This is a genomic window from Bradyrhizobium sp. AT1 (genome assembly GCF_001590795.1).
GTDB lineage: Bacteria > Pseudomonadota > Alphaproteobacteria > Rhizobiales > Xanthobacteraceae > Bradyrhizobium.
In genome coordinates this window covers 2,568,019-2,625,689 of record NZ_JXDL01000001.1, presented here as the reverse complement: position 1 = coordinate 2,625,689, position 57,671 = coordinate 2,568,019, and the positions used below count along the sequence as shown (strand labels likewise).

At 65.6% G+C, this 57,671-nt stretch carries 46 protein-coding genes (1 of these 46 running past the window's edge); 21 read left to right on the top strand and 25 right to left on the bottom strand.

Annotated elements, in window-relative coordinates; genetic code table 11:
* The 5 genes from SE92_RS12495 to SE92_RS12475 all read left to right on the top strand — a co-directional run.
* Positions 1 to 472, top strand: the 3' portion of a protein-coding gene (locus SE92_RS12495; protein ID WP_063195972.1) for a helix-turn-helix domain-containing protein. The gene continues 455 nt to the left of window position 1, outside the view; the window shows 472 of its 927 coding nt (coding positions 456-927); its start codon lies beyond the left edge, outside the window; it ends in the stop codon at positions 470 to 472.
* An 82-nt stretch (positions 473 to 554) separates the two neighbouring features.
* Positions 555 to 1,019, top strand: a complete 465-nt coding sequence (locus SE92_RS12490) for a (2Fe-2S)-binding protein (RefSeq protein ID WP_198172624.1) — start codon at positions 555 to 557, stop codon at positions 1,017 to 1,019.
* 1 nt (position 1,020) lies between these two features.
* The gene (locus SE92_RS12485; protein WP_063195971.1) at positions 1,021 to 3,276 is read left to right on the top strand and encodes a xanthine dehydrogenase family protein molybdopterin-binding subunit; all 2,256 of its coding nucleotides are present in this window, start codon (positions 1,021 to 1,023) and stop codon (positions 3,274 to 3,276) included.
* A gap of 8 nt (positions 3,277 to 3,284) precedes the next feature.
* Complete coding sequence (locus tag SE92_RS12480) at positions 3,285 to 3,926, top strand: hypothetical protein (RefSeq protein WP_063195970.1); 642 nt, start codon at positions 3,285 to 3,287, stop codon at positions 3,924 to 3,926.
* Between the two features lie 59 nt (positions 3,927 to 3,985).
* Complete coding sequence (locus SE92_RS12475; RefSeq protein WP_063195969.1) at positions 3,986 to 4,657, top strand: type 1 glutamine amidotransferase domain-containing protein; 672 nt, start codon at positions 3,986 to 3,988, stop codon at positions 4,655 to 4,657.
* A 748-nt stretch (positions 4,658 to 5,405) separates the two neighbouring features.
* On the opposite strand, the gene SE92_RS12465 is transcribed toward SE92_RS12475, so the two are convergent.
* The 7 genes from SE92_RS12465 to ku form a co-directional block, all read right to left on the bottom strand.
* Positions 5,406 to 8,159, bottom strand: a complete 2,754-nt coding sequence (locus SE92_RS12465) for a beta strand repeat-containing protein (RefSeq protein WP_063195968.1) — start codon at positions 8,157 to 8,159, stop codon at positions 5,406 to 5,408.
* A 1,095-nt stretch (positions 8,160 to 9,254) separates the two neighbouring features.
* Complete coding sequence (locus SE92_RS12460; RefSeq protein WP_063195967.1) at positions 9,255 to 10,850, bottom strand: MBL fold metallo-hydrolase; 1,596 nt, start codon at positions 10,848 to 10,850, stop codon at positions 9,255 to 9,257.
* The gene (locus SE92_RS12455) at positions 10,847 to 11,767 is read right to left on the bottom strand and encodes a ribose-phosphate pyrophosphokinase (protein ID WP_063195966.1); all 921 of its coding nucleotides are present in this window, start codon (positions 11,765 to 11,767) and stop codon (positions 10,847 to 10,849) included. The genes SE92_RS12460 and SE92_RS12455 overlap by 4 nt, the downstream gene beginning before the upstream one ends.
* Positions 11,764 to 13,305 carry a thymidine phosphorylase family protein gene (locus SE92_RS12450; protein WP_063195965.1) on the bottom strand — a complete coding sequence of 514 codons (1,542 nt, stop codon included), beginning with the start codon at positions 13,303 to 13,305 and terminating at the stop codon, positions 11,764 to 11,766. Before SE92_RS12450 ends, SE92_RS12455 begins: the two co-directional genes overlap by 4 nt.
* Before the next feature lie 149 nt (positions 13,306 to 13,454).
* A complete protein-coding gene (locus SE92_RS12445) occupies positions 13,455 to 13,619 on the bottom strand; it encodes a Flp family type IVb pilin (RefSeq protein ID WP_063195964.1) in 165 nt (54 codons plus the stop codon).
* A 286-nt stretch (positions 13,620 to 13,905) separates the two neighbouring features.
* The gene (locus SE92_RS12440) at positions 13,906 to 14,142 is read right to left on the bottom strand and encodes a hypothetical protein (protein WP_063195963.1); all 237 of its coding nucleotides are present in this window, start codon (positions 14,140 to 14,142) and stop codon (positions 13,906 to 13,908) included.
* 59 nt (positions 14,143 to 14,201) lie between these two features.
* Complete coding sequence (gene ku, locus SE92_RS12435; protein WP_063195962.1) at positions 14,202 to 15,185, bottom strand: non-homologous end joining protein Ku; 984 nt, start codon at positions 15,183 to 15,185, stop codon at positions 14,202 to 14,204.
* Between the two features lie 235 nt (positions 15,186 to 15,420).
* On the opposite strand from ku, the gene SE92_RS36635 reads away from it, so the two are divergent.
* From SE92_RS36635 to SE92_RS12370, 14 genes are all read left to right on the top strand, one after another.
* Positions 15,421 to 15,576, top strand: coding sequence for a hypothetical protein (locus SE92_RS36635; protein ID WP_198172622.1), 156 nt, complete (start codon positions 15,421 to 15,423; stop codon positions 15,574 to 15,576).
* Between the two features lie 228 nt (positions 15,577 to 15,804).
* Entirely contained in the window at positions 15,805 to 16,470 is a 666-nt protein-coding gene (locus SE92_RS12430; RefSeq protein ID WP_063195961.1) for a response regulator transcription factor, read from the top strand.
* Positions 16,471 to 16,565: 95 nt separating this feature from the next.
* The gene (locus tag SE92_RS12425) at positions 16,566 to 17,942 is read left to right on the top strand and encodes an ATP-binding protein (RefSeq protein WP_063195960.1); all 1,377 of its coding nucleotides are present in this window, start codon (positions 16,566 to 16,568) and stop codon (positions 17,940 to 17,942) included.
* Positions 17,943 to 18,104: 162 nt separating this feature from the next.
* Positions 18,105 to 19,505, top strand: coding sequence for a hypothetical protein (locus SE92_RS12420; RefSeq protein WP_063195959.1), 1,401 nt, complete (start codon positions 18,105 to 18,107; stop codon positions 19,503 to 19,505).
* A gap of 100 nt (positions 19,506 to 19,605) precedes the next feature.
* Entirely contained in the window at positions 19,606 to 19,875 is a 270-nt protein-coding gene (locus SE92_RS12415; RefSeq protein WP_063195958.1) for a hypothetical protein, read from the top strand.
* A 131-nt stretch (positions 19,876 to 20,006) separates the two neighbouring features.
* On the top strand, positions 20,007 to 21,110 hold the full coding sequence (gene ccmI / locus SE92_RS12410; protein ID WP_063203487.1) for a c-type cytochrome biogenesis protein CcmI: 1,104 nt from the start codon (positions 20,007 to 20,009) through the stop codon (positions 21,108 to 21,110).
* A 37-nt stretch (positions 21,111 to 21,147) separates the two neighbouring features.
* A complete protein-coding gene (gene ccmE / locus SE92_RS12405; RefSeq protein WP_063195957.1) occupies positions 21,148 to 21,672 on the top strand; it encodes a cytochrome c maturation protein CcmE in 525 nt (174 codons plus the stop codon).
* Positions 21,669 to 23,651 (top strand): heme lyase CcmF/NrfE family subunit, encoded by a 1,983-nt coding sequence (locus tag SE92_RS12400; protein ID WP_063195956.1) that lies wholly within the window; start codon positions 21,669 to 21,671, stop codon positions 23,649 to 23,651. Before ccmE ends, SE92_RS12400 begins: the two co-directional genes overlap by 4 nt.
* Positions 23,652 to 23,655: 4 nt before the next feature.
* Positions 23,656 to 24,138, top strand: a complete 483-nt coding sequence (locus tag SE92_RS12395; RefSeq protein ID WP_063195955.1) for a cytochrome c-type biogenesis protein — start codon at positions 23,656 to 23,658, stop codon at positions 24,136 to 24,138.
* A gap of 127 nt (positions 24,139 to 24,265) precedes the next feature.
* Positions 24,266 to 25,609 carry a methyl-accepting chemotaxis protein gene (locus SE92_RS12390; protein ID WP_063195954.1) on the top strand — a complete coding sequence of 448 codons (1,344 nt, stop codon included), beginning with the start codon at positions 24,266 to 24,268 and terminating at the stop codon, positions 25,607 to 25,609.
* Positions 25,610 to 25,822: 213 nt separating this feature from the next.
* The gene (locus SE92_RS12385; protein ID WP_063195953.1) at positions 25,823 to 27,403 is read left to right on the top strand and encodes a Do family serine endopeptidase; all 1,581 of its coding nucleotides are present in this window, start codon (positions 25,823 to 25,825) and stop codon (positions 27,401 to 27,403) included.
* A 273-nt stretch (positions 27,404 to 27,676) separates the two neighbouring features.
* Positions 27,677 to 28,357, top strand: coding sequence for a response regulator transcription factor (locus SE92_RS12380; RefSeq protein ID WP_063203486.1), 681 nt, complete (start codon positions 27,677 to 27,679; stop codon positions 28,355 to 28,357).
* Positions 28,341 to 29,801: a sensor histidine kinase gene (locus SE92_RS12375; RefSeq protein WP_063195952.1), complete on the top strand. Its 1,461-nt coding sequence runs from the start codon at positions 28,341 to 28,343 to the stop codon at positions 29,799 to 29,801. Before SE92_RS12380 ends, SE92_RS12375 begins: the two co-directional genes overlap by 17 nt.
* Positions 29,798 to 32,767, top strand: a complete 2,970-nt coding sequence (locus tag SE92_RS12370; RefSeq protein ID WP_063195951.1) for a bifunctional [glutamine synthetase] adenylyltransferase/[glutamine synthetase]-adenylyl-L-tyrosine phosphorylase — start codon at positions 29,798 to 29,800, stop codon at positions 32,765 to 32,767. Before SE92_RS12375 ends, SE92_RS12370 begins: the two co-directional genes overlap by 4 nt.
* Here SE92_RS12370 and SE92_RS12365 read toward each other — a convergent pair.
* From SE92_RS12365 to SE92_RS12345, 5 genes are read right to left on the bottom strand one after another with little or no spacing between them, the layout of a single operon-like run.
* Complete coding sequence (locus SE92_RS12365; RefSeq protein WP_063195950.1) at positions 32,742 to 32,972, bottom strand: formate dehydrogenase subunit delta; 231 nt, start codon at positions 32,970 to 32,972, stop codon at positions 32,742 to 32,744. The genes SE92_RS12370 and SE92_RS12365 overlap by 26 nt on opposite strands.
* The gene (gene fdhD, locus SE92_RS12360) at positions 32,962 to 33,789 is read right to left on the bottom strand and encodes a formate dehydrogenase accessory sulfurtransferase FdhD (RefSeq protein WP_063195949.1); all 828 of its coding nucleotides are present in this window, start codon (positions 33,787 to 33,789) and stop codon (positions 32,962 to 32,964) included. Before fdhD ends, SE92_RS12365 begins: the two co-directional genes overlap by 11 nt.
* 4 nt (positions 33,790 to 33,793) lie before the next feature.
* On the bottom strand, positions 33,794 to 36,667 hold the full coding sequence (gene fdhF, locus SE92_RS12355) for a formate dehydrogenase subunit alpha (RefSeq protein ID WP_063195948.1): 2,874 nt from the start codon (positions 36,665 to 36,667) through the stop codon (positions 33,794 to 33,796).
* 10 nt (positions 36,668 to 36,677) lie between these two features.
* Positions 36,678 to 38,234: a formate dehydrogenase beta subunit gene (locus SE92_RS12350; protein WP_063195947.1), complete on the bottom strand. Its 1,557-nt coding sequence runs from the start codon at positions 38,232 to 38,234 to the stop codon at positions 36,678 to 36,680.
* A complete protein-coding gene (locus SE92_RS12345; RefSeq protein ID WP_063195946.1) occupies positions 38,231 to 38,707 on the bottom strand; it encodes a formate dehydrogenase subunit gamma in 477 nt (158 codons plus the stop codon). Before SE92_RS12345 ends, SE92_RS12350 begins: the two co-directional genes overlap by 4 nt.
* Positions 38,708 to 38,931: 224 nt before the next feature.
* Between SE92_RS12345 and SE92_RS12340 the strand changes: the two genes are divergently transcribed.
* Complete coding sequence (locus SE92_RS12340; RefSeq protein ID WP_063195945.1) at positions 38,932 to 39,825, top strand: LysR family transcriptional regulator; 894 nt, start codon at positions 38,932 to 38,934, stop codon at positions 39,823 to 39,825.
* A 3-nt stretch (positions 39,826 to 39,828) separates the two neighbouring features.
* Here SE92_RS12340 and SE92_RS12335 read toward each other — a convergent pair whose 3' ends face one another.
* From SE92_RS12335 to SE92_RS36630, 13 genes are all read right to left on the bottom strand, one after another.
* Complete coding sequence (locus tag SE92_RS12335; RefSeq protein WP_063195944.1) at positions 39,829 to 42,159, bottom strand: PAS domain-containing sensor histidine kinase; 2,331 nt, start codon at positions 42,157 to 42,159, stop codon at positions 39,829 to 39,831.
* 240 nt (positions 42,160 to 42,399) lie between these two features.
* Positions 42,400 to 43,776 (bottom strand): cation-efflux pump, encoded by a 1,377-nt coding sequence (locus SE92_RS12330; protein WP_063195943.1) that lies wholly within the window; start codon positions 43,774 to 43,776, stop codon positions 42,400 to 42,402.
* Positions 43,777 to 43,896: 120 nt separating this feature from the next.
* Entirely contained in the window at positions 43,897 to 44,865 is a 969-nt protein-coding gene (locus SE92_RS12325; RefSeq protein WP_063195942.1) for a zinc-binding dehydrogenase, read from the bottom strand.
* A gap of 25 nt (positions 44,866 to 44,890) precedes the next feature.
* A complete protein-coding gene (locus SE92_RS12320; protein WP_063195941.1) occupies positions 44,891 to 45,886 on the bottom strand; it encodes an NAD(P)H-dependent flavin oxidoreductase in 996 nt (331 codons plus the stop codon).
* Positions 45,887 to 47,009: 1,123 nt separating this feature from the next.
* Positions 47,010 to 47,660: a hypothetical protein gene (locus tag SE92_RS12315; RefSeq protein WP_063195940.1), complete on the bottom strand. Its 651-nt coding sequence runs from the start codon at positions 47,658 to 47,660 to the stop codon at positions 47,010 to 47,012.
* 49 nt (positions 47,661 to 47,709) lie between these two features.
* Positions 47,710 to 47,910 (bottom strand): hypothetical protein, encoded by a 201-nt coding sequence (locus SE92_RS12310; protein ID WP_049820038.1) that lies wholly within the window; start codon positions 47,908 to 47,910, stop codon positions 47,710 to 47,712.
* 183 nt (positions 47,911 to 48,093) lie between these two features.
* The gene (locus SE92_RS12305; protein WP_063195939.1) at positions 48,094 to 49,500 is read right to left on the bottom strand and encodes a coiled-coil domain-containing protein; all 1,407 of its coding nucleotides are present in this window, start codon (positions 49,498 to 49,500) and stop codon (positions 48,094 to 48,096) included.
* 630 nt (positions 49,501 to 50,130) lie between these two features.
* Positions 50,131 to 50,916, bottom strand: a complete 786-nt coding sequence (locus tag SE92_RS12300; RefSeq protein WP_063195938.1) for a fumarylacetoacetate hydrolase family protein — start codon at positions 50,914 to 50,916, stop codon at positions 50,131 to 50,133.
* Entirely contained in the window at positions 50,916 to 51,935 is a 1,020-nt protein-coding gene (locus tag SE92_RS12295) for a 2-dehydropantoate 2-reductase (protein WP_063195937.1), read from the bottom strand. Before SE92_RS12295 ends, SE92_RS12300 begins: the two co-directional genes overlap by 1 nt.
* Before the next feature lie 106 nt (positions 51,936 to 52,041).
* Positions 52,042 to 52,470 carry a CBS domain-containing protein gene (locus tag SE92_RS12290; RefSeq protein WP_063195936.1) on the bottom strand — a complete coding sequence of 143 codons (429 nt, stop codon included), beginning with the start codon at positions 52,468 to 52,470 and terminating at the stop codon, positions 52,042 to 52,044.
* A gap of 177 nt (positions 52,471 to 52,647) precedes the next feature.
* Complete coding sequence (oxlT, locus tag SE92_RS12285) at positions 52,648 to 53,970, bottom strand: oxalate/formate MFS antiporter (RefSeq protein ID WP_063195935.1); 1,323 nt, start codon at positions 53,968 to 53,970, stop codon at positions 52,648 to 52,650.
* A 260-nt stretch (positions 53,971 to 54,230) separates the two neighbouring features.
* On the bottom strand, positions 54,231 to 55,520 hold the full coding sequence (gene oxlT / locus SE92_RS12280; protein ID WP_063195934.1) for an oxalate/formate MFS antiporter: 1,290 nt from the start codon (positions 55,518 to 55,520) through the stop codon (positions 54,231 to 54,233).
* A 244-nt stretch (positions 55,521 to 55,764) separates the two neighbouring features.
* Entirely contained in the window at positions 55,765 to 55,902 is a 138-nt protein-coding gene (locus tag SE92_RS36630; RefSeq protein WP_194388353.1) for a hypothetical protein, read from the bottom strand.
* A gap of 322 nt (positions 55,903 to 56,224) precedes the next feature.
* Between SE92_RS36630 and SE92_RS12275 the strand changes: the two genes are divergently transcribed.
* Complete coding sequence (locus SE92_RS12275; protein ID WP_063195933.1) at positions 56,225 to 57,556, top strand: Hsp70 family protein; 1,332 nt, start codon at positions 56,225 to 56,227, stop codon at positions 57,554 to 57,556.
* Positions 57,557 to 57,671 lie beyond the last annotated feature (115 nt).

Below are 57,671 nucleotides of genomic sequence, written 5' to 3'. Positions count from 1 at the left end.
CGACGCGCTGTTCGTGGAGGGAATCCAGGTTGCGCTCGCGGCGCATCTGCTCGGGAATTACACGATCGACCGCTGGCGGCCGCCTGACAAGTCGCCGTCGCTCGATCCCAGGCGCCTGCAGCGCGTGCTGGACTATATCGAGGCTTCTCTTGGCAGCGATATCAGGCTGGAGGATCTCGCGGCCCAGGCTTGCCTCAGCCCCTATCATTTCTCCCGGTTGTTTCGCGAGGCGACTGGATTGTCGCCGCACCGTTACGTGACCGATCGCCGCGTCCAGGCTGCGCGGCACGAACTCGCACGCAACCATCTCTCCCTGGTCGAAATCGCCCTGGAGTTCGGTTTCGGCTCGCAAGCCAATTTCACGCGCGTGTTCCGCAAGTCCGCAAGTCTCACACCGGGGCAGTATCGCGAATTGTGCTGCGGCCAGGCCGAGGTGAAAGCCGATCCGGCATTCCGCAGGGATTGCGCATGATTCCGCAGGAATCGGGAATACGGCTCAGCGTCCATCAGGCAGTGCTGTTGTGCCGACGAAGTCCGCTAGGGGATATACCGACATGATCGAGCTCACCGTCAACGGCACCAAGCACCGTGTCGACGTCGTTCCCGAGATGCCCTTGTTGTGGGTGCTGCGCGACGAGCTCGGCATCACCAGTGCCAAATACGGCTGCGGGGTCGCGCAATGCGGCGCCTGCACCGTTCACATCGACGGCAAGGCGGTACGGTCCTGTCAGGCGCATATCGGCGAGGTCGCCGGCAAATCGGTCGTCACGCTCGAAGGCCTTGGCAACAAGGATCACCATCCGGTCTTGCAGGCCTGGATCGAGCACCAGGTTCCGCAATGCGGCTACTGCCAGACCGGCCAGATCATGCAGGCGATTTCCCTGCTCACGAAGATCCCCAAACCGACGGACGAGCAGATCAATCAGGTGATGTCGGGAAACCTCTGCCGCTGCGGCACCTATCCGCGCATCCGCGCGGCGATCCATGCGGCCGCGGCCAAGAAAATGGCGGAGAAGTGATATGGGCCATATGCAGGACCTCTCGCGGCGCGCGTTTGTCTTCGGCTCCGCCGCGATGGCCGGCGGCATCGCCTTCGGCTGCTATGGCGGTGCCGAAGCGGCCGCACCGGCCGCCGGCGACAATCCCTTGACCGCCGGCCTCGGGCCGAATTCCGTGACGTTCAATCCCTGGGTCGAGATCAGCCCGGACAAGATCACGCTGATCGCACAGCATGCCGACATCGGGCAGGGCGTCGGCTCGGTGCAGCCGATCATGATCGCCGAGGAGATGGACCTCGATCCCGGCCAGTTCGAAGTTCGCTTCGCTGGTCCCAGTCCCGCCTATTTCAACACCGGGTTCAAGGAGGAGCTGGCGCCGTTCCTCGCCTCGGATCAGAGCCCCGCGGCCGAAGCGGGTCGCGCCGCGGCGCTCGAAGGTCTTCGAAAGTCCGGCATGCAGATGACGGGCGGCTCGAGCACGATCCCCGATACCTATGAGAAGCTGCGCAAGGCCGGCGCCATAGCGCGTGAAACGTTGAAGGCCGCCGCTGCCAAGCGTTCGGGCGTCGCGGTGGCCGACATCCGTACCCGATCCGGGCACGTGATCCTCCCCGACGGCAAGAAGATTCCCTATGTCGAGCTCGCGGCGGACGCCGCCGGCATTCCTCCGGTGCTCGATGCGCAGACGCGCGATCCCTCCACCTGGCGATTGATCGGTAAGCCGATGATGCGCCTTGACGTTCGCGCCAAGGTTCTGGGCGAGTTGAAGTTCGGCATCGACATGAAGATGGAAGGCATGCTGTACGCTTCCGTCAAGCTGAACCCCAACAAGGGGCAGCCGCTGAAATCCTATGACGCGAGCAAGGCGCAATCGATGCCGGGGGTCAGGAAGATCCTCGAAATCAACAATGGCATTGCGGTGATCGCCACCAACAGCTGGTACGCGATGAGGGCCGCCGATGCCGTCAGGTGCGAGTGGGCGCCTTCAGTGTACCCCGCCGACCAGGTCGACCATTGGAAGGTGCTGCAATCCTCGTTCAAGCCGGAGTTCCTGGGCAAGGAATGGCGCAAGATCGGCGATGTCGAGGCCGGCCTGAAGACAGGCAAGCGCATCGAGGCGGAGTATCGCGCGCCCTACGTCGCCCATCAGCCGCTCGAACCGCTCAACGGGATCGGCCTCGTCACCGACAAGGGGATGGAGATCTGGGTCGGCCACCAGAGCCCTCAATTCGTGCAGCATGTCGCGGCGACCGCGATCGGCCTGAAGCCGGAACAGATCACCTTCCACAATCAGTGGACCGGCGGGAGTTTCGGCCACCGTCTCGAGTACGAGAACGTGCGTGTGCTGGCCGAGATCGCAAACCAGATGCGCGGCACGCCGATCAAGCTGGTGTTCTCGCGCGAGGAGGATTTTCTCCAGGACATTCCGCGGCAGATTGCGCTCGCCCGGCACAGAGGCAGCATCGACAAGGGCAAGATCGTCGCGGCCGATCTGCAGCTGGCCTCGACGGCCCCGCTCAAGGGGCTGCTCGAACGTTCGGGCGCCCCCTCGAAGGATCCCGACGCTCAATTGGCGGCGGGCCTCTGGAACGTCTACTACGACATCCCCAATTTCCGGGCCACGACTTACGAGGCGCAGGGGTTGTCGCCGAGCACCACGTGGCGGTCGGTCGGTGCCTCGACGGCCGGCTTCTTCACCGAAAGCTTCATCGACGAATTGATCCATGCGGCGGGGCTCGATCCGATGAAGGCGCGGATCGAGATGTGCGCCGTGCCACACTACCGCAAGCTGCTGGAGACGCTGGCGGAGATGTCGGACTGGAAGGGACCGCTCGGCAACGGCCGAGGCCGGGGCGTTGCCTTCGTCGAGTCCTTCGGCACACCGACTGCCGAAGTCGTGGAGGTCACCAAGACCGACAGGGGCATCAGGATCGACAAGGTCTGGGTCGCGGTCGACGTCGGCAAGGTGATCGACCCCGTCAACTTCGAGAACCAGGTGCAGGGCGGGGTGGTCTGGGGCCTCGGCCACGCCATCAACTGCGAGCTCACTTACGCGAAGGGCGCGGTGCAGCAGACCAACTACAACCACCACGAGGCCATGCGCCTCTACCAATGTCCGGTGATCGAAGTTCGCGGGCTCGAGAACGATCCCAAGGTGAGGGGCGTCGGCGAGCCGCCCGTTCCGCCGGCGGCGCCCGCGCTCGCCAACGCGATCTTCGCTGCGACCGGGCTGCGCATCCGCGAAATGCCCTTCAACAAGTTCATCGATTTCGTGTGAGGCAGGCCATGAAGATATCGCTGATCGCACTGCTTCTCGCGGGCGTCGCCGTGTCTGCCGTCACGGGCATCGTCGCGGCCAAAGACGAGGTCAAGCTGGCGGCCAAGGACTTGCTGCCGCGGGGCAGCGTCAGCCGCGTCGAGGGGCTCGAGGCCTGGAAGCGGATCGAAGCGGTGGTGACGCATCCACGGTGTGCCAATTGCCATGTGGATGCCAAGGCCATCCCGATCTGGACACCGGCCGGCGAAACCAAGCCCCGCGTGCACGGCATGAACATCCACGGCGGCGAGAGCCGCATCGGCACGGAGGCGGTCCCGTGCTCGACCTGTCACATGACGTCGACCCAGGCGAACGAGCCCGCGCCGTCGCCGCCGCGCGCCGGCATCGACTGGCAGCTTGCGCCGGTGGCCTTCATCTGGTTCGGCAAGAGCGGCAAGGAAATCTGCGCGCAGATGAAAGATCCCAAGCGAAATGGCGGTCGCGATGCCGCAGGCCTCGTCGAGCATTTGCGCCACGATGCCTCGCTGAACGGCTTCATTCCGCGAGGCTGGGCGCCGGGAGAGGGACGTTCGACGCCGCCGGGCACCTTCGAGGACCATGTCAAGGACATGGCGAGGTGGGGCGCGGCGGGACAGCCCTGTCCGAATTGATGCGGGTCTGCCGCGCCGCGCCGGCGCGATCCCACATAGTCTCATCGAAAGGAAAAACCGTGACCCAACATGTCCTCTTCATCGTCACCAACGCAGCAGTGATTGGTCCGCATAGTCGCAAGACAGGCTTCTTTTTCGCCGAGATCGCCCATCCTTTCGATGTGCTCGACAAGGCCGGGGTCGCGGTCGAGTTTGCGTCGCCGGCCGGGGGATGGACGCCGTACGATGCGTATGACGAGAAAGATCCCGCCCAGAAGGAGTTTCTCGCGAGCAAGGCCTTTCGTCGCCTGAATCACAGTCGCAGATTGTCCGAGGTGGACGCTGCCGACTACGACGCCATCCTGGTGCCCGGCGGTCTCGGGCCCATGGTGGACATCCAGCGCAATGCAACGGTCCAGAGTGCCGTCGTGCGCGCCTGGACCACCGGCAAGCTCGTCGCCGCTGTTTGTCACGGGCCGTGCGCGCTGCTGGGCGTCAACCTCGGTGACGGCACGCCATTCGTGCGCGGCAAGAAGCTCACGTCCTTCTCGAAGAAGGAAGAATACGACTACGCCCGCGATGACGTGCCTTACGAGCTCGAGGACGCGTTGAGGGCAGAGGGGGCCGACTATTCGTCGGCCGCCAACTGGCAACCTCACGTCGTCGTCGATGGCCGGCTCATCACGGGGCAGAACCCCGCTTCGGCCGGACCGCTGGGAAAAGAGTTGCTGTCCGCCCTTAGGGACCGTTGAGGCGAGAATCTGAGACTTGAGGAGCGGGTGCAATTGATCGGCCGGACCCGCTCCCCGGACGTCGCTGCGCGCGATCCGGGCCGCGAGCTTGCGAGCTACCAGAGCCGCAGTTGGGCTGGCCGGCCAACAAACGTCCTATTTGCAGTTCTGGCAGATCATCAACTTTCGCTTCAACGCCCCGTCTTCCCGCTCGAGGACATCTGCATCCGGATCGGACCTGGTGTCCTTTGCGGCGCGTGACCTCATTGGCGCCGCCGCCTGGTGCGGGGCGTCATTGTCATCGACGGTGCCGACGCTGAAGCCGTCATAGTCGGCGGCCGGATTCGGTATCGCTTGAGACCCGCCTATCGTGGGCACCGTGGTCTCTGTGCGGGACGTCGCTGGCGGAGCTCTGTTTGTCGTCACCCGTGCGGGCTTGGTGGCACCCGGGCGCGGCGGCGATGCATCGGGCGGAGCAAGCGAAACCGGCGGGGCGTTCGAAGTCTGGCTTCTCGCGCTGTCATGCGACCATGCGACGACGAACACGAGGCCGAGAGCCAGGAGCGTCACGCTTCTCATCCGCATTCTTTCGGCAGCTCGGGTTCAACGATCGATGGCATGGCCCCGCCGAACCACGACGCGGACAGAGTATCAGGACCAGCATGGCCGTCAAAGCGTCATGGCCCGGACAGCGCACTGCGCCGTCCGGGCTGTATTCGATTGCGCTACCCGCAGGTCAGCGGGCCGGCGCCGGGCGCGCCTCGCCGGCTCAGACCAGCGTGCCCGCGTGAAGGTTCGCGTGCGCGAGCAACGACTGGATCACGACGTTGTCGCCGGGCCCACCGTCCAGCACGTCGAGGCCGCCACCGCCGATCAGCACGTCATCGCCAAGCCCGCCGAGCAGCGTGTCGTTCCCGGCGCTGCCGATCAACACGTCGTCGCCGGCACCGCCGTCGAAGACGAGATGCGGCCCGCCCGGGCCGACGCCCGAGGCCTCGATCACGTCGTCGCCGCCGAGGCCGTTGATGGTGATGGTGTCGTTGAAGTCGAAATTCTCGATCACGACCTGGCTGGCGAGGCCGTCGATCACCAGCGCGCCGTTGCTGTTGAGCGACAGCGTGATGACGTCGTCGCCGCCGGTGCCGTTGATCACGATGTTGTCGACCGCGCCGTCGCCGCCGGGGTTGCCGGGGTTGGCACCGAGGTCGATCTTCACCTGCGTCACGTCGGTGCCGGTCATGTCGCCGACGGTGATCTTGTCGGCGCCGCCGCGGGCATCGAACGCGATCGTCTCGACGCCATGCGTGTCCATCGTGATGTTCGCGACGTCGCGCGTCAGCTCGGCGCGGGAGCCGTTGGCAAAGATGTTGATGTTTTCGGCGATGTTGGCGCCGTTGAACAGCAGCGTGTCGCTGCCGGCCTGGCCCTCGACCGTGTCGTTGTCGTCACCGGGATTCCAGACGAACGTGTCGTTGCCCGCACCCATCAGCGCGACGTCGTTGCCGTCGCCGCCGTTGATGAGGTCGTCGCCCTGGCTGCCGCGGATGGTGTCGTTGCCGATGCCGCCGTTGATCGTCAGCTGCAGCACGCCGGCAGCAAGGCCGCTGGCGTCGATGACGTCGTCGCCGGAAAGGCCGTTGAGCGTCAGCTGATCGGTGGCATCCATGGAGTTCAGGTGGGTGGCCGCATGCAGGCCGAACACCGTCACGCCGCCGGCATTGCCGCTGACGCCGAACGTGTCGGCACCCTGGGTGGCATCGACTGAGACTGTATCGACGGCGCCGTCGGGCGTTCCGGTCGAGCCGCCGAGATCGATGTTCACCCGCGTCAATTCGGTTCCGCTCAGATCGCCGACGGTGATATGGTCGGAGCCGCCCAGCGCATGGAGATCGACATGCTCGACCCCGTGCAGGTCCATCGTGATGTTGGCGACGTCGCGCGTCAGCAGGGCGCGATCGCCGTTCGCCACGACGGACATGGTTTCCGCAATGTTGGCGCCGAAGAATCGCAAGCTGTCGACGCCGGTGCCGCCCTCGACGGTGTCGCTGCCGTCGCCGGGGTTCCATTGAAAGACGTCGGTGCCGGCGCCGAGCAGCGCGACGTCGTTGCCGCGGCCGCCGACGACGACATCATTGCCGTCGCCGCCGATCAGCGTGTCGTTGCTGCCGCTGCCGGTGATCGTGTCGTTGCCGGCGCCGCCATCGATGGTCAGGTGCACGATCCCTGCGGCCAGCGTGGCCGCCGAGATCGTGTCGTTGCCGCCGAGGCCCTCGACGAGAAGCGCATCGTTCGCGCCTTCCGCATTGGTGATGGCCACGGCAGCCGGCAGTCCCGTGACCGCAACCGACGTGCCCGTGCCGGATATCTCGATCGTATTGCCGCCGTTGGTGCCGACCAGCGTCACGGTGTCGGCCGCGCCGTCGCCGGTGCCGTTCGACCCGAGATCGATGTTGACCTGCCTGACGTCGGTGCCAGCCAGGTTGTTGATGACGATGTTGTCGCTGCCGCCCTGGGCATTGATCGTGACAGTTTCGATGCCGTCGAGGTCCATCGTGATGTTGGCGACATTGCGGGTGAGCAGGGCATGGCCGCCATTGGCCGCGGACAGTGTGATGTCCTCGCTGATGTTCGAGCCGTTGAACAGCAATGTGTCGGTTCCGGCCTGTCCGTCGACCTTGTCGCTGCCGTCGCCGGGATCCCACTGAAAGGTGTCGTTGCCGGCGCCGAGCAAAGCGGTGTCGTTGCCCTGGTTGCCGTCGACGAAGTCGTTGCCGTCGCCGCCGAGCAGCAGGTCCGCGCCGTTGCCGCCGAGGATGGTGTCGTTGCCGGCGCCGCCGTCGAGTGTCAGCGTGATCAGCGCGGCGAGATTGCCTGTCGCGGTGATCATGTCGTCACCGCCACCGGCGTGGACTACGAGGTTTTCGGTGGTGCCGATGTCGAGCGAGAAGGGGGCGGGATCGACACGGTCGAAGCGCACGCGGGTGCCGTTGGCCGTGATGGCGAAGGTCTCGCCGCCGTTGCCGCCATTGACTTCCGCGGTGTCGATGCCTTCGCCGCCTTCCATCAGGTCGCTGTCGTCGCCGGGGTTCCAGATCATGCGGTCGTTGCCGGCTTCGCCGAACATCTGGTCGTTGCCGTCGCCGCCGACCAGCACGTCATTGCCGGAACCGCCGAACAGCAGGTCGTTGCCGCCCTTGCCGAACAGCGTGTCGTTGCCGGACTGGCCGAACAGCAGATCGCCGCCGGATCCGCCGCTCAGCGTATCGTTGCCGGCGCCGCCGAACAGGTTCGCGGCGGGCATCGCGCCGTTGCTCTCGTCGATCGTGATGATGTCGTTGCCGTCCTGGCCGAAGGCCTGGATCAGTTTGGTGTTGGCGACCGTGGCGGGGCCACCCTTGATCGGGACCGCGCCATGGTTGACGACGATCGTCCCCGCCGCGTTTCGGCCCAACGTGACCGCGTTGTTGTGGCCATTGCCAAAGACGGTGAGAATTCCGGCAGAAAAATTCGCTGTGACAGCCATGTTCACTTCTCACTCTACGTGATCGAAATAGGCCGTGCGGCGGTATCGTGACGCTTTTCGCGATGCCGGGCGAACGGCAGACAATCCGTCTGTAGGCCCGGGTGCCAGTTCCGGCTTGGCTGAAGTCTTCCGATGGGCTCCTGTTTTCCTTGAGAACAGCTTGATTTTCGGGAAGGGCCGGGTGGAGCGACAGTTCACGCAGCCGTGTTCGCGGCAGCCCGGCCGATGCCATCCACCATCCGTTGTGTTGCCCGGCGGGCAAAACACGCCAGCGCTGGGTCCATGGGTCTCGGCAAAAATATTCGAATTTACAGAAGTTCGGTTTTGCCGTACAAGCCTGGCCATCCCGCCCGCCACAAGGGGCGTTTCGCGATCGTCACGAGACGCGGGCCGGGATGCGGTGGCCGCGACGGCGTCGGCGCGCGATGGTGGCTAGCAGGGCGGGAAACCGTGAGCAGCGGCAGGCGCGATACGACACGGCGCTGACAGCGTCTTCGAATGGTCTTTGCGGCGAGCGCACGCCAGCCGCGGAGAACCCAGCGACGACGTGCGCGGACGGAGAAGTCGTGTGGTCCTGACGCCCGGGGTTCTGGCGTCAAGTCTTGGCGGAGATGTGGCGGCCAACCGGCACGTGCATCGATCATCCGCAAGGCGACGGGGGCAATAGTGCAACGCTCCCCGAGGAGAGCGCGAAGGACACCGTGAAAACCATCGCGCAGGGAAGGCCGGGCGACCGGCGTCACCTGTGATCCACCCCGTGCGCATTTTTTCGCACACGGGATTGCGGGTGCCAGCCGGCGCCCGGCCTTCCCTGCGCCCTTGCTTTCAAGAAGGGCGGAAGAAGCCAGCAAACCTCGGGCGAAACACGCCGCGAGAATGAGTCGCCGTGTCTATCGCCAGAAATCGGTCTCGTGCCCCGGACGCGCCGCAGCACGAAGTGATGCGGCGCAGAGCCGGGGCCCAGTCTCACAGCGCGACCGTCGGAAACATGGGTCCCGGCTCTGCGCAGCAGCGCAAGAGCGCCGCAGCGCGTCCGGGACACGAGAGCGGCGCGATATGGCCAATGACGTCGGTTGGAGAGGCGCCAACGCGTCTCTACGTCGTTTCCTCCAGCGCCCGGCGCAGCCGGCGGACGATCACGCCGCGGGCGCGGTCGTCGGCGGCGGCGCCGATCCGGTCGTTGATATCGAGCATGAGCTCGGACATCTCGTTGTGCCAGTCGAGGCGGGTCACGGCCTCCGGCGCGAGGCGCCGGCGGTGATCGACGTCGAGCACACGCGGTTCGGGCGCGGCGAGCTCGTAGATGTCGTCCAGGGTCGGCTGATAGACCTTCGCCGCCGGAACGATGCGCTCGGCGACACGTTCGGCGAGTCCCGCGATGGCGCCTTCCTCGCCGTGGACCAGGAACAGCCCGCGGGCGATCGGCCGTCGCGCCGCGATCCAGCCGGCCATGCCGGCGCCGTCGGCATGGCCGGAATATTCGTCGATCATGCGGATGCGGGCCGCGACCTTGATTTCCTCGCCCTGGATCCGCACCGCCTTGGTCCCATTCTGGAGGAAGCGGCCGAGCGTGCCGTTGGCCTGGAAGCCGGCGAGCAGCACGGTGGCGCGCTCGTTCCACAGCCAGCGCTTCAGATGATGGCGGATGCGGCCTGCATCGCACATGCCGCTCGCGGCGATGATGATATGGAATCCGGACAGGCGCATGATCGCCTTGCTCTCGTCCGCGGTCTCGGTGAATTTGAGATGAGGCGAATTGAGCAGGCGCGCGGCATCGACCGACGGGTCGAGGCTCTCGGCATGGCGGCGAAACACTTCGGTGGCGCGGATCGCGAGCGGCGAATCGAGGAAGATCGGTGCGGTCGGAATCTCGCCATGCTCCATCAAATCGACGAGATCGACGATCAGCTCCTGGGTGCGCTCGACCGCGAAGGCGGGGATCAGCAGCGCGCCGCCGGCACTTGCTGCCTCGCGCACCTCGGCGGCGAGGTGCTTGCGGCGGAGGGCAGGGGTCGTCGCCTCGCGCAGGCGGTCGCCATAGGTCGATTCCGAGATGACATAGTCGAAATCGGTCGGCGCCTCGGGATCGGGCTGCAGCAGCTTCGCCTCCGGGCCGACATCGCCGGAGAGCAGCACGCGCATCGGACGCGGCGCGCCTTGTTCGTCGATTTCGAGCTCGATCGAGGCCGAGCCGAGCAGATGGCCGGCGTTCCAGTAGCGCGCGCGGACGCCGGGGATCACATGGGTCCAGCTTTCATAGTCGACGGCGCGAAACGATTGCAGCGATGCAATCGCGTCGGCCTGCGTGTAGATCGGGTAAACTTCCTTGCGGCCCCGCGAGACGTTGCGCCGGTTGAGCTGCGTGACTTCCGATTCCTGGATGCTGCCGGCGTCGGGCAGCATGTAGGAGCAAAGGTCGATGGTGCCCCGCGTCGCCAGGATCGGTCCCTCGAATCCGCCTCGCACGAGCTTCGGCAACAGGCCGCTATGGTCGATATGGGCGTGCGTGAGCAGCACGGCGTCGATATCGGCAGGGCGGAACGGAAAGGCGCCGTAGTTGAGCTCCTTCAGCGTCTTCTGGCCCTGGAACAGGCCGCAATCGACCAGGAAGCGGCCCGTCGCGGTCTGGAACAGATAGCTGGAACCAGTCACGGTGCGGGCGGCGCCGCAGAACCGAACGGTGATGCTCATGGAATCGTCTCCGGAAGATGTGTCCTGGTCAGTTCGCGTCGCAACGCGGCTGCGAGGCTCTCGTCGAGCGCAATCGCGTTGGTCGGATGCGGAACGCTGTCGGTCGAGCGAACCGATCGGATGCCGGCTTCGGTGAAGGCGGCGAGCATCGCGGGTGGAAACAGCGCATGCGTCACGACCGCATCGACGGCGGTCGCGCCCATCGCCGTCAGGGCCTTGGTCGCTTCGATCAGCGTCGTTCCGGAGGAGACTATGTCGTCCACCAGCAGCGCCGGCCGTCCCGACAGCAGGCCGGGGTCGGCAAAACTGATCGCCACGGAACGATCGCCGTGCCGCGTCTTGCTCGCCACCGTATGCTGCAATCGCAGCCGGCTCGCGATGTCGCTGACCCAGGGCTCGGACTCCATGTCGGGTCCGATCACGACCGTGGCGGGGTCGATGCCGGCCGTCGCTATGGCCTTCGCGATAGCCGGCATCGCGGACAGGTTCTCCGCTTCAATGCCTGGAAAGACGGACCTGATGTCGGGGGTGCGATGCAAATGCGCATCCACGGTGACGATGCGGTCGACGGTCCTTGCCAGCAGCGCGCCCATCGCACGCTGGCTGATGGCTTCGCCCGCATGAAACGCAGCATCCTGCCGCATGTAGCAAAGATAGGGCGCGATCAGCACCAGCCGCTTGGCGCCGCCGCGCCGCAGGGCTTCCGCAGCGAACAGCAGCGTGATCAGCTTGTCATTGGGCTGATCGAGCGGGGCATAGAGGAGTGTGGTGTCGGTCGCCGGCGCGACGGCGACGCGCAGCTCGCCGTCGGGAAAGCGATGCACGGCGATCTCGGCGCAGGACAGGCCAAGTCGTGCCGCGAGGCGTTTCGCCGCGTCGCTGCCGCCGGACAATGTCTGAAGCGAGATCGTGCTCACGACGCCGACTTGCCTTGCGGGGTCTCGTGACCGTTGACGAGGTAACCGCTTTGCTCGGTGGCGGCATCGGTCGCCAGATCATGCTCGGGCCGGTCGAAGGTGTAGACCCGATAGAGCGGCTCGCCCTGCTCGACGCGGTCGCCGATCTTCTTGAACAGGCGGATGCCGGCGCCCTTGTCGAGCGGCGCGCCGGCGGTGCGGGCGAGGCGGTTGAGACGCAGGCAGTCGATCGCGGACACGGTGCCGTCCTGCGCCGCCTTGACGTCGAAGCTGAGCGGTCCCAGCTCGTTGCTGCATGTCGACGGGCCCTGGGCGTCGATGATCTTCTGCATCTGCTTCAGAGCCGCGCCGCTGTCGAGCAGCTCGCGCGCCCGCGCATAGCCGGCGCCGCCCCGCAGCTTCGGATCGTATTCCAAGAGATGAGCGGCGAGCCGCAGCGACTTCTCGCGCAGATCGCGCGGCGCATCCGGTTCGTTGCCGAGCACGGCCATGACGTCATTGGCCTCGAGCACCGGTCCGATGCCGTTGCCGATCGGCTGGCTGCCGTCGGTCATGATCACCTCGACCGAGCGGCCGAAGCGGTCGCCGACGAATTCGAACAGCTTGCGGAGCCGCATCGCCTCGACGCCATTGGTGACCTTCGCGGTCGGTCCGACCGGAATGTCGATGAGCAGATGGGTCGAGCCTGCCGCGATCTTCTTGGACATGATGGAGGCGACCATCTGCTCGCGCGTATCGAGGCTCAAGGGACGCTCGACCGAGATCAGGACGTCGTCGGCCGGCGACAGGTTCACGTGGCCGCCCCAGATCAGACAGCCGTTGCAGGCCGAGACGATCGCCTTCATCTCCTCGACGCCGACATTCACCCGCGCCAGCACCTCCATCGTGTCGGCGGTGCCGGCAGGCGAGGTGATGGCGCGCGAGGAGGTCTTGGGAATCGGCAGGCCGTGCGCGGCGACGATCGGCACCACCACCATCGAGGTGCGGTTGCCGGGAATGCCGCCGATGCAATGCTTGTCGACGACGACGGGCGTCGGCCACACCAATTGCGTGCCGGCCTGGGCCATCGCCCCGGTGAGGGCGAGCAGCTCGTCGCTGGTGATGAAGCTCGCCGAACCGATCAGGAAGGCAGCGATTTCCATGTCGGAGTAGCGATAATGCGCGAGGTCGTTGATGATCGCGCCGATCTCGGCCTGGCTCAGAATTCGTCCGCGGATCTTCGCGCGCACCGCTTCCAGGCTCTCCGGAGGTGCGGCAGGTCTGACCGTGACAAGTGTGCCGGCGCCTTGCGCGAAGCGGCGCAACGCCGGTTCAGAGAGGCCGATCTCGTCCGGGGCCACCAGCGTATCGTCGTCGGTGATCAGCAAGGTCGCGAGCAGGACCTTGCCGCCCTGGTTCAGCTCGACGCGGCTGAAGCCGCGGAAAATCTCGGCGCGGAGCGCCTTCGACTGCCTGGAGATAATGACGACGTTCTCGCGGCCGGTATCGAGCCGGACGCGGCGGATTTTCAGTTGGGAGTGCGGGAGGTCTGGATGCATGGACAGGCCGGCAGGGAGGAAACTCAGCCTCCATGCTTAGCCGTCGCGATGCCAGTGCTGTTGACCCAGATCATGGCCGGCACGACCGGCCGGCCTGCGCGCCATGACGATGTCGCTGATGCCGGAAGGCCTCCGGTCGGGTCGGCCGGTTACTTCGTGGCGGCGTCGATCGAGTTGAACTTGTTGTTGAGCAGTGCGCCGCCGGTGCTGTTCACGATGGTGACGATCGCGAGCGCGATTCCCGCGGCAATCAGGCCGTATTCGATCGCGGTTGCAGCATTCTCATCGGCAAGGAACGACCTAAGCAAACGCATTCCCAACTCCTGTTCATCCGATCCAACGTGTGGCCGCGTCGTCGTCGAACTCGTCAATCGATCGAATAAGTCTTCACGCGCGCCAAAAGAATTAAGCCCGGGCGCGCGCGCCTCCGCTGATACGACGGCATCCCTTAAATTTAGGTTCCATCGGCCCGTCCAAATGGATTCAAATCACCGGCCTGCCACCGACAGGGGTTGCGAAGCGCGCCGGGAGCCGCTCGCCGCACCGGAGAGCGGCGTGCCGGTTAACGGATCGTTGAGGCTGTTGGCCGGGCCATTGCGCTCATCCGCGCCGGCCGCCCGCGTTCAGCGCCCGCAACATGGCGATGCGGGCGAACATCACCCAGCCGCCGCCGGTTTCGGCCGCCTTGATCAAGGTCTCGATGGCGATCTGCCAGTGCGCCTCGTGCTGGGCGTCCTCGGGCAGGCGCATGATGTAGTCCGCCGCCTGTTGAAGCGTGCGCAACTGGCGCCTGTTGTCCACGCGAACGGGATCGTCGAACGCCGTCGACCAGGGCATGTCAGGCCGCCTGATCCGGAAGGAGTGACATCACGGCGTGATCGCAGATGCGATGCTGGTCAGCTCGCCTTCTTCGCCCGCGCCGGTGCGCGCACCGGCTTGTCGGCGGCCTTTTTCGGAGCCTCCTTCGCCGTCTTCGCCGCGGGCTCCTTGCCGCCCTTGCCTGAGATCGGCAGCAGCATCTCGCGCTGGCCCTCGACGCGCTTCTTGGGCTTCTTGGCCTTGGTGGCCTCCTTGGCGACCTTCGCCGCGGGCGCCGTGTCCTTCTCGTTCGCGATGCTCTTCTTCAGCGCGTCCATGAGGTTGATGACGTTGCCGCTGCTCTTCGGCGTGGCCTTGGCCGCGATCGGCATGCCGGAGCGCTTCTTGTTGATGAGATCGATCAGGGCGCTTTCGTAATGGTCCTCGAACAGCTCGGGCTCGAACGCACCGGACTTCTTCTCGACGATATGCTTGGCGAGATCGAGCATGTCCCTGGTGAGCTTCACGTCCTGGATGTCGTCGAAATATTCGGTCTCGCTGCGGACCTCGTAGGGGTAGCGCAGCAGCGTGCCCATCAGCCCGCTCTCGAGCGGCTCGAGCGCGATGATGTGCTCGCGATTGGTCAGCACGACGCGGCCGATCGCGACCTTGTTCATGCTGCGGATGGTCTCGCGGATCACCGCATAGGCGTCATGGCCGACCTTGCCGTCGGGCACGAGATAATAGGGGCGGATCAGATAGCGGTTGTCGATGTCCGCCTTCGGCACGAACTCGTCGATGTCGATCGTGTGGGTGGAGTCGAGCGCGATGTCGTCGAGCTCGTCCTTGGTGACCTCGATATAGGTGTTGGTGTCGACCTTGTAGCCCTTGACGATGTCCTCGGATGTCACCTCGTCACCGGTCTCGGCGTCGACCTTGAGGTACTTGATCCGGTGGCCGGTCTTGCGGTTGATCTGGTTGAAGGAGACCTTCTCGGTGTCCGAAGTGGCCGGATAGAGCGCGACCGGACAGGTCACGAGCGACAGACGCAGAAAACCCTTCCAATTGGCGCGGGGGGCCATGGGCTACTCCAAACGCAACAGGGACAGACGACTAGGATACCATCGAGGAACAACGAATCAAAGCAAGGTCGGTTGCTGAATCTTGCAACTGCGTTAACCGGCCGCGGGGCCAAGCCATCGCCGCCCGATCCGGGCGCAAGAGCCGGAACATCATATCCCATCACGCGTTGGCTGGGGACATCGGCTGCGAGGAGGTCGCGGCTATCGGGAGCGACATCCACAGATTGAGGGCATTATGGCAACCACGCGAGAGCAGCAACCGATCGTCGAAACGGCAACCGAGGCGCGGCAGGGTGAACCTGGGCCGTCCGTCGCCGCCCTGCTCGCCATCTCGACCGGGCTTGCGATCCTGATCCTCGCCGTCATCTGGTTCGTGTTCTTCCGGACCTGACGGCCGAGTTGACGGGAAGGGCGGACCTTCCGGCGCGCCGCGATACGCGGCACATTACGCCCGTCCTGCTGCCGGCTCGCCCGGTCGCAGGGCGGGCGCAGTCGCGTTGGCGGCCAGCATCGTATATGACCAAAAAGTAACGCGGCGGGTTCCCCGCGTTCATACGCGGTTCACGCCGGAATTGCTCATCTGGCGCGGTGTTGATGCAATCTATTTCTGGAGAGAAGCGTGCGCCTGCTCGTTGTTGAGGACGACCCCGATCTCAATCGCCAGCTCACCAAGGCGCTGACCGACGCCGGTTATGTCGTCGATCGTGCCTTCGATGGTGAGGAGGGGCACTATCTCGGCGACAACGAGCCGTATGATGCCGTCGTGCTCGACATCGGCCTGCCGAAGAAGGACGGCATCTCGGTGCTGGAAGCCTGGCGCCGCAACGGCCGCACCATGCCGGTGCTGATCCTCACCGCACGCGACCGCTGGAGCGACAAGGTGCAGGGCTTCGACGCCGGCGCCGACGACTACGTCCCCAAACCGTTCCACCTCGAGGAGGTGTTGGCGCGCATCCGCGCGCTGCTGCGGCGCTCGACCGGCCATGCCCAGAGCGAGCTCAGCTGCGGCCCCGTGACCCTCGATACCCGGACCGGCCGGGTCAGCGTCTCCGGCAATCCGGTCAAGATGACCTCGCACGAATATCGGCTTCTGGCCTACCTGATGCACCATTCCGGGCGGGTGGTCTCCCGCACCGAGCTGGTCGAGCACCTCTACGACCAGGATTTCGACCGCGACTCCAACACGATCGAGGTCTTCGTCGGCCGCATCCGCAAGAAGCTCGACGTCGACATCATCCAGACCGTCCGCGGCCTCGGCTATCTCCTGACCCCGCCGGCCGCCTGATGCGTTCCGGGGCTTGACGGACAGCCCCGACAGGGGCCTTGGTCCGGACATGAGCTCCGACGCCCTGCCATCCTGCGCCTGCCGGGATCATTCCGATGCGCGCTAGTTCGCTTGCGAACCGCCTGTTCCTGTCGGCGACCGCCTGGCTCGTGGTGATCCTGGCCATCACCGGCGTGGTGCTGTCGTCGGTCTACAAGAGCGCGACCGAGCGCGCCTTCGACCGCCGCCTCAACCTTTATCTGCGCACCCTCATCGCCGAGGTCGCGACCCCCGACGAGCCGCCGGACCGTCAGTTCCAGTCGTTGGGCGAGCCCCTGTTCGAACTGCCGCTGTCCGGCTGGTACTGGCAGATCACGCGGACCGACACGGAAAAGCCGGAAGTGCGCTCCTCGCGCTCGCTCTGGGACAAGAAGCTGCCGAAGCTGGAGGAGCAGGGCACCGAGCTCACCGCCGCCGGCATTCGGCTCGCTTATGTCGATGGGCCCGAGGGGCAGAATTTGCGCATGGTCGAGCGTCCCGTCGATCTCGGCGCCGACGGCAAGTTCCTGGTCAGCGTGGCCGGCGACGACACCGAGATCTTCGACGAGACGCGCAGCTTCGACTATTATCTCGGCGGCACCTTCACCGCGCTCGGCATCGTGCTGCTGCTCACGACGGTGTTCCAGGTCCGCTTCGGCCTCGCGCCGCTCAAACGCATCTCCGAATCGATCGCCGACATCCGCTCCGGGCGGGCGGAGCGGCTCGAGGGAGAATTCCCGGTCGAGATCGCGCCGCTTGCGCGCGAGACCAACGCGCTGATCGACGCCAATCGCGAGATCGTCGAGCGCGCGCGCACCCATGTCGGCAATCTCGCCCATGCGATCAAGACGCCGCTCTCGGTCATCGTCAACGAGGCCGGCGCCCACGCGGCCGACCCGTTCGCGGCCAAGGTGATGGAGCAGGCCGACGTGATGCGCGACCAGGTCGCGCACCATCTGGAGCGTGCCCGCATCGCCGCGCGAGTCTCCGTGGTCGCGACCGTGACCGAGGTCGCACCTGCCATCGAGGCGCTGCGGCGGACCATGGAGAAGATCCATCGCGATCGCGGCATCGTGGTCGAAGCCAAGGCCGATCCGTCGGCGAAATTCCGCGGCGAGCGCCAGGACCTGGAGGAGATGGTCGGCAACCTCGTCGACAATGCCTGCAAATGGGCGGCTTCGCGCGTCTCCATCGAGGTTCTGGTGGAGACGCCGACCCAGGCGGGCGCCGGCCCGCGCCTGCGGATCATCGTCGATGACGACGGCCGCGGACTGTCGGAGGCCGAGCGCGCCCAGGTATCCCGGCGCGGCCAGCGGCTCGACGAGTCCAAGCCCGGCTCGGGGCTGGGGCTGTCGATCGTGACCGACCTTGCTGCGCTCTATGGCGGCAGCCTCTCGCTCGGCGGCGCGCCGACCGGCGGCCTGCGGGCGGATCTGGTCCTGCCGGCAGTCTAATCCCTTGGTTCCACGTGGCTTTTCATCCTCGCCAAGGCCCCGGCCGAAGCCAACCGGAGGGATTCCGTACGACTTCCTAAACCGCTTCTTAAGTGGGCCCTCCTATGATCGCGCCCGGACGCATCCCATGTCCGCCATCTTACCGTGCATTTACCCGGGCGCATGAGCCAGACATCGATCGAGCGGCTGAGGGACTATCTCGCGCAGCTCCCGCCGCAGGCGCAGGCCCTGCTGATGCGGGAGTTCGAGCGTGCGCTCGAACGCGGCCAGGACACGGCGGTGGCGACCCTCGTGCTCGAGCAATTGCGCAAGATCGTCCGTAAGACCGAAGCCGAGGAGGCCGCGCCGCCGCGCACGGACGACCTGTCCCGGCTGCTGTTCCAGGCGTTGGAACCGTTCCTGGTCGAGGCGGGCGTTCCGATCCGGGTCGGGCAGATCCGCCGCGCCTCGCTGCATCCGATCTGGCAATGGCTGGGCCGTGACGGCGCCCCGGACAAGGTGAACGAATTCGAGGCGGCGCTGGCGCGCATGCCGGCGGACAGTGCGGGGCAGGTCGAGGCGCTGGCCTCGAAGCTCCAAGCGGTCGCTGCGGACGCCATTTTCGCGCTGACGGGTCCCGGCGGCGGCGACAAGTCGCGCGCGCTGGCCCGGGTCGGCCCGCCCAACGTGATCGAGGACCTCTATTCGATGGGAGCCGTGCTTCAGGTCCGCGACGCCATCGCCGCCCTGAACGAGAAGCTGCCGCGCACCTTACGCGCGTTCGGCGATCCCCAGATCGCCTCGGTGACGTCGGCGCTCAACATTCCGGTGCTGCAGACCCCGCAAATGCTGCCCTTCGCGCTGTCGATCGTGGTGCAGCGGATGACAGCGCCGTGGCAGATCATCCGCCTCGCCATCAAGATTGCCGCCTCCGACGACGAGATCCGCGTCGCCGCGACGCCCTACGGCGTGGCCGTCACGATCGCGCTGCACGATCTGTCCTGCGTTGCCGCCACCCTGCGCATGGACATCAAGCGCGGCCATTTCGACAACGTTGCCGGCAATCTCAAAGCGTTGCATGACGGCGTGCGCGGCCTGCGCACCGAGCTCGACCTGCGCAACGATTCCGCCTGGGGCAAGCAGCTGACCTCGATCCGGGCCGACATCTCCAATGCACTGCAATCCGAGATCGACAGCGTTCCCGGCCGCGTTCGCCGCATCCTGCGCCAGCGCGCCGAGAAGGACATTCCGCCGGGGGCGCGGATCGACAGTACCGAGGTAGAGGAAACCGCGGCGCTGATCGATTTCGTCGCGACCTGCCGCAACTATGCGAGCGAGCTTGCGATCAACGAAGTGACCCTGCGCACCTATTCAGACCTTCAGCAATATGTCGAGCGCTCGACCGAGCAATTGGTGCAGTCGCTGCGCGCTGCCGATCACAAGGTCCGCACCTACAGGCAACAGCAGGTGCAGGCCGCGATTCGCTTCTGCCAGGTGCTGTTCGGCGACGATTACGCCTCGCTGATGAGCCGGGCCGCGGAGAACGCTGCGACCGGCGAGCGCAAATCCTCGCGCGCAAGCTGATTCAAGCGCATCTTTTCGTGATCACAATTTGTGGTTGACGGTGCCGGTGGCGCGCCGTACGGTCCCCGTGCAAATCCGGGGAACTTCTATTTGTGGGCGCATGAAACCCGTTATCAGCTCCATCGAAATTGAGAACCGCGTCATCGTTGCCAAGTATCAAAGACTGATGGTCGGCGCGAAGGTGGTGCTGGTCGAGAAGGCAAGCGGTCGGCAACTGTCCGAGACCATCACGAGGGTCGCGTCTCCGGTTCCGGTCGGCGCGCTGCGCATCAGATTGCCGGAGGCCGTCAAGCCGGGAACATACTTCCTGAAGGCCTTCAACGGGCACGGCGAGGACGCCGCGCAAAGCGCGGAGTTCGAAATCGGCTAAGCCGTTGGATTGTCACCGTTTCGGGACTGTGTGCGGTCGCGCCGAATTGACAATTGTCAATTGCCGCATCGTCCGGCCGTGGTGTAAAGCCACCTATGGGCGCGGTTCGTGCGCTGCCGGAAGCTTGCCAGATGACGTTATGGTTCGTGTTCGCGCTGATGACGGTCGCGGCGATTTTCGCCGTGCTCTTGCCGCTTGGCCGTAACGGACGCGCGCAAGCCCAGGGCAGCGAGGTCGCGGTTTACAAGGATCAGTTGGCCGAGGTCGATCGTGATCTCGCCGCAGGCTTGATCCCCGCGCCTGACGCCGAGGCGGCGCGCGTCGAGATCAGCCGCAGGCTGCTTGCCGCGGCCGCCAGCGAGGCCGCTCTGGCGCCGACGTCGAATCTGAAATGGCGCCGTGCGGCGGCCGTGCTGGCGCTCGCCGGCCTGCCACTCGTTGCGATTGCCATCTACATGCCGCTTGGCTCGCCCAAACTTCAGGACTTTCCGCTGGCACAACGGGAGCGCGCGCCGGGCAAGGCGCAGTCGCTCGAGAACCTCGTCGAACAGGTCCAGCAGCATCTGGAGAAGAATCCGACCGACGGGCGCGGCTGGAACGTGCTCGCGCCGGTGCTGCAGCGGCTCGGCCGTTTCGACGACGCCGTGCGCGCCTATCGCAATTCGCTCACCTACAATGGCGAGAGCGCGGAGCGCCGGGCCGATCTCGGTGAAGCGCTCTCGGCCGCCGCCGGCGGCGTGGTGACCGCCGAGGCCAAGACCGAATTCGAGCGTGCCCATGCCCTGGACGCCGACGATCCCAAGGCGAACTACTTCCTCGGCCTAGCCGCCGAACAGGACGGCCGCAAGGACGATGCGGCCAATATCTGGCGCGCGCTGCTTGCGAAAGCGCCCGCTGATGCGCCGTGGCGAACCCTGGTGCAGACCTCGCTGGTGCGGGTCGCCGGCGGGACGATGCCGGCGCTGTCGGACGAGACGATCGCCGCTTCCAAGGATATGGCCGAAGGCGATCGCAACGCGATGGTGCGCGGCATGGTCGACCGCCTGGCCACTCGGTTGAAGCAGAACGGCGACGATGTCGATGGATGGCTGCGCCTGGTGCGCGCTTATCTCGTGATGGGCGACCGTGACAAGGCGGCCGGGGCATCGGCCGATGCCCGGCAGGCGGTTGCCAGCGATGCCGAGCGGCTTCGCCAGCTCAACGAGGGCCTCAAGACTCTCGGGCTCGGCGGATGACGATGTCGGGACGAGAGCAGCGGAGAACGGATACGCCATGACGCGCAAGCAGCGACGTATGACCATCATCGGCGGCTCGCTCGCCGTGCTCGCGCTCGCGGCCGCGCTGGTGCTCAACGCACTGCGCGACTCCATCGTGTTCTTCTCGACCCCGACCATGGTCGCCGAGAAGCACGTCGAGCCCGGCAAGCGGTTTCGTCTCGGTGGGCTGGTACAGCCCGGCTCGCTCCAGCGCGGCGACAATCTTGCGGTGACCTTCGAGGTCGCCGACGGCAACGCCAAGCTGCCGGTGGCCTACAAGGGCATCCTGCCCGACCTGTTCCGCGAAGGGCAGGGCGTCGTCGCCGAAGGCGCGCTCGACGCCAACGGCGTGTTCAAGGCCGATACCGTGCTTGCCAAGCACGACGAGACCTACATGCCCAAGGACGTCGCCGATGCTCTGAAGAAGCAGGGGCATTGGAAGGACGATTACGGCGGCAAGCCTGCTGGCAGCGACAAGACATCTGATGCGGGCAAGCCGGCGACGACCGCGCAAGGCAATCCGCTGGGAGCAGTGCGGTGATCGCAGAATCCGGACATTACGCGCTGGTGCTGGCGCTTGGGCTCGCACTGATCCAGTCGATCGTGCCGCTGATCGGCGCACGCCTGCGCGATGCCGCGCTCATGAACGTAGCGCGCTCCACCGCGCTGGCCCAACTCCTGTTTGTCGGCGCTTCATTCGTCGCGCTCGTGATGTTGCACGTGAACTCGGATTTCTCCGTCGCCAACGTCTACGAGAATTCCCACTCGATGAAGCCGCTGCTCTACAAGATCACCGGCGTGTGGGGAAACCATGAAGGCTCGATGCTGTTGTGGGTGTCGATCCTCGCACTGTTCGGCGGGCTGGTCGCCGCCTTCGGCAATAATCTGCCGCTGTCGCTGCGGGCGCATGTGCTGGCCGTGCAGGCCTGGGTCGCCAGCGCCTTCTACCTCTTCATCCTCGTGACCTCGAACCCGTTCCTGCGCATCGCGAACCCGCCGATCGAGGGACGCGATCTCAATCCGGTGCTCCAGGACATCGGGCTCGCTGTGCATCCGCCGATGCTCTATCTCGGCTATGTCGGCTTCTCGATCTCGTTCTCCTTCGCGATCGCGGCGCTGATGGAGGGCCGGATCGACGCGGCCTGGGCGCGCTGGGTGCGGCCATGGACGCTGGTGGCCTGGATCTTCCTGACGCTCGGCATCGCGATGGGCTCGTACTGGGCCTATTACGAGCTCGGCTGGGGCGGCTGGTGGTTCTGGGATCCGGTCGAGAACGCCTCGCTGATGCCGTGGCTCTCCGGCACCGCGCTGCTGCATTCGGCGCTGGTGATGGAGAAGCGCAACGCGCTGAAGGTCTGGACCATCCTGCTCTCGATCCTCACCTTCTCGCTGTCGCTGCTCGGCACCTTCCTGGTGCGTTCGGGCGTCATCACCTCGGTGCACGCCTTCGCCACCGATCCCACCCGCGGCGTGTTCATCCTGCTGATCCTCTGCCTGTTCATCGGCGGCAGCCTGTCGCTGTTCGCGGGCCGCGCCACCTCGTTGAAGCAGGGCGGCCTGTTCGCGCCGATCTCGCGCGAGGGCGCGTTGGTCCTGAACAATCTGCTGCTCACCGTCGCCTGCGCGGTCGTGCTGTTCGGCACGCTCTATCCGTTGGCGATGGAGATGCTCGCGGACTTCAAGATGTCGGTCGGCGCGCCCTTCTACAATCTCACCTTCGCGCCGCTGTTTGTCCTGCTCCTGCTTGCCGTGCCGTTCGGACCGATGCTGGCTTGGAAGCGCGGCGATCTGCTCGGCGTAACGCAGCGCCTGCTAGCTGCGGGCGTTACCGGGCTCGTGGCCGTTGCCATCGTCTGGGGCTGGGCGCGCGGCGGCAGTGCGCTGGCGCCGCTTGCGATCGGGCTTGGCGTCTTCGTCATCGCCGGCGCCGTCACCGATATCGTCGAACGCACCGGTCTCGTGCGGCTGCCGTTCGCGACGGTGCTGCACCGGGCACGCGGTCTGCCGCGCTCGGCCTGGGGCACCGCGTTCGCGCATGCCGGCCTCGGCGTGGCGCTGATCGGGATCGTCTGCGAGACCACCTGGAACAGCGAACATATCGCGACGATGAAGCAGAACGACGTTGCTCAGATCGCCGGCTTCGACGTCAAGCTCGATGGCTTGTTGCAGCGTCAAGGCCCGAATTTTCGCGAGATGATCGCCCAGTTCAACGTCAGCCGTGACGGCGAGACCCTCAGCGTCATGACGCCCTCCAAGCGCAGCTTCACCACCCGCGGCTCGTCGACCACCGAGGCCGCGCTGCTGACGCGCGGCGCCAGCCAGCTCTACATTTCGCTCGGCGACGCCAATGCCGAGGGCGCCATTGCCGTGCGCATCTACTACAAGCCGATGGTGCTCATGATCTGGTGGGGACCGGTGCTGATGGCGTTCGGCGGCGTGCTGTCGCTGTCAGACCGGCGCCTGCGGGTCGGTGCGCCGAAGCCGGCGCGGGCCAAGCAGCGCCTGCAGCCTGCGGAGTGATCCGATGCGCCGGATGATGGCCGCGTTCGCCCTGCTGACGCTGCTGGCTTGGCCTGCGGCGCATGCGGTGCAGCCCGACGAGATTATGTCGGACCCTGCCAAGGAAGCCCGTGCGCGCGAGCTGTCGCGCGAACTGCGCTGCATGGTCTGCCAGAACCAGTCGATCGACGATTCCGATGCGCCGCTGGCGCGCGATCTGCGGCTCCTGGTGCGTGAGCGCATCGGCGCCGGCGACAGCAACTCGCAGGTGCTCGACTTCTTGGTTGCCCGCTACGGCGAGTTCGTGCTGCTGAAGCCGCGCTTCGAGCGTCAGACTCTGGTGCTGTGGCTGCTCGGGCCGCTGCTGCTGATCGGGGGCGGACTGACGCTGTGGCTGCAAATCCGGCGTCGCGCGCAGAGCGGTGCGGACGTACCAGCGCCGCCGCTCACGCCCGATGAACAGGCGCGGCTCGCGGCCTTGATGTCGGACGAGGCCAAATCTCGTTAGTGCGGCGAAATCGTCCTGGTTACGTAGTGCTACGTAGGCCGCCGGCCCGCCGCCGCGCGGTTCATCGTATTTTGACCTTTGTCTGGAAGCTTGTCGCGAGCTTTGATTCCAGACTCCGAGTGCCCTGATGTTCGCGAACAGCAATCTGACGATCCGCTTCCTGGTCGGCGCAGTCGTCGCTGCATTATTGTTTCTGCTGGGCATCGGCGGCGGCACCGGCTTCATCGCGGTGCTCTATCTCAACAACGAGATCACCAGCCTGTCCTCGGACTTCGCCGCGCTGAGCGGCCCCGCGCGCGACCATGCGATGCAGATCTATCAGCAGGCGCAGACCGCGTTCTCCTACTTCCTGGCCGCCTGCGGCGTGATCGCCATCGTCGCCGTCGCGATCTGCCTCACCACCTGGTTCGCCGTGCGCAACGGCATCCTCAGCCCGCTGGCGGCGATCGTGCATGCCATGCGCGAGGTCGCCGACCAGAAATTCGAGACGCCGGTTCCGGGGCTCGGCCGCACCAACGAGATCGGCATGCTCGCCGGCGCGTTGGAGGTCTTCAAGACCAACGGAATCGAGCGGCGCCATCTCACCGAACGCCAGCTGCATGAAGCGCAGCACCAGGCCGAGCGATCGAAGTTCCTGGACGACCGGATCAAGCGCTTCAACGATCTCGTCGCAAGTGTCGTCGACAGCGTGGCGTCATCGGCCGTGCATCTGAAGAGCAATGCCGAGACGCTGTCGCGGACGGCCAACGACACCAGCACGAAGGCCAATGCGGTCGCGAGCGCGGCGAGCCAGGCCAGCGCCAGCGTGCAGACGGTCGCAGGCTCTGCGGGGGAGATGACGAATTCGATCGGCACGATCAGCCGCCGCGTCACGGATGCGACCCAGCGCGCCGAGGGCGCGGCGTCCCAGGCGGAGAAGAGCCGAGACACCATCCACACGCTGTCGGATGCCGCCGACAAGATCGGCGAGGTCGTGCAGCTCGTGCAGGCAATCGCATCGCAGACCAATCTGCTGGCGCTCAACGCCACCATCGAGGCGGCACGGGCTGGCGAAGCCGGCAAGGGCTTTGCCGTGGTCGCTTCCGAAGTGAAGAATCTGGCGCATCAGACCAGCAAGGCGACCGAGGAGATCACCTCCCATGTCGCCAGCATTCAAGGCATCACCGCGGAGACGCGCGGCGCGATCGACGGCATTTCCAAGACGCTATCGGAGATCTCGTCGATCATGTCCGGCATCGAGATCGACACCTCCCAGCAGCGCAACGCCACGCAGGAGATCACGCGTAGCGCCCAGGACGCAGCGCGCGGCACACTCGACGTCTCCAACCATATCGTCCAGATCACCTCGACCTCCGCAGAGACCGGCCGCATGGCCGCCGAGGCCAGGGATTCCGCGGTCGATCTGTCGCAGCAGGCCGAGACCCTGAAGCGCGAAGTCGACGAGTTCATCGTCAGCGTCAGAGCGAGCTGACAACCGCGCTTCTCCGGCGTTGCGGGAACTCGATTAAGTTCCTGTAAGACCACCATTTTTGTTCTGCGCTGAACTGCCGCATCCGCCGCGTCCCATCATTACGAAAGTTTAACCCCGCCGCCAGCGCACGGTAAGGCGGGAGCCCCCATCTTCAGGTCCGTAAGGTGCCACCGCCCGGCACCACATGGATTTCAAGGCCCTGGAGATCTCCGCATGAGCGACCGTATCGACCTCTCGAACCTTCCGTCCTATCGGCAGCCGCGCCGGTCGGTGTTCTCCGCGCGCAAATTCGCGCTGATGGCCTCGGTTGTCGCCGGTCTCGGCGCGGCCGTCTATGGCTTCAGCCCGTCGAGCTCGCCGGCCGATTTGTTCTCGAGCCCGGCACACGCGCAGGTCAACAATGAGGTCCGCAAGGTCGAGCGTCCGATCGGCTTCGCCGACATCGTCGAGCGCGTGAAGCCGTCGGTGATCTCGGTGAAGGTCAACATCAAGGAGAAGACCGCGAGCAACGACGACGGCGATGACGCCCAGTCGCCGTTCCAGCCGGGCTCGCCGATGGAGCGCTTCTTCCGCCGCTTCGGCGGTCCGGATGGCATTCCCGGCATGAGGGGCGGCGGCCGTGGCCGCGTCGTGCAGGGGCAGGGCTCCGGCTTCTTCATCTCGGCTGACGGCTATGCCGTGACCAACAACCACGTGGTCGACGGCGCCGACAAGGTCGAGGTCACCACCGACGACGGCAAGACCTACACCGCCAAAGTGATCGGCACCGACCAGCGCACCGACCTCGCCTTGATCAAGGTCGAGGGCAGCTCGAACTTCCCGTTCGCCAAACTCGCCGACGCCAAGCCGCGGATCGGCGACTGGGTGCTTGCGGTCGGCAATCCCTTCGGCCTCGGCGGCACCGTGACCGCGGGCATCGTTTCGGCGAGCGGCCGCGACATCGGCAATGGTCCGTATGACGATTTCATCCAGATCGACGCGCCCGTGAACAAGGGCAATTCCGGCGGTCCGGCCTTCGACACCAACGGCGAGGTGATGGGCGTCAACACCGCGATCTACTCGCCCTCCGGCGGCAGCGTCGGCATCGCGTTCTCGATTCCGGCGAGCACCGTCAAGAGCGTGGTCGCACAGCTCAAGGATAAGGGCTCGGTCAGCCGCGGCTGGATCGGTGTGCAGATTCAGCCCGTCACCTCCGACATCGCCGACAGCCTCGGCATGAAGAAGGCCGAAGGCGCGCTGGTGGCGGAGCCGCAGGCCAACGGCCCGGCTGCAAAGGCGGGCATCGAGTCCGGCGACGTCATCACCGCGGTCAACGGCGAAACGGTCAAGGATGCCCGCGAGCTTGCCCGCACCATCGGCGGCATGGCGCCCGGCGCGACCGTAAAGCTCAACGTGCTGCACAAGGGCCAGGACAAGGTCGTGAACATGACGCTCGGCCAGTTGCCGAACACGGTCGAGGCCAAAGCCGACAACGACAATGACAGCGGCAAGGGTGCCAGTAAGGGCACCGACGTGCCCAAGCTCGGCATGACCGTCGCGCCCGCCAATTCCGTGGCCGGTGCCGGCAAGGAAGGCGTCGTGGTCACCGAAGTCGACCCGAAGAGCGCCGCGGCCGAACGCGGCTTCAAGGAAGGCGACGTGATTCTCGAAGTCGGCGGCAAGAGCGTGGCGACCGCCGGCGACGTCCGCGAGGCCATCAATACGGCGCGGACCGACAACAAGAACAGCGTCCTGATGCGCGTGAAAAGCGGCGGCCAGTCGCGCTTCGTCGCGGTCCCCCTCGCCAAGGGCTGAGCCTTAAGGACGCTCTTGAGATGAAGGGTGTCGCCGGCATCAGTCGCCCCCGCCGCCGGCGCCCTTCGGGGAAGCAGCGTCATGTTCGCTTCCCCTGTCTACCTTCCGGTGGAATTACGCCCCCTCCGTCGGAAGGCCTAGGGCGGTGAAGTCCCCCCAGCTTCACCGCCCGCCTTTTTCTCGATGCCAGAGTCTCCCCCTCGGCTTGCATGCGATTGCCGCTCGCGCCATGTTTAGAGAAGGTTGACCTCCTTGACCGCCGCCGAACGCACGATGCGCCTCCTCATCATCGAAGACGACCGCGAATCCGCCGACTACCTCGTGAAGGCGTTTCGCGAAGTCGGACACATTGCCGACCACGCCGCCGACGGCGAGGAAGGCCTCGCCATGGCCGAGAACGGCGATTACGACGTGCTGGTGGTCGACCGCATGCTGCCCAAGCGCGACGGCCTGTCCGTGATCGGCGCGCTGCGCGACAAGGGCAACACCGCGCCGGTGCTGATTCTCTCGGCGCTCGGACAGGTCGACGACCGCATCAAGGGCCTGCGCGCCGGCGGCGACGATTATCTGCCAAAGCCCTATTCCTTCGCCGAGCTGCTGGCACGGGTCGAGGTGCTGTCGCGCCGCCGCGGCGGTCCCGCCGAGGACACGCTCTACCGCGTCGGCGATCTCGAGCTCGACCGGCTCTCCCATCGCGTGGCCCGCGGCAAGGACGAGCTGACACTGCAGCCGCGCGAATTCCGCCTGCTCGAATATCTCATGAAGCATGCCGGCCAGGTGGTGACGCGCACCATGCTGCTGGAGAACGTCTGGGACTATCATTTCGATCCGCAGACCAACGTGATCGACGTGCACATTTCGCGGCTGCGCTCCAAGATCGACAAGGGATTCGAGCGGCCGCTGCTGCACACGATCCGCGGCGCCGGGTACATGATCCGTGACGGCATTCGGTAAACTCGTCCGCACCACGGCATTCCGGCTGACGCTGGTCTATCTGCTGCTGTTCGCGATGTTCGCGGCCTCGCTGCTGGCCTATTTCGCCTGGAACACCCGGCGACTGATCACCGAGGAAATCACGCAGACGGTCAATGCCGAGACCTCGGAGATCTCCGAGATCTACGGCCGCCGCGGCCTGCGCGCCCTCGTGCTGGCGATCGAATATCGTGCGCTGCGGCCGGGCGCCAACCTCTACCTCGTGACGACGCCGACCGGGCAGGCGATCGCCGGCAATGTCGGCTCGCTGGCGCCCGGCGTGATGGCGACGCGCGGCTGGTCGGAGACCGCTTACCGTCGCATCGAGGATGCCGACGACCGCGACCATCGCGCCCTGGTGCGCGTCACTGAACTCGAGAACGGCTTCCGCCTGCTGATCGGCCGCGACCTTGCCGAGCGGCGGCGTCTGTTCGGCATCGTCGCCAAGGCGGCGCAATGGTCGGTCCTGATCGTCGTCGTGCTCGGCCTCGGTGGCGGCGTCTTCGTCGCGCGCCGCGTGCTCCGGCGCATCGACGCCATGACGGGGACGACCCAGCGCATCATGACCGGCGATCTCAGCGAGCGCCTGCCGGTCGGGCGCAGCGGCGACGAGCTCGATCGCCTCGCCGAAAATCTCAACGCCATGCTGGAGCGGATCGAGGCGCTGATGGCGGGGCTGAAGGAGGTCTCCGACAACATCGCCCATGATCTCAAGACGCCGCTGACGCGCCTGCGCAACCGTGCCGAGGAGGCGCTGGCGAAATCGGGCTGCGAGGCCGATTACCGCGCGGCGCTGGAGCGGACCATCGAGGAATCCGACGGCCTGATCCGCACCTTCAACGCACTGCTGATGATCGCGCGCGCCGAGTCCGGACAGGCGCGCGGAAACATGGACGATTTCGACGCTGCCGAGGTCGCAAACGGCATCCACGAGCTCTACGAGCCGCTCGCCGAGGACGACGGCATGACCTTGAATGTCAGGGCCGAGCCGACGCCTGTTCACGCCAACCGCGAATTGGTCAGCCAGGCGCTCGCCAATCTGGTCGAGAATGCGATCAAATATGGCAAGCCGGTCGCACAGACCGGCGGAACCGTGGTCAGCATGGACGCGCGGCCGATCACGATCGAGGCGCGGCGCGAGGGTGACCAGGTGCTGCTCAGCGTCACCGATCGCGGTCCCGGCATCCCCGAGGCCGACCGCAAGCATGCCGTCGAACGATTCGTGCGGCTGGAAGCCAGCCGCACCCTGCCGGGCTCCGGCCTCGGCCTCAGCCTCGCCTCGGCGGTCGCGACCTTGCATGGCGGTGAGTTGCGGCTCGGCGACGCCCAGCCCGGCCTCGTCGCCACGCTGGTGCTGCCGGCGCGCGTGGGCGCGGGCGACAGGGTTGCTCCACCAATACCGGATGTGCCACAGAAGGTGGCATGAACCACTCCGCGCCGGGAAACGCGGACAAGCATGGCGAGAGGCTGGCCGCGCGCTTTGCGGAAGCTCCCCATATTGCCGCTTCCACAACCGACGAACGACGTTTCGAGAGCTGGCTGAGCGAGCTCGAGCCGGCGCAATCGGCTCGTCTCGAAGCGCTGCTGGCTCATCCCTTCGCGCGGGACATCCTGTCCGGTATCGCGGAATTCTCGCCCTATCTGTTCGATCTGGTGCGCGCCGACGCCTTGCGCCTGCTCAGGCTGCTCGAATGCGATCCGGATGCGCATCTGACGGCGCTGATCGCGGACGCCAGGGTCGCGGTGCTCGCGGCCGTGGACGAGGCCGAGGTGATGCGGCTGCTTCGCCGCATGAAGGCTGAAGCTGCGCTCCTAACCGCCCTGTGCGACATCGGCGGAGTCTGGCCGGTGATGCGAGTGACGGCGGCGCTGACCGATGTCGCGGTGTCCTCGGTGCAGGCAGCGCTCCAATTCCTGCTGCGGCAGGAAGCCGCACGTGGCAAGATCCTGCCGCCCAATCCCGAGGCGCCCGAAGAGGGCTGCGGGTTGATCGTGCTCGCCATGGGCAAGATGGGCGCGGGCGAGCTGAACTATTCCAGCGACATCGATCTCATCGTGTTTTTCGATCCCGATGCGACGACGCTGGCGCCGGACATCGAGCCGCAGCCGTTCTTCGTCCGCGTGACGCAGGGCATGGCGCGCATCCTGCAGCAGCGCACCTATGACGGCTACGTGTTCCGCGTCGACCTGCGTCTGCGCCCCGATCCATCCTCGACCCAGGTGGCGATCTCGCGCGATGCCGCGCTGAACTATTACGAGCGGGAAGGGCGCACCTGGGAGCGCGCCGCGATGATCAAGGCGCGTGCCTGCGCCGGCGATGCCAAAGCAGGCGAGGCGCTGCTGGCCGAGATCGCGCCCTTCGTCTGGCGCAAGCATCTCGATTTCGCCGCGCTCGCCGACGTGCACGACATGAAGCGGCAGATGCAGACCTATCGCGGCCAGAGCGAGGTCGCGGTGGAGGGCCACAACGTCAAGGTCGGCCGCGGCGGTATCCGCGAGATCGAGTTTTTTGCCCAGACCCAGCAATTGATCGCCGGCGGCCGCCATCCGGAATTGCGGGTGCGGCCGACGCTCAGCGCGCTCGACATTCTCGCCTCGAGCAACTGGATCACCTCAGTTGCGCGCGACGAGCTGACCACGGCCTACGAATTCCTGCGCCGGGTCGAGCATCGCATTCAGATGATCGCCGACGAGCAGACCCATACGCTGCCCGAAGACAAGGACGCCGTCGAGCGCTTTGCGCGCTTCTTCGGCTATCCGGATCGCGAGGCCTTTGCCGGCGACCTTCTGCGGCAGCTCGAGATCGTGCAGGGGCATTACGAAAAGCTGTTCGAGGGCGACGATCCGACCGGGACGGCCAAGTTGCCGGCGCTCGACTACAGCGCAGGTCCGGACGATCCGCGCCTGCTCCAGCACCTCGCATCGCTCGGCTTCAAGAAGCCGGCCGCCGTGGCGCAGACCCTGCGTGACTGGGTCACCGGCGACTATCGCGTGTTCCGCAATGAGGCGACGCGGAATGCCTTCGTCGAATTCGTGCCGACCCTGATCGACGGACTTGCCCATGCCGAGGAGCCGGACCGCGCCGTCGTGGCGTTCGATCATTTCCTCGGTGCGCTCCAGCGCGGCGGCCGGCTGATCACGCTGCTCGGCCAGAACCGCGAGCTCGTCGCGCTGGTGGCGCTGGTGCTGGGCGCGGCGCCCCGGTTGGGGGAGATGCTGGCGCGGCAGCCGCAGCTGATGGACGGCCTGATCGATCCGCGCTTTTTCGGCGCCATGCCGGATCGGCAGGAACTGTCGGGACGGCTGGCTGCGACCGTGCAGGACGCCGGCTCCTACGAGGAGTTTCTCGATCGCCTGCGCCTGTTCGGGCAGGAGAGCCTGTTCCTGATCGGCACGCGGATCCTCTCCGGCACCGTCTCGGCGCAGCAGGCGAGCACGGCTTTCGCCGACGTTGCCGAAGGCATCGTCCACACCGTGCACGGCCTCGTCGCCGATCGCTTCGCTGCCCAGCACGGCCGCATCAAGGGCCAGGAAACCGCGATCATCGCGATGGGCCGGCTCGGCAGCCGCGAGATGACGGCCTCCTCCGATCTCGACCTGATCCTGCTCTACGATTTCGACAGCGACCATCCGGACTCCGATGGGCCGAAATCGCTGCAGGGCGCGCATTATTTTGCCCGCCTGACCCAGCGCCTGATCAGCGCGTTCACGACGCGCACCAATTACGGCGTGCTCTACGAGATCGACATGCGACTGCGGCCCTCGGGTCGCGCCGGTCCCGTGGCCTCGAGCCTGGTCTCGTTCGCGGACTACCAGGCCAACGAGGCATGGACCTGGGAGCACATGGCGCTGACACGTGCGCGCGTGGTGTCGGCTTCACCCGAATTCGGCCAGCGGATCGAACGCGTCATCCGCGACGTCCTGATCCGCCGCCGTGACCTCGCCATCACCGCCAACGACGTCGCCGACATGCGGCGCGCCATCGCCCAGGAGAAGGGCGAGGCCGATTGCTGGGATCTCAAATACGCCGCGGGCGGCATGGTCGACATCGACTTCATCGCGCAATATCTCCAGCTCGTGCACGCGCACGACAAGCCTGAGATCCTCGACGTCAGCACCCTGCAGGTGCTGGAGAACGCCTGCAGGCTCGGCGTGCTCCCGCAGTCGGAGACCGAGATCCTGCGTGCCGCCGCGCGGCTCTATCACGACCTGACGCAGATCCTGCGGCTGTGCGTCAGCGACGGCTTCAAGCCGGAAACCGCCGGCACCGATCTTCAGCGCGTGATGGCGCGCGCCGGCGACGCGCCGGACTTCTCCTCGCTGGAGGCGCGCGTGAAGGAGACCCAGAGCGAGGTGCGGCGCGTGTTCAGGGCGCTGTTGGAAGGGACGTAGCCTTCAACGAGCTGAGCGCTTCGCGCACGTTCGGCTCCAGGCCCGTGCCGCCGGCATCGAGATGGGCGAAGATGGCGCGCTTCATCCGGGGATCCCAGAACTTCTTGATGTGCTCGGCAATTCCCGGCACGGCCTTGTCGTGGCCCTGGCTCCGGAAGAACGTACCGATCTGGTTGGCCATGTAGATCAGGCGGTCAGGCGACATCGGCAACCTCCGTGGCATGGCGAGCCACGATCCGGCTGCCGTGCGTGAATATCTCGAATCCGTCCTGCCGCGCGATCGCGATCAGCGTGATGCCGGCGGCCTCCGCGGTACGCACCGCGAGGGCGGTGGGCGCGGATACCGCGATCATCACCGGCGCGCCGATCGCGGCGGCCTTCTGCACCATCTCGACCGAGACGCGGCTGGTCAACAGCACCATGCCGCCGCGCGCTTCGTTGCGGCTGCGCGCCAGGGCGCCCGCGAGCTTGTCCAGTGCGTTGTGGCGGCCGACGTCCTCGCGCAACGCGACGATGTTGCCGGAAGGGGACCAGAACGCAGCAGCGTGAACGGCGCGAGTCTGCAGATTGATCGATTGCAGCGGCGCCATGGCCTGCATCGCCATCATGATCTGGTCAGGCGTGAAGGTCTGTCCGTGCGGCACGACCGCCGCGGGGCGCACGGCCTCGGCGATGGACTCGATACCGCAGATGCCGCAGCCAGTGGGTCCCGCGACGTGGCGGCGGCGCTCGTTGATGAGGGCGGCATCCTCCGCCGCCAGCCACATCCTCAGCTCGATGCCGTCGTCGAGGCGAACGATCTCGAGCGACTTGATGTCGTCAACCGACTTGATGACGCCTTCGTCCAGGCTGAAGCCGACGGCAAAATCTTCCAGGTTCTGCGGCGTCCCCATCATGACGGCATAGGTGCCGCCATTATAGGTCAGCGCCAGCGGCGTCTCCTCCGGGATCAGCCGCGTGCCTTCGGACGCGACGCCGTCGCGCCAGATCTCGCGGTCGATGGCCTGGACGGGGACGTGCATACGGTTACTCCGCAGCCTCGGCCGGCGCGATGCGGCGCGATTGGCGCGCCTGCGCGTCATAGGCCTTCTGCCAGTCGGACGGGCCGTTCGAGGGCGACACCTGCACCGCCGTGACCTTGTATTCGGGGCAATTGGTCGCCCAGTCCGAATAGTCCGTCGTGATGACGTTGGCCTGCGTGTCCGGATGGTGGAAGGTGGTGTAGACCACGCCGGGCGCGACACGGTCGGTGATCTCCGCGCGCAGCGTGGTCTCACCGGCGCGGCTCTTCAGCCGCACCCAGTCGCCGTCGCGCACGCCGCGCTGCTCGGCATCGTGTGGATGGATCTCGAGGCGATCCTCCGCATGCCAGACCACGTTCTCGGTGCGCCGCGTCTGCGCGCCGACATTATACTGGCTGAGGATGCGACCCGTGGTGAGCAGCAGGGGATAGCGCGGGCCGGTGCGCTCGTCGGTCGCGACATATTCGGTCACGACGAACTTGCCCTTGCCCCGAACGAAACCGTCGATATGCATCACCGGCGTGCCTTCGGGCGCCTTCTCGTTGCAGGGCCACTGCACCGAGCCGAGCTGATCCAGCTTGGCGTAGGAGACGCCGGCGAAGGTCGGCGTCAGCGCCGCGATCTCGTCCATGATCTCCGAGGGGTGGCTGTAGTTCATCTCGAAACCCATCGCCTTGGCGAGGCCGATGGTGACCTCCCAGTCGGCCATGCCGTTCTTCGGTGTCATCACCTTGCGCACACGCTGGATGCGGCGCTCGGCGTTGGTGAAGGTGCCGTCCTTCTCGAGGAAGCTCGAGCCGGGCAGGAAGACGTGGGCGTAGTTCGCGGTCTCGTTGAGGAAGAGGTCGTGAACGATGACGCATTCCATCGCCGACAGCGCCGCCACGACGTGGCTGGTGTTGGGGTCGGACTGCAGGATGTCCTCGCCCTGCACGTAGATCCCCATGAAGGTGCCTTCGACCGCGGCATCGAACATGTTGGGAATGCGCAGGCCCGGCTCGGGGTTGAGCTTGACGTTCCACAGCGCCTCGAACTGGTCGCGCACGGCATCGCCGGAGATGTGGCGGTAGCCGGGCAGCTCGTGCGGGAACGAGCCCATGTCGCAGGAGCCCTGCACGTTGTTCTGGCCGCGCAGCGGGTTCACGCCGACGCCGGGACGGCCGATATTGCCGGTCGCCATCGCAAGGTTCGCGATCGCGATCACTGTGGTCGAGCCCTGGCTGTGCTCGGTGACGCCGAGCCCGTAATAGATCGCGCCATTGCCGCCGGTGGCGTAGGTGCGGGCCGCTTCGCGCAGATCCTTCGGGTTGACGCCGGTGAGGATCGCGGTCGCCTCAGGACTGTTGTTCGGCTGGGCGACGAAGGCCGCCCATTCCTCGAACTCGCTCCAGTCGCAGCGCTCGCGCACGAAGGCTTCGTTGACGAGGCCTTCGGTGACGATGACATGCGCCAGCGCGGTCATGACCGCGACGTTGGTGCCGGGCATCAAAGGCAGGTGCAGCGCCTTCACATGCGGCGATTCCACCATCTCGGTGCGGCGCGGATCGATCACGATCAGCTTGGCGCCCTGGCGCAGCCGCTTCTTCAGCCGCGAGGCGAACACGGGGTGAGCGGAAGCCGGGTTGGCGCCGATGACGACGACGACATCGGTGTCCTCGACCGAGTCAAAATCCTGCGTACCGGCGGAGGTGCCGAAGGTCGTGGCAAGGCCATAGCCGGTGGGGGAGTGGCAGACGCGGGCGCAGGTGTCGACATTGTTGTTGCCGAAGCCCGCGCGGATCAGCTTCTGCACCAGATAGGTCTCCTCGTTGGTGCACCGGGACGAGGTGATACCGCCGATGGCGTCGCGGCCGTACTTCTTCTGGATGCCGCGCATTCTGGCCGCGGCGAACGAGAACGCCTCGTCCCAGGACACTTCCTTCCAGGGATCCTCGATCCGCTCGCGGATCATCGGCTTGAGGATGCGCTCCTTGTGGTTGGTATAGCCCCAGGCGAAGCGGCCCTTGACGCAGGAATGGCCGCGATTGGCCTTGCCGTCCTTGTAGGGCACCATGCGCACCACTTCCTCGCCGCGCATCTCTGCCTTGAAGGCGCAGCCGACGCCGCAATAGGCGCAGGTGGTGACGACGGAATGCTCGGGCTGGCCGATCTCGATCACGGATTTCTCCGTCAGCGTCGCGGTCGGGCAGGCCTGCACGCAGGCGCCGCAGGAGACGCATTCGGAGCCGAGGAAGCTCTCGCTCATGCCCGGGGAGACGCGGCTATCGAATCCGCGGCCGGAGATCGTCAGCGCGAAGGTGCCTTGCACCTCTTCGCAAGCACGGACGCAGCGCGAGCAGACGATGCACTTGGAAGGATCGTAGGTGAAGTACGGGTTGGATTCGTCCTTCGGCATCCACTGGTCGTTGTCGCAGCCATGGGATTTGACGAAGACGTGGTTCTCACCCTCATAGCCGTAGCGCACGTCGCGCAAGCCCACGGCGCCGGCCATGTCCTGCAACTCGCAATCGCCGTTGGCGCCGCAAGTGAGGCAGTCGAGCGGATGGTCGGAGATGTAGAGCTCCATCACGCCCTTGCGCAGCTTCTTCAGCCGCTCGGTCTGGGTGTGTACGACGAGGCCGTTCATGACCGGCGTAGTGCAGGAGGCCGGTGTGCCGGCGCGGCCCTCGATCTCGACGAGGCAGAGCCGGCAGGAGCCGAACGCGTCGACCATGTCGGTCGCGCACAGCTTCGGGATCTGGTGGCCCGCGTCCATCGCTGCCCGCATGATCGAGGTGCCCTCGGGCACCGTGACCTGGTTTCCGTCAATGGTGAGTGTCACCATCGTTTCCGACTTCGAGCGCGGCGTGCCGTAGTCGATTTCTTCGATCAGAGACATCGTCGTTCTCCTATTCCGCGGCCTGAAGCGTGGTCGGCGCCGGGATGAAGTCCTCCCGGAAGTGCTTCAATGCGCTGAGCACGGGGTAGGGCGTGAAGCCGCCGAGTGCGCAGAGCGAGCCGAATTTCATGGTGCTGCAGAGATCCTCGACCAGCGCGAGGTTCTCGTGAACGCGCTCGCCGTTGATGATCTTCTCGATGGTCTCGACGCCGCGGGTCGAGCCGATCCGGCACGGCGTGCACTTGCCGCAGGATTCGATCGCGCAGAACTCCATGGCGAAGCGGGCCTGCTTGCGCATGTCGACGCTGTCGTCGAACACGACGATGCCGCCATGGCCGATCAGGCCGTCGCGCGCGGCGAAGGCCTCGTAGTCGAACGGCGTGTCGAACAGGGCACGGGGGAAATAGGCCCCGAGCGGGCCGCCGACCTGCACGGCGCGAACCGGGCGACCGGTCAACGTGCCGCCGCCGATGTCGTCGACGAGTTCGCCGAGCGTTACACCGAAGGCGGTCTCGAACAGGCCGCCATGGCGGAGATTTCCGGCCAGCTGGATTGGCATCGTGCCGCGCGAGCGGCCCATGCCGTAATCCGCGTAGGTCTTGGCACCCTCGGCGAGGATGAAGGGGATGGCGGCCAGCGACAGGATGTTATTGATGGCGGTCGGCTTGCCGAACAGGCCGTAATGCGCCGGCAGCGGCGGCTTGGCGCGCACGATTCCGCGGCGGCCTTCGAGGCTCTCCAGCAGCGCGGTCTCCTCGCCGCAGACATAGGCGCCGGCACCGACGCGCACTTCGAGATCGAAGCTGCAGCTCGAGCCGCCGACGTTGCTTCCGAGATAGCCGCCGCGCCGCGCCTCCAGGATGGCGGCGTTCATTGCCTCGATGGCATGCGGATATTCACTGCGGGTGTAGATGTATCCCTTGGTCGCGCCGACGGTGATGCCGGCGATGGTCATGCCCTCGATCACCAGGAAGGGATCGCCTTCCATGATCATGCGGTCGGCGAAGGTGCCGCTGTCGCCCTCGTCGGCATTGCAGACGATGAACTTGCGGTCGGCCTTGGCCTGGGCGACCGTCTTCCACTTGATGCCGGTTGGGAAGCCCGCGCCGCCGCGGCCGCGCAGGCCCGACGCCGTGACTTCGTTCAGGATGGCATCCGAGCCGAGCGACAGCGCACGCTCCAGGCCTTTGTAGCCGCCATGGGCGCGGTAGTCGTCGAGCGAGCGCGGATCGATCACGCCGCAGCGGGCGAATGTGAGACGGGTCTGGCGCTTCAGCCAGGGAATCTCGTCGGTTGCCCCCAGCCGCAACACATGCGGCGTGTTGCTGGCGAGCGCGTCGAGCAGCGAGGGCACGTCGGCTTCCGTGACCGGACCGAAGGCGATCCGGCCTTGCGGTGTCGCCACCTCGACCAGCGGCTCGAGCCAATACATCCCGCGCGAGCCGGTCCTGACGATCTCGATCGCCACATCACGCTTCGCGGCGGCCTGCTCCAGCGCCAGGGCAACGTCGTCGGCGCCGACGGCGACTGCGCCGGCGTCACGTGAGACAAACAGACGCAAGCTCATCGCTGGGCCTCCGCAACGAGGGCATCGAGGCGCTTCTGATCGAGCCGGCCGATCAGGCGGCCGTCGAGCATCGCCGACGGAGCGGTCGCGCACAGGCCGAGGCAATAGATCGGCTCCAGCGTGACGCGATCGTCGGGCGTGGTGTTGCCTAGCAACACGCCGAGCTTTGCTTCGGCGTGCGCCGCCAGCGCATCGCCGCCCGCGGCCTGGCAGGCCTCCGCGCGGCACAGCTTCAGCACGTGGCGGCCGGCCGGCTTGTGGCGGAAGTCATGATAGAACGTGAACACGCCATGCACTTCGGCGCGAGACAGATTGAGCGCTTGCGCCACCATGGGAATGGCCGCCTCCGGCACGTAGCCGAACGCCTCCTGTAGGGCATGCAGGATGACCAGCGTCGCGCCCTCTTGGTTGGCATGTTCGCCGATGATCTCAGCGCCGCGCGTCTCGTTCCAAGGCTCAAAAACCGCTGTCATTCTTCGTTCTCAACCAGAGCGTTTCCTCAGGCCAAACTAGTTGGAATCATTCGAAGATCAATAAAGCCGTCCCGTGCTGCGATTGCGAATTCCGATCGATTTGCAACCGCGATCGATCGATACGGAATGCTGATGAAAGTTGTATCGGCTGCCGGTTTTTGCGTGTTGGTGCAGGCCCGGCATGCTAGCTTGCGTGCCACAACAGAATTCGAGGGGACGACCGGTTGATCGACAAGCTTGAACTGCTGCTGGCGCTGGCGAAGGAGCGTCATTTTGGACGCGCTGCGGAGGTCTGCGGCGTGACGCAACCGACGATGTCGACCGGGCTCAAGCAGCTCGAGGAGATCCTCGGCGTGATGCTGGTCCAGCGCGGGTCGCGTTTCCAGGGCTTTACGCCAGAAGGCGAGCGCGCGCTCGACTGGGCGCGGCGGATCGTGGGCGATGCGCGCGCGATGCGCGAGGAGATCAACGGGCTGAAGCACCAGCTCTCCGGCGAGATCCGCATTGCGGCGATCCCGACAGTGCTCGGCATGGTCGCCGCGCTGACGACGCCGTTTCGCGCAAGGCACCCCGAGGTGCGTTTCCGCATCCAGTCGACCACCTCGTCGGAGGTGCTGGGTCTGCTGGAAAATCTCGAGGTCGATGCGGGGCTGACCTATATCGAGAACGAGCCGATCGGCAAGGTGCGCACCATTCCGCTCTACAACGAGAGCTATCGTCTGCTGACCGCGCCGGACGCGATGTTCGGTGACCGCGAGACGGTGACGTGGAAGGAGGTCGGGCAGGTGCCGCTCTGCCTGCTGACGCCCGACATGCAGAACCGCCGCATCATCGACCGCGCGCTGCGCTCGGTCGGCGCCGAGGCGACGCCGACACTGACCTCGAATTCGCTGCTGGTGCTGTTCACCCATGTCAAGACGGGACGCTGGGCGAGCGTAATGCCGGCCAAGCTCGCCGAGACGCTCGGCCTGTCCGACACGGTGCGCTCGATCCCGATCGTCGATCCCGACGTCAACTACAGCATCGGCATGGTGATCCCGCAGCGCGATCCGATGACGCCGCTGATCGCGGCGCTGGTCAACGTCGCGCGCGAAGTGGCGCCGTCGTTGCAGCTGTAGGCTTCAAGCCGCGGCCGAGATCCCGGACGCCGCCTTGATCGCGTCGCGTGGCAGGGTGACGCGGACGACGGTGCCGACTTCGAGCTTGGAGCGCAGCCGCATCGACCCGCCATGGAGCTGCGCCAGCGAGCGGGCGATGGCAAGGCCGAGGCCCGAGCCGTGATAGGTCTTGGTGAGCTGGCTCTCGACCTGCTCGAACGGGCGGCCGAGCCGTGTCAGTGAATGCGGCGCGATGCCGATGCCGGTGTCGGCGATCATCAGCACGATCCTGTCGTCGAGCTGCCGGCTGCGCACCACGATGCGGCCGCCGTCGGGCGTGAACTTTACGGCGTTGGAGAGCAGATTGACGATGATCTGCTTGGTGGCGCGGCGGTCGGCGACGACGGAAATGGATTTTGCGATGTCGGCGTCGAGTGTCAGGTGCTTGTCCTGAGCCCGGCCGGTGACGACCCGCAAGGATTCCGCCAGCGTCTGCGCCAGGTCGAGCTCTTCCATGTCGAGCTTCATGCGGCCGGCCTCGATCTTGGACATGTCGAGGATGTCGTTGATGACCTCGAGCAGATAGTGGCCGCTGGTCAGGATGTCCTGGCAGTATTCCTGATACTTTTCGCTGCCGAGCTCGCCGAACATGCCCGAGCCCATGATCTCGGAGAAGCCGATGATGGCATTGAGCGGCGTGCGCAGCTCGTGGCTCATATTGGCGAGGAACTTCGACTTGGTCTGGTTGGCTTCCTCGGCGCGGGTCTTCTCGCGCTGGTACTTCTCGGCGAGATCGGCGAGCTCGACGGCCTGGCGCTCCAGCGCGGCCTGCGAACGCTTCAGGTCGATGACGGTCGCGCGCAGGCGCAGATCGTTGTCGACCAGCTTCTGCTCATGCTCCTTGATCCGGGTGATGTCGGTACCGACCGAAACGTAGCCGCCGTCCTTGGTGCGGCGCTCGCTGATGTGCAGCCAGCTGCCGTCGTCGAGCTGCGCCTCGAAGGTGCGCGCGCCGGGGCCTTGGGCAGCGGTCTCGTTGTGGCGGGTGCGCACCTCCGGCATGCGGCCGACCTCGAGCACGGTCTCGTAGGAGGTGCCGGGGATGACGGCGGTGTCGGGCAGCTTGTGCAGGCGCTGGAAGTGCGAGTTGCAGAGCACCAGGCGGTCGCTCGCATCCCACAGCACGAAGGCTTCCGGAATCGTTTCGATCGCGTCGCGCAGGCGAAGGTCGGCTTCGACGGTGCGCTCGGCGAGGCTCTTCTGCTCGGTGATGTCGACGGCGATCCCGATCAGGTGCACGCTGGAATCGGTCGCCCCGCGCGTTTTCTCGCAGCGGACGCGGAGCCAGATCCAATGACCGTCGACATGCTGCATGCGGAAGGTCTGGTCGATGTGGTCGATCTTCTCGGAGATGAGCTGGTCGGCGATCGCGAACAGGTCGATGTCGTCGGACTTCACCAGCGCGTTGACCTCGCCGAAAGTGAGGAGCTCGTGGCGGCCGTCGAGGCCGAGCATCGAGAACATCGATTGCGACCAGAAGATCCGGCCGCGCGACAGGTCCCAGTCCCAGAGGCCGCAGCGGCCGCGGTTGAGCGCGGTGTCGATGCGGCCGCGCACGGCGTCGTTGATGAGATCGCCCTCGCGGGCGCGGGTGGACTGCCAGTGGAAGGCGAAGCCGAGGATCAGGACGACGAAGCCCGTCGTCGCCGACAGCGTCACCGAGAGCGCGGCGTCCGAGCCCCAGATCGGCTCATTGCGTTCCTGGATCACGGTGACGAAGCCGGGCAGCGACTTGATCTGCCGCGAGGTCGCCATCGCGGCGTTGCCGCTCGGCAGCGTCATGTCGGAGATGTTGCCGTCGCGCGTCGGTGCGGCGAGCAATTGCGCCGTGGTGATGGCATCGAGCAGGCGATCGTTGCCCGCGGGGTCGCTGTCGACCGGGATGCGGGCGAGGACGCGGCGCTCGATGCCGGCCGAGGTGACGATGACGTGGCGGCCCGTGGCCGTGCCCCAGGTCGGGATCAGGTCGGGCAGCACTGTCGGCAGGCTCTCGATGTTCCTGAGCCGCTCCTGCCGCACCGAGGTGAGACGGTCGATGCGTTCGGCGAGCAGATCGGCGAGCGCGGAGATGTCGTGGCGGATCACCAGCCGCTTCTGGCGCGTCTGGTCGACGACCTGCACGAATGCGCCGAGGCAGATCGTGATCAGGAACGCGATGATCAGCGTCGGCACGGCGCGACGAAGCGCCGGCTCTGCGATCAAGAGCCGATGATAGGCAGGTTTCGCGATCGATTGCGCCAATCCTTTGATCGAATCGGATTGGACGCACGCGTTCGCGGCGTCTGCACGCGACATGCCTTCGGCCCCCTGAAAACCAGCTTGCAACTGAAGTCCGGAAGCAGCCCCACATCGCTTCCGAATCACAGCGATTTGAATCCAGTTTTCGCGGGCTGTCGAGAGTCAACGAATCGTTAACGCGAATTTATTCTTATCCAGCGCGCAATTTGCGCATCGTGCGTCCGCAAACCTACGTCCGCCAGGAGTCCGAAACGAGAACGTGTGACTCCTCGCACAGTCTTCGTCGCGTGCGCCGCGTCAGGCGCGCGGCGGCTCGGCGTGACTGATGACGCGCTTCACGCTCGGGAACGCGCGCCGCAGCGCCCGCTCGATCGCGTCGACATGCTCGTGCACCTTGATCACGCTCATCGACGGCGTGGCGCGGCAGTGGAAGTTGACGATCTCGCCGGCATCGGTGTTGCGGACGCGGACATTATGAATGTCGTGGATCTCGCCGCCGCCAGCGGCATATTCCGTCAACGCGTCGGCGATGGTCCGAACCCTTTCCGGCGTGGCATCGACCCCGAACGGCAATTCCGGTTCCAACGGCTCAATATGGACGTCGACCTCGACGTCCTCGCCGAACTCCTCCTGGATGTTGCGCTCCAGCGTGTTGGCGACGTCATGGGCGGCGTCGAGCTGCATTCCGCCATCGACCTCGAGGTCGATGCTGACGATCAGCTTGCCACCGAGGTCGTGCACCGTGACGTGGTGGATGGCGAGGCCCGAATTGCGCGCGATCACCATGATGCGGTCGCGGACGGTCTCGTTGTCGCGCGCGACCGGGACAGGAGTGAAGGAGAGGTCGGCATCGCCGAATGCCTGCTCGACGGCGGCGTGCGCCTTGCGCTTGATCTCCTCGACGCGGTCGATCGGATAGGTCCGCGGCACTTTTGCGATGGTGTCGATGAAGGTGGTGGCACCGACCATGCGGACCCGCAACCGCTCGACGTCGATCACGCCGGGCACGCTGCGGATCGCCGCCGTGGCCTTTTCCTGCGCGCCCTCGGGAGCGCGGTCGACCAGGGTCTGCACGGTCGAGCCGGCCATGCGCAGGCCGAGCAGGGCGATCATCACGGCGACCGCGCCGGCCGCGGCGGCATCGCCCCACCAGAAGCCGAGGCCGGCGAGGATCAGGCCCACGATCACGGCGAACGAGCCCATCACGTCGGAGGCGAAATGCAGCGCGTCGGCCGCGAGCGCCTGGCTCCGCGTCTCGCGCGCGGCGCGGTGCAGGGCGCGGGCGCGCCAGAGATTGACGAGAATGTCGATCACCAGCACCACGAAGGGCACGGCCGAGATGGTCGGCGGCGGGGTTCCCTCGCGCAGCCGGCTGTAGGACTCGACCAGGATGCCGCCGGCGAGCACGTAGAGCAGGGCGGTGACGCCGAGCGCCGAGATGCTCTCGAGCTTGCCGTGGCCGTAATGGTGCTCGTCGTCCGCCGGCTTGTCGGACACCCGCACCACGGCCCAGGTGATGATGGTCGCGACCAGGTCGATCGAGGAATGCAGCGCCTCGGAGATCAGCGCCAGCGAGCCGATCGCGATCCCGACCGCGAATTTGGCCGCCGCCATGCCGCCGCTGGCGAAGATCGAGATCGCGGCGACCGAGGTTTTGTCGTGCTGGGAGGTCATGGCGGGGATTTAGCAGCCTCCCGGTGAACATCAAGCGACGATCCACAGGGTTAGTCGCGAGTGAGTTGCAGGAGCGGGAGAGGAATGCGCGGTCGCTCTCGTCGTCCCCGTCACCGCTTCTTACAACGTCACCACGATCTTCCCCAGATGCTTGTTCGCCTCCATGTGCTCGAACGCCTGGTCGATCTGGTCGAACGCAAACACCTTGTCGATCGGCAACTGCAGTTTTCGCGATTCCACCGCGCCCCAGATGTCCTTGCGAACCTCCTCGAAGATCTCGCGGACCTCCTCGATGGTGCGGGTGCGGAAGGTGACGCCGACATAGTCGATGCGGCGGGCGGCATGCAGGTCGAAGTTGAAATCGGCGTGGGTGCCGCCGAGTCGGCCGACATTGACGATGCGGCCCTTCACCTTGGTCGCCGCGAGGTTCTGATTGGCGACCTTGCCCGAGACCTGGTCGACGATGAGGTCGACGCCTTCGCCGTTCGTGGCCTTCAACACCTCGTCGACCCATTTGGGATCGGAGCTGTCGACCGCGAGGTCCGCGCCGTAGTCCTTCAGCCGGCCGCGCCTGGTGGCATCGGTCGACGAGCCGACCACGAGCTTGGCGCCCTTGAGCCGCGCGATCTGCATCGCCATCAGACCGACGCCGGAGCTGGCGCCCTGGATCAGCACGCTCTGGCCCGCCTGCACGCCGCCGATTGTGACGACGGCGTTGTGCATGGTCGCGAGCGCGACGGGCAGGGTGGCCGCTTCCTCGAAATTCATGTTGGAGGGCGTGCGGAACAGCCGGCCGTGGTCGGCCAGCGTGTACTCCGCGAACGCCGCGCCGCCCGAGCCCATGATGCGGTCGCCGACCTTGACGCCCTTGGCATCCGGACCGAGCTCGGCGACTTCGCCGGCCCATTCCATCCCGAGCACGGCACCGACGCCGCCGGCCGCGCCGTGGGCGTGACCCCTGCGCATGCCGGTGTCGGCGCGGTTGAGGCCGCAGGCGCGGACCTTGACCAGCACTTGCGTGCCTTTCGGCTTTGGTTGAGCGACCTCGGAAATCCGAGCGCCTTCAGGACCGTAGACATAGGCTTTCATGAATTGCTCTCGCCTCTTGCAGTGATTATTCCGCGGCTTCGCGCTGCGGCTGAACGATCATGCCCTCCAGCCGGCTGCGAATGATCGCCTCGGCTTCGCGCACGATGCGGGAGATCAGCTCGGCGCAGCTCGGGATGTCCTGGATCAGGCCCTGCACCTGGCCGGCCGACCAGATGCCTTCGTCGGAATTGCCCGTCGCGTAGACCATCTTGCCGCGTGCGCCCGCGACGAGCTCGCGGATGTCCTCGAACTTGGCGCCTTCCTTCTCCATCGCGACGACCTTGGTCGAGATCTCGTTCCTGGCGACGCGCGAGGTGTTGCGCATGGTGCGGAAGATCAGCTCGGTCTCGCGCTCGTCATTGGCGACGATCTTCTCCTTGATGAGCTGGTGGATCGGGCTCTCCTTGGTGGCCATGAAGCGGGTGCCCATGTTGATGCCCTCGGCGCCCAGCGCCAGTGCGGCGACGAGGCCGCGGGCGTCGGCGAAGCCGCCGGAGGCGATTATCGGGATCTTGATCTTGTTGGCGGCGGCCGGGATCAGGATCAGGCCGGGCGTGTCGTCCTCGCCGGGATGGCCGGCGCATTCGAAGCCGTCGATCGAGATGGCGTCGACGCCCATGCGCTCGGCCGAGAGCGCGTGGCGGACGCTGGTGCATTTGTGCACAACCTTGACGCCGTGTTTCTTGAACTCGTCGACATGCTCCTGCGGCTTGTTGCCGGCGGTCTCGACCACCGTGATGCCGGCTTCGATGATGGCGGCGCGGTATTCGGCATAAGGCGGCGGCTTGATGGCGGGCAGGATGGTGAGGTTGACGCCGAACGGCTTGTCGGTGAGGTCGCGGCAGCGCGCGATCTCCTTGGTCAGGTCCTCCGGCGTCGGCTGGGTCAGCGCCGTGATGAAGCCGAGAGCGCCCGCGTTGGCGACGGCGGCAACCAGCTCGGCACGCCCGACCCATTGCATGCCACCCTGGACGATCGGGTGCTCGACGCCGACGAGTTCAGTGAAGCGTGTTTGCAGCATGATGTGTTTCCCCCTGGGGTGGCCCGCAGGCTCTGTTGTCGGTTGATGGCGCAAGGATGCCGCCGGGGTGGGGAAAAGTCTATCAGCGGGACGTGCGACAGGGGCGGGGCGATCATGCGGGGATGAGGAGGATTCCGTGGCGCGGACAATCCTGGAGGCTTGTGTCCCGCACGCGCTGCAACGTCCTTCACGTTGCGGCGCAGAGCCGGGACCCATGTTCAGCGAGGGCTCCGAAAGATGGGCCCCGGCTCTGCAGCGCACCGTCGAAGGGACGCTGCGCTGCGTCCGGGACACGGATAATCTCGATCGATTTTTCAAACAATGGACACACCTTCTCGCTCTCGCGGCTCATCTCGCCCGAGCTTTGCTTCGTCGCGTCGCCCTTATCGGGACAAGGGCGCAGGGAAGGCCGGGCGCCGGCGGCACCCGCGATCCGTGCGCGAAAAGATGCACACGGGGTGGACCACAGGTGTGCCGGTCGCCCGGCCTTCCCTGCGCGATGGTTTACGGCGTACTTCGCGCTCTCCTCGGGGAGCATTGCACTATTGCCCCCGTCGCCTTGCGGATGATCGATGCGCGGACCGGTCGGCCACCGCATCACCGCAAGCCTTGACGCCAGAACCTCGGGCGTCGGGACCACACGACTTGACCGTCCGCGCACGTCTTCGCTGGGAATCCGAGGGGTGGCGTGTGCTCGCCCCCGAAACCATGCGAAGACGCTGTCAGCGCCGTGTCGTGTGCGCCAAAGGGCGATTGCTCACGGTGTCCCGCCCTGCAATGCCCCTCGCGCCGACGCCGTCGCGTCCATCGCTGCCCAGCCCGCGGTTCGTGACGATCGCGATCCGCCCCTTGTCTCGGGCCAGGGTGGGTCGCTTGTACGACAAATCCGAATTTCGGTAAAGTGGAATATTTTGAGTAGCGGGACTTGACAGCCGGGGTGCAAGAATTGTGCAGGGTGTTTTGCCCGACGGGCGAGCGGAAGCACCGCCACACCTAACACTGTCATGCCCCGGCTTGACCGGGGCATCCAGTACGCTGCGGCTTGTCGGTTCCTGCCTTGCTGTCTCTGGAATACTGGATTGCCCGCCTTCGCGGGCAATGACACCGCGTGTGGAGAGAGCCGCTACTCCGCCGACAGCCGCACCATCTGGCGGCCGCCGTTCATTTCCTTGAGGCGGTTGACGAAGTTTTCCGGGCGCTGCCAGCGGTTGGGGACCTCGAGGCCCATGAACTCGGCGATGTCGCCGATGAAGCCGGTGCAGTTCATGGTCTCGGCATTCCACACCGGCGAGTTCGCCTGCTTCTGCTTGATGTAGGCGAACACGCGCTTGGCGTCGGCCTCGTTCAGATAAACCCGGTAGCTCGCGGTCAGATATTCCGGATCGAGATCGCCGTAGCTCGCGCCGGTCTCCGACGGCACGAAAGTGATGTGGCCGAGCACATAGGCGAGCGTGTCGCCGGCCGGCGTCAGCCCTGCGACCTCGACAGCCTTCTCACTGGTCTTGCCGTACCAGATGAAGGCGTGACCCCAGCTCGCGGCGGTGCGGGCGCGGAAGTCGACGTAATAAGGACCTTTCTCCGCGCGCGCGACGGAGCGCCGCGTCGATTGCGGCGCCGGCCGCGACGTGGAGTCGGTCGTGGCAAGCGCATTGGCTTCGGCAACGCGCTTGTTCGCTTCGTGGGCCGAGGCCGAGGGCGTCGTACACGCAATCATCGCCGCGAGTGCGAACCCGGCAAGGATGCAGGGTCCCGATCGATCAGGTTTGTTCGTCACGCTGTGCCCCTCGACTGTCGGCCGCTTAACGCTGGTCTTGCGCGGCCCGTCAGTAGCGCGCGGCGACCGGGCCCGGCGCCTTGCCGATCGGGGCCTTTCCAACCGGGCTCTTGCCAATCGGCATCTTGCCGATCGGGGCCTGCTCAGAATAGACCGGCACGGGCTGGCGGCGCGGCAGATCCGCAGCGTTCGCAGCCGTCACCAGAGCAAGCGTGGCACCGAGAGCAATTACAATCTTCTTCACAGTGATACCCCTAGAAGGTTTGGCCCAAACACGGCCATGCCGTGCCCCCAGACACGCCTCACAAAAAGGCGTCCGAATGCGACCAAGTTGCGGCGCGCGCGGGGCATGTCAGCGGCATATCTCTGGCGCGCGGAGATGTGATGTGTCTGGATGTTTCGGAGAGGCGCTCTGCCCATCCTAAGCAACGCCTCATCCGATCCGGTTCAGGCTGTTCCTGATCGTCGCGAAGATGCCGCCGATGTCCTTGCGCAAGGCGTCGAGCGCGTTGAAATTGTCGAAGACGCGGGCAAGGCGGTCTTCGACTTCGCGCTTGCTTTTCGTCAGCGCGTCGACGCGCGAGGCCAGCGTCTCCTCGCCATTCGCCTCGATCTCGCTGACGGTCTTGGCGAGGAGATCCCGCGTCGCGCCGACGTCCGCGATCATGGCTTCGATGCCGAACACGGGGGCCTTGAGCGGGACGAGGTCGGCCTGCGACTTCGACAGCTCGGTTTTGAAGGTGTTCAGTGTCGCCAAGGTCTCCTGTAGCGCGCCGAGGCGCTGGCGGGACTGCAGGACGAAATCGTTCAGCGCGTTTTGTCGCGCTGCCAGAGTCTTGCCGTCGGGGTCGGTCTCGACGTCGGCGAGCGAGCGTTCGAGCTGGGCCTGGCGTTGGCCGAGCTCCTCGAAATCGAGCCGAATGGTTTTCAGGATGTTGAAGCTGTCGTCGATGCGGGCGAGGCGCTGCTCGATCTCGATCTTGTTCTTCGACAGCGTCTCGACGCGGGCCAGAAGCGGCGTCTCGCCAAGGGTCTCGAGCTCGTCGATGCTCTTGGCGAGGCGGTCGTGGCTGAGGCTGAGCTCGCCGATCAGGGCGTTGATACCGGCATCCGTTGATCGCAGCGGCACAAGCTCGGCGTGGGATTTCGCCAGATCCTCCTTGTACTGATTCAGGGTCGCAAATGTCTCCTGGACCGCATTCACCCGTCCCAGCAGCGCCGACACGTCGCGCGCGATGTCGCGCTGCCGGTCGGCGAGGTTGTTCTTGCGGTCGTCGGTCTCGAGGTCGTGCAGCGAGCGTTCGAGCTGGTTCTGGCGATCGCGGATCTCGGTGAACACAGGCTCGACCGCGCGGCGCTGATCGGCGACCTTGCCGACCATCTCGCGCAGTGCCTGCTGGCGGCGGCGGATCTCGGCGAGCTGGTCGTGCATGTCGGTGGATTCGTTGCGGCCCTGCTGCAGCAGCGCGCGCTGCTCGATCTCGCCGAGCTTGTCGTGGAGGGCGGAGACCGCTTCCCGGGGATCGCTCTCGATCAAATGCTGGACGGTGGCGTCGAGATGGTTCTGCAGGGCGTGGGCGACGACGACGTCCTCGCGGGTCTTCTTGAGGCGGTCGCGCAGCGTCTTCAGGCTGCGGTCCTGGCGTGAGAGTCGCCAGGCGGAAGCGCCGATCAGGGTCAGCGTCCCCGCCAGGATCGCGCCGACAGTGATGCGTTGCGGCATGGGAAGCCCCGCGAACCAGGCGGGCAGATGGGCAATGTCGTAACCAAACGCCTGCTGGGCGAGAAACGCGATGACGGCCAGCAGCACCAACCAGGCAACCAGGAAAAACAGCCACATCGTGAATTCCTCACGCCGGCACACATTTTCGCCATGATTGCTATTGGAGAGCCGAACACCGCGCAAGGGGCTGTCGGAGGTGCATGATGCCTCAGGACGCGCGATCCACCGCTGATTGAGGGAAAGAGGGCACGGCGGATGCCGGTTCTTCCCGCAGCGGTGGGTCTCCGCCCCGGAATGACGGAGCGAGCATTTCTGCAGCCCGGATAGGCGCATGCGGGAGCATCGCGCGGGACCCGGACTACGCTACATTCTACGCAGACTTCGTTACTCGCCTCAGCCGCCGACGCGCCGCGGAGCGCTCATTTGCCGAGGAAGCTCGCGCGTATCTTGTCGGCGAACCAGACGACGAAGATCGCGCCGAATGCGAGCGCAAAGTACAGAGCCGTCCACAAAAGTGCATTATTAGCATTTGTCATGGCGTCCTCCCTGGCATGAGACATCGGTGTCTTGCCGGAAAGGATAGTGGCGGCGGGGACGGCGTGATTTGCGCAGGATCAATTTTGCCGCACTGCGGCGACGATGGCGATAGCCTGTAGCCCGCATGGAGCGAAGCGCAATCCGGGACCTGTGCATGACGATGGACTGCCCCGGATTACGCTTCGCTCCATCCGGGCTACGGCATCGCAGCTACAGCCGAAATTCGTTGGTGAGCTCGCCGATGCCGTCGATTGCCACCGTGACAATATTCACCGGCTCCTTCATCACGCCGACGCCGACCGAGGTGCCGACGGCAATGAGGTCGCCGGCGAGCAGGGTCATGTCGTGCGAGATCTTGCTCACCAGTTGCTGCGCCGAGAAGATCATGTCGGAGATCGGGTAGTTCTGCCGCTCGGCGCCGTTGAGGATGGTGCGGACCGTGAGTTTCGCCGGATCGAGGCCGGTTGCAATGACGGGGCCGAACGGGCCGTAATCGTCGATGCCCTTGGCGCGGGCCCATTGCGGGAAGGTGGGGTCGCTGGTCAGGATGTCGTTGGCGGTGATGTCGTTGACGCAGGTGTAGCCGAAGATGAAGCTGTCGGCTTCATCAGGCGAGACCCGCGCGCAGGTCTTGCCGATGACGATGCCGAGCTCGCCTTCATAGGTGGTCTTGCCGTCGTAGTAGGAGGGCCGGCGGATCACCGCGCCCGGCGTCGTGATGGTGGTGGTGGCCTTGAGCAGATAGAGCGGCTCCGGCGGCTCGGGCTGGTTCAGCTTGGCCGCGAGCGCGTGAAAATTGTTCCAGAGCGCGACGATCTTGCTCGGCGTACACGGCGCCAGCAGCTCGACCTCCGACAGCGCCAGGCTCTTGCCGGTCGCGGCGTTGCGGCCGAACATCTCGCCTTCATGCACGCTGATACCCGACGACGTCAGTGTCCCGAAACCGGTCGTGCCGGCATGGCGGAAGCGCAGCCATTTCTTCACTTCGGTCGTCATCACGCCACCGCCAATGCACGCGGATCTGCAGGCGTCGAGACGCCGTCATAGAGGCCGGCAATGCGGGCGCGCTGCGTCACCATCGCCAGCACCGAGTCGAGTGCCGGCGTGGCGATGCCGGTGAGGCGGCCCATCTCCTGCACGACGGTGACAAGCGGGTCGATCTCCATGGGGCGGCCTCGCTCGAGATCCTGCAGCATCGAGGTCTTGTGGGCGCCGACCTTGCGGGCGCCTTCGATGCGGCGCTCGACATCGACGCGAAACTTGACCCCGAAGGTCTCGGCGATCGCCTGCGTTTCCACCATGATCGCGCGCGACAGCGAGCGCGTCGCCGGATCGGTGCAGATCACGTCGAGTGTTGCGTGCGTGAGTGCGCTGATCGGGTTGAAGCAGACATTGCCCCACAGCTTCAGCCAGATCTCGTCGCGGATGCGGTCGAGCACCGGGGCCTTCAGCCCCGCGGCGACGAACAGCTCGGCGAGGCGCGTGACATCCGAGGTGATCTCGCCGGAGGGCTCGCCGAGCGGGAAATTGTTGCCGTAGACGTGGCGGATCACGCCGGGCGCCTCGATCTCGGTGGCGGGATAGACGATGCAGCCGATGGCGCGCTCGGCGCCGATCTCGCGCCACTGCCGCCCGCCGGGGTCGATGCTCTCCAGCGTCGCGTTCTCGTATTGGCCGCCGTGCTTGTAGAAGTACCAATAGGGGATGCCGTTGACGGCGGTGACGATGCGGGTGTGCGGCCCGAGCAGCGGCTGCATTTTCTCGATTACACCGGTGATCGAATGCGCCTTCAACGTGATGATGATGGTGTCCTGCACGCCGAGCTCGGTGGGATCGTCGGTGCAGCGCGGATGCACGGTGTGCTGCTCCTCGCCCGTGAGCAGCGTCAGGCCGCGTTCGCGCATCGCGGCAAGGTGGGCGCCGCGTGCGATGAGGCTGACATCGGCGCCAGCGCGCGCGAGCTGAACCCCGAGATATCCGCCGATCGCGCCGGCGCCATAGATGCAGATCTTCATGAAGTCCTCGCGAAGGAGCCGAAGCCGGAATTTGGGACGAAAGATCCGGTCCGGCTCGGAAGGATCCGAGCCGGGGCCGGTCGTCGCAGGGGAAGGGTCGTATGGTTCAGGCGGCTGCTTGCGGCTTGCCGTTGAGGGCCTCATCCATGGCAGCTGCGATGTCGCGCATGCTGATGACGGAGACGAGGCTGTAATCGTCGATGACCGGTAAATGGCGGATGTGATGAATGTTCATCAGGTGCCGGACCTGTTCGATCGTGTCGCTCGAGGTGCAGGACACCAATTGCTGCACCGAGACGAGCTGCGAGACCTTGACGTTGACGGCGTTGGCGCCGTGCTCGGCGACGGCGCGCACCACGTCGCGCTCGGTGAACATGCCGACCGCGGTGTTGCCCTCGGAGCGGACCACGTCCTTCACCACCAGTGCGCTGATGTTGTTGGCGCGCATCAGCTTGGCGGCGATGCCTACCGTTTCGTTCATTCGCACCGTGACAACGCGCGGCGTCTTCTTGCGCAGAATGTCTCCGACCAGCATTGCAACCTCCCTCATGTGAATGTTGAGGGAAGTGTGGTATACATAATGCCAATCGTCAAGCGCTGGTTTGGCTGATCCGAAAAATCTTGCGACAGCGATACTGACGTTTGTCGTCGAGACACAAAGAAAGGGACGCATCGCTGCGCCCCTTTCAAACTCCTGCGATGTCGGTGGCGGCTAGGCCGTCTCGGTTTTGGCGCTGCCGGTTGCAGTGGCCTCGCTCTCGGCTTCCTTGCCGAGGATGAAGGAGCGGCGCAGCGGCTTGATCACGAACAGCGCCATCAGCGCCGCCGTCGCGTTCAAGGCCACGGCGACCACGAACACGGCCTTCCAGCCATAGGCCGCCGAGATCACGCTGGCGAGCGGGACCAGCAGCGAGGCGGTGCCTTTGGCGGTGTAGAGCATGCCGTTGTTGGTGGTTGCGAATTTCGAGCCGAACGTGTCGCCGCAGGTCGCGGGGAACAGCGAATAGATCTCGCCGAACACGCCGAAGTAAATCGCGGTTGCCAGCACGAAGACGACGGGGATGTGCCCGTAGGCCGACAGCGTTAGCAGCATCAACGCCGCCGTGCCGAAGGCGATGAACATGGTGTTCTCGCGGCCGATCGTGTCGGAGACGAAGCCGAAGAAAGGACGTCCAAACCCGTCGAAGATGCGGTCCAGCGAGATCGCGAAGGTCAGCGCCGCCATCTGGAAGCCGGCGAGCGTCACCGGCGTGTCGGCGATCTTGAAGTCGTGCGCGATCGGGGCGATCTGTGCCGCCGTCATCAGGCCGCCCGAGGCGACCATGACGAAGACGAGGTACATCACCCAGAAAATAGGGGTGCGCAGCACCTGCGGCGGGGTGAAGTCGATCTTGGTCTGCGGCAGATTGAGCTGCTTCTTCTTCGGCGGGATCGACAGCCGCGGCGGCTGGATGAAGAAGGCGAGCAGGAACACGATCACGCCCTGGCCGATGCCGAAGGTGAGGAAAGCGTGCTGATAGCCGCTCGTTGCGATCATGCTCGCGATCGGCACGATGGTGAGCGCGGCACCGGCGCCGAAGCCGGCAGCGGTGGCGCCGGCGGCGAGGCCGCGGCGATCCGGAAACCATTTCAGCGCGTTGCCGACGCAGGTGCCGTACACCGCGCCTGCGCCCATGCCGCCGATGATCGCGGCGGCGTAGAGCAGGGTGAGCGAGTCGGCGTATGAGTTGAGGATCCAGGACAGCGCGATCATCACGCCGCCGAACATGATGACGATGCGCGGGCCGTATTTGTCGACGAACCAGGCCTCGACCGGCACCAGCCAGGTCTCGGTGACGACGAAGATGGTGAAAGCGAGCTGGATCGCGGCGCGGCCCCAATGATGGGCCGCATCGATGGGATCGACAAACAGCGTCCAGCCATATTGCAGGTTGGCGATCATCGCCATGCAGACGATGCCCATGGCGAGCTGGAGCCAACGGAAACCGGTGCGAAGAGGCGCGGCCGTGACGGCGCCGTCCGTGCTGGAAATCATCAAGAACCTCCCAACGCGCTGATTGATTGCGGCCTGGGATTGCAAGATGACCCAGTGTCGCAAATATTGTGGCTTATCGTCGCAAGCGCGATGGGCAGCTTGGTATACCATATTCCAGAAAGCAAGTCCTAACTGCGGCGGATTGTCACAAATTCTCCGGTTCCATTTCGGTCGGGATGGGCCTTCCACGACTTCGCAAAAACGAAAACGCCCGGCCGAAAGGCCGGGCGTTTCTTTGGTGAAGAGTTGTGGGAAGCGCGTCAGGCGACGGTCGATTTCGAGACCACGACCTTGCGCCAGGGCTTGAGCACCGCGATCGCCAGCAGCGAGGCCAGGATGTTGGCGCCCGCCGCGATGATGAAGACGCTGTCCCAGGTCCCCGACGATTGCTGCATGTAGTTGGCGATCGGGACCAGCAGCGCGGCCGTGCCCTTGGCCGTGTACAGCAGGCCGGCATTGGTGGTCGCGAACTTGGCGCCGAACGTGTCGGTGCAGGTCGAGGGGAATAGCGAGTAGATCTCACCCCAGGCGAAGAACACGAAGCCCGAGAGCAGCACGAACCAGATCGGATCGTGACCCCAGAGGTAGAGCATCCAGATGCCGAACCCTTCCATGCCGAAGGCGATGAACATGGTGTTCTCGCGGCCGATCATGTCGGAGATCCAGCCGAAGAACGGACGGGTCAGGCCGTTGAGCACGCGGTCGATCGTCGCCGCGAAGGTCACCGCCGTCATCGTCACCGCCATCAGCGTGACCGGCACGTTGTCGACCTTCCAGTCGGCGGCGATCGGCTTCAGGTTCGCCGTCACCATCAGGCCGCCGGCGCCGACGATCACGAACATGAAGTACATCAGCCAGAAGATCGGCTGACGCAGCACTTCGGTCGGCTGGTAGTTGCGCCGGGTCTGCAGCAGATTGGCGTTCGCCACGACGTTCGGCACCTGGCCCGCTTTCGGCGCGAGCAGGAAGAAGGCGAGGATGCAGATGATGAGGCCTTGTCCCAGGCCGAAATAGAGGAAGGTGGTCTGGAAGCCGGAGTCCTTGATCATGGCCTGGATCGGCGCGACGGTGAGCGCAGAGCCTGCACCGAAGCCTGCGGCCGTGATGCCCGCGGCAAGGCCGCGCTTGTCCGGAAACCACTTCAGCGCGTTGCCGACGCAGGTGCCGTAGACGCCGCCGGCGCCGATGCCCGCGACGATCATGCCGAGGTAATAACCGTTGAGCGTGGTGGCCTGCGCGTTGATCGCCCAACCGATGGCGCAGAGCACGCCGCCGACCAGCACGACGAGGCGCGGACCGTATTTGTCGACGAACCATCCTTCGATCGGCACCAGCCAGGTCTCGAACAGCACGAACAGCGTGAAGGCCCATTGGATCGAGGCGCGATCCCAGCCGAATTTCTTCTGGATGTCGGGGACGAAGAACGTCCAGCCATATTGGTAGTTGGCGATCATCACCATCGCGCCTACACCGATCGCCAATTGCGCCCAGCGATACGTGTCGCTAACGCGCGCGGTTGTAGGGGCGGTTGTCTGCACCATGTCCGTCATAAAGCCTCCCGTGGCGCCTCTAATTTTTCTGCGAGCGCTGGAGGGGCATTCTTGTATGCATTATGCCAAGCTTCAAGCGCTGGTCCGGTCACCGTGCGCAAATGTCGCAGCCTTGTTCAGCGGCAACTCTGACTCGGAGCAGCACAAGTAGAAATGGCCCCGTCTTGCGGGGCCATTCACCAAAAGTAGCATGTGGATCTTTCTGAAACCGTCGCGCTGCGCGGCAGCGCGGGAAAGTAACGGCTTACAGGCCGAAACGCGGCAGATCGCCGTTATGGTTGGAAATCTCGGCGCTCGCCATCAGAAAGCTGTCGATCGCGGCCATCAGGCGGGCGAACAGCGAGGCGGAGGGGGCGAGAGCAACGGAAGCGGTCTTGGACATTGGAATTCCCTTTCTCGAGACGATCGGTCTTGCGTCTCCTGTCGAAGGGCAATCTATGTATACCAGATGCCAGCGTCTACGCATTTGTTTGCATGGCAGCATGGAATTCACCGCATTGCAGCATAACGTCGGGTTAATGCGGCCGATCCGGGCTTAAAGTGGCCGGTCTTGAAAGAAAAGCTGGCGGAATCGTCCCGTCCGAAGCGGAATCTCGTTGCAATGGACGCCAGGTTCCGGCCGCACTGCAGCGGACAGGCTTGGCAGGATCAGTCAAAGCGGCTAGTGGTCCGCCCCCTTATCCAATCAACCGTCAGAGTGGTTCATGTCGAGCGCCTCGCCCGCCGTCTCGATCGGCATCGATTTTGGGACCAGCAATACGGTCGTAGCCCTTGCGGCGGACGATCGCCGTGTCGAGGCCATCCGCTTCGAGCACGGCGGCCAGCGCCACAGCACCTATGTCTCGGCGCTGTGCTTCTGGGAGGACCGGCCGGGCGCGGGTGCCCAGGCCGAAGGCGGACCATGGGCGATCGAGACGTTCCTCGAAGGCCGCCACGTCTACCGCTTCCTGCAGTCGTTCAAGGCGTTTGCGGCCAGCAGCAGCTTCAACACCACGCAGGTGTTCCGGCAGCGCTTCAAGTTCGAGGACATCCTGGCGGCGTTTCTGCGGACATTGGCGCGCCATGGCGGCGAGAAGTTCGGCTTCGAGACCTCGACCATCACGGTCGGCCGCCCGGTGCGCTTCGCCGGCGGCAATCCCGACGAGGCGCTGGCGATGCAACGCTACCGCGCGGCGTTCGAGCGCCTGGGTGCCGGCCACGCGCGCTACGTCTACGAGCCCGTCGGTGCGGCATTCTCCTTTGCCCGAAGGCTGGAGCGCGATGCCACCGTGCTGGTCGCCGATTTCGGCGGCGGCACCAGCGATTTCTCCGTGATGCGCTTTTCGCGCGCCGGCGGGCATCTGCGCGCCGAACCGCTCGGCCACGCCGGCATCGGCATCGCCGGCGACACGTTCGACTACCGCATCGTCGATCACGTGGTCTCGCCGCGGCTTGGCAAAGGCTCCAGCTTCCGCTCCTTCGACAAGGTGCTGCCGATCCCCAGCGGTCATTACACCAACCTGGCGCGCTGGCATCAGCTGGCGATGATGAAGAGCAATGGCGATCTGCGCGAGCTTCGCGAACTCGCTCGCACCGCGTTGAAGCCGGAGCAGCTCGAGGATTTCATCACCATCGTCGATCTCGACCTCGGCTTTTCGCTGTACCGCGCGGTGTCCGATGCCAAGGTCGCGCTGTCGGCGCAGGACGAGGTCGACTTCCGCTTCAAGGGCGGCGGTGTCGACATCGGCGCGGCCATCACGCGCAAGAAATTCGAGTCCTGGATTGCCGACGATGTCGCCCGGTTGGGCGCCACCGTCGACAAGGTGCTGGCTGAAGCCGGCATCACCGCGCGCGAGGTGGAGAAGGTGTTCCTGACCGGCGGCACCTCGTTCGTGCCGGCGGTGAGAAAGCTGTTCGCCCAGCGGTTCGGCAACGAGCGGCTGATGTCGGGCGACCAATTCGAGTCGATCGCTTACGGCCTTGCGCTGATCGGGCACAGTCCGGATCCGGATCGCTGGACGGTGGGCGGCGGGATCGAGGCGAAGGCGGGCGGGTAGCGCGAGATGCCGTCTTGACGGCTATCCTTGGAGACGCCCCCCTGAAGCGGGCGTCTCGAAGGGCAAAGCGCGGGCCGTTTGGGCTGCTACTGATTGATCTCGGGCTCGACCAGCT

What these genes read in the sequence shown, in the direction of transcription:
- SE92_RS12490 (WP_198172624.1), top strand. Translation starts at nt 555, where the DNA reads ATGATCGAGCTCACCGTCAACGGCACCAAGCACCGTGTCGACGTCGTT.
- SE92_RS12485 (WP_063195971.1), top strand. Translation starts at nt 1,021, where the DNA reads ATGGGCCATATGCAGGACCTCTCGCGGCGCGCGTTTGTCTTCGGCTCC.
- SE92_RS12480 (WP_063195970.1), top strand. Translation starts at nt 3,285, where the DNA reads ATGAAGATATCGCTGATCGCACTGCTTCTCGCGGGCGTCGCCGTGTCT.
- SE92_RS12465 (WP_063195968.1), bottom strand. Translation starts at nt 8,159, where the DNA reads ATGGCTGTCACAGCGAATTTTTCTGCCGGAATTCTCACCGTCTTTGGC.
- SE92_RS12460 (WP_063195967.1), bottom strand. Translation starts at nt 10,850, where the DNA reads ATGAGCATCACCGTTCGGTTCTGCGGCGCCGCCCGCACCGTGACTGGT.
- SE92_RS12450 (WP_063195965.1), bottom strand. Translation starts at nt 13,305, where the DNA reads ATGCATCCAGACCTCCCGCACTCCCAACTGAAAATCCGCCGCGTCCGG.
- SE92_RS12445 (WP_063195964.1), bottom strand. Translation starts at nt 13,619, where the DNA reads ATGCGTTTGCTTAGGTCGTTCCTTGCCGATGAGAATGCTGCAACCGCG.
- SE92_RS12440 (WP_063195963.1), bottom strand. Translation starts at nt 14,142, where the DNA reads ATGCCCTGGTCGACGGCGTTCGACGATCCCGTTCGCGTGGACAACAGG.
- ku (WP_063195962.1), bottom strand. Translation starts at nt 15,185, where the DNA reads ATGGCCCCCCGCGCCAATTGGAAGGGTTTTCTGCGTCTGTCGCTCGTG.
- SE92_RS36635 (WP_198172622.1), top strand. Translation starts at nt 15,421, where the DNA reads ATGGCAACCACGCGAGAGCAGCAACCGATCGTCGAAACGGCAACCGAG.
- SE92_RS12425 (WP_063195960.1), top strand. Translation starts at nt 16,566, where the DNA reads ATGCGCGCTAGTTCGCTTGCGAACCGCCTGTTCCTGTCGGCGACCGCC.
- SE92_RS12420 (WP_063195959.1), top strand. Translation starts at nt 18,105, where the DNA reads ATGAGCCAGACATCGATCGAGCGGCTGAGGGACTATCTCGCGCAGCTC.
- SE92_RS12415 (WP_063195958.1), top strand. Translation starts at nt 19,606, where the DNA reads ATGAAACCCGTTATCAGCTCCATCGAAATTGAGAACCGCGTCATCGTT.
- ccmI (WP_063203487.1), top strand. Translation starts at nt 20,007, where the DNA reads ATGACGTTATGGTTCGTGTTCGCGCTGATGACGGTCGCGGCGATTTTC.
- ccmE (WP_063195957.1), top strand. Translation starts at nt 21,148, where the DNA reads ATGACGCGCAAGCAGCGACGTATGACCATCATCGGCGGCTCGCTCGCC.
- SE92_RS12395 (WP_063195955.1), top strand. Translation starts at nt 23,656, where the DNA reads ATGCGCCGGATGATGGCCGCGTTCGCCCTGCTGACGCTGCTGGCTTGG.
- SE92_RS12390 (WP_063195954.1), top strand. Translation starts at nt 24,266, where the DNA reads ATGTTCGCGAACAGCAATCTGACGATCCGCTTCCTGGTCGGCGCAGTC.
- SE92_RS12385 (WP_063195953.1), top strand. Translation starts at nt 25,823, where the DNA reads ATGAGCGACCGTATCGACCTCTCGAACCTTCCGTCCTATCGGCAGCCG.
- SE92_RS12380 (WP_063203486.1), top strand. Translation starts at nt 27,677, where the DNA reads ATGCGCCTCCTCATCATCGAAGACGACCGCGAATCCGCCGACTACCTC.
- SE92_RS12370 (WP_063195951.1), top strand. Translation starts at nt 29,798, where the DNA reads ATGAACCACTCCGCGCCGGGAAACGCGGACAAGCATGGCGAGAGGCTG.
- SE92_RS12365 (WP_063195950.1), bottom strand. Translation starts at nt 32,972, where the DNA reads ATGTCGCCTGACCGCCTGATCTACATGGCCAACCAGATCGGTACGTTC.
- fdhD (WP_063195949.1), bottom strand. Translation starts at nt 33,789, where the DNA reads ATGCACGTCCCCGTCCAGGCCATCGACCGCGAGATCTGGCGCGACGGC.
- fdhF (WP_063195948.1), bottom strand. Translation starts at nt 36,667, where the DNA reads ATGTCTCTGATCGAAGAAATCGACTACGGCACGCCGCGCTCGAAGTCG.
- SE92_RS12350 (WP_063195947.1), bottom strand. Translation starts at nt 38,234, where the DNA reads ATGAGCTTGCGTCTGTTTGTCTCACGTGACGCCGGCGCAGTCGCCGTC.
- SE92_RS12345 (WP_063195946.1), bottom strand. Translation starts at nt 38,707, where the DNA reads ATGACAGCGGTTTTTGAGCCTTGGAACGAGACGCGCGGCGCTGAGATC.
- SE92_RS12335 (WP_063195944.1), bottom strand. Translation starts at nt 42,159, where the DNA reads ATGTCGCGTGCAGACGCCGCGAACGCGTGCGTCCAATCCGATTCGATC.
- SE92_RS12330 (WP_063195943.1), bottom strand. Translation starts at nt 43,776, where the DNA reads ATGACCTCCCAGCACGACAAAACCTCGGTCGCCGCGATCTCGATCTTC.
- SE92_RS12325 (WP_063195942.1), bottom strand. Translation starts at nt 44,865, where the DNA reads ATGAAAGCCTATGTCTACGGTCCTGAAGGCGCTCGGATTTCCGAGGTC.
- SE92_RS12320 (WP_063195941.1), bottom strand. Translation starts at nt 45,886, where the DNA reads ATGCTGCAAACACGCTTCACTGAACTCGTCGGCGTCGAGCACCCGATC.
- SE92_RS12305 (WP_063195939.1), bottom strand. Translation starts at nt 49,500, where the DNA reads ATGTGGCTGTTTTTCCTGGTTGCCTGGTTGGTGCTGCTGGCCGTCATC.
- SE92_RS12300 (WP_063195938.1), bottom strand. Translation starts at nt 50,916, where the DNA reads ATGACGACCGAAGTGAAGAAATGGCTGCGCTTCCGCCATGCCGGCACG.
- SE92_RS12295 (WP_063195937.1), bottom strand. Translation starts at nt 51,935, where the DNA reads ATGAAGATCTGCATCTATGGCGCCGGCGCGATCGGCGGATATCTCGGG.
- SE92_RS12290 (WP_063195936.1), bottom strand. Translation starts at nt 52,470, where the DNA reads ATGCTGGTCGGAGACATTCTGCGCAAGAAGACGCCGCGCGTTGTCACG.
- oxlT (WP_063195935.1), bottom strand. Translation starts at nt 53,970, where the DNA reads ATGATTTCCAGCACGGACGGCGCCGTCACGGCCGCGCCTCTTCGCACC.
- oxlT (WP_063195934.1), bottom strand. Translation starts at nt 55,520, where the DNA reads ATGACGGACATGGTGCAGACAACCGCCCCTACAACCGCGCGCGTTAGC.
- SE92_RS36630 (WP_194388353.1), bottom strand. Translation starts at nt 55,902, where the DNA reads ATGTCCAAGACCGCTTCCGTTGCTCTCGCCCCCTCCGCCTCGCTGTTC.
- SE92_RS12275 (WP_063195933.1), top strand. Translation starts at nt 56,225, where the DNA reads ATGTCGAGCGCCTCGCCCGCCGTCTCGATCGGCATCGATTTTGGGACC.